The following is a 55,150-nucleotide window of genomic DNA, read 5'->3' as shown; positions in this document are numbered from 1 at the left end:
CAGATAGTCGAGGACCGGGCCGTACACCGCCTTCGACGCCGCAAGGTCGCGCACGTTCAGGTCGATATGGTGGAATGCACCGCGATGGCTTTCCGTCATGCTCACTCTCCTCGGTCTCGCATGGGGAAAACCCTTGACCGGCCCCGGCGTTCAATTGGGCGGGGAGTGGCTAGAGCAGGATCTTTTTCGCCCGGACGAGATGGACCTTGGCATCGTCAAGGCCGTTGCTGCCGCCGTTGACGAGCTTGCGCACCTTCACCAGATCGTCGGCATCGGCCGCCGCGTTGATCTTCCGCGACGTCCAGTAAAGGCAGGCAAGGCGCACCGACATACCCGGGTCGGCCGCCAGGTCGGGCATGGTCAGCAACGGTATGTCGGTTTCCGCCTCGCGCGCGGTGTAGTTGTTTCGCCCGGTGAGCTGGATCAGCCCGCGCCCACGGAAATCCCAGCCGTCGCCGCTTGCCGGCGGGCCGTTGCCCATGCGGTTGCTATACACCTTCAGCGCCAGCGCTTCGGGCTTGTTGACAAAGCCCCTGGTCGATTGCTCGGTCGGGAAGACACTGGGCCAGACGGCCATCAACCCGGCAGCGGTGTAGCTGAGATTCTCGACCAGATATTTATACCCCTGGGTCTCGGTCGCCGTCTGCGCCAGGAAATGCGCCAGCCGCAGCTCGCTGACGATGCCGGCGCCCTTCAAATTGACCGCGCAGGCTGCGCCGATCGCCAGCCCGGCGGCGCCCAGATCGCGCCGCGCCATATAGCCGAACAAGGCGGCATAACTATTCCTGCCCAGCCCGCCATCGATTGTCTGATGATAGAATCCGGCATCGGCCAGCCGCTGCTGCAGTCGTTTGACGTCCATCCCCGTCCCCCGGTCGTTGCGGCATCGTCGCCGATTGCCGTGACAAGTCAATCAATCCGAGTCGCTGACTCGACTCGCACTCGCCTTATGGAACATATAGCGAACACGTTGAAGCGAGTCGGACTATCGCCATGCTGCACGGATATCATGATCGCCTGCTCCTCCTTCTTCGCCCACCCGTACCGGTGGCGAGGCATATCGACGCGGAGTGTCGCATCCTTGATCTCGGCAGACCGGTCAGGACCGACTATCTCCACATCACGCTCTTCAAGATGGATTTTCTCCCGCGCCTGCCGCTCTGGGCCGTCCCGCTGCTGCAAGAGATCGGCGCCTCGATTGTCTTCCCGCCCATTCGTATCGCGATGGATCGAATGAAGGGCGGCCCCAGATCGATCATGTTGCGGCCGAGCGAGAGAATCGAGGCCCTGTTCGACCTGCAGGCGCAACTGGCAGCGGCCATCGCCCGGGCCGATCGGTTGCGTGGGTACGTCTATCGCTTCAGCCCGCACATCACCCTCTTCTATCGGGACGGCAATCCGTTCGAGTGGGAGATCGATCCGATCAGCTGGCAGGCGGAGGAATTGCTGCTGGTGCATAGCCGGGTCGGGCGGACCGAGCATATCCTGCTCGATCGCTGGCCGCTGACCGGAACGCCCTCAGTTCAGCGCGGGCAGCGCCCAGTCGATCGGCTTCTGCCCATGGCTTTCCAGGAACGCATTGGCCTTGGAGAAATGCCGGGAGCCGAAAAAGCCGTTATGCGCCGATAGCGGGGAAGGATGGGCCGCCTTCAGTACCAGATGCCTTCCTCCGCGATCGACGCTGTCGACGAAGGCGGCTTTTTTCTGGGCGTAGCTGCCCCACAGCATGAACACGACCGGCTCGGGCTTCGCATTGACCAGCCGGATGACGGCGTCGGTGAACTTCTCCCACCCGCGGTCGCGGTGCGACGCGGCCATGCCCATCTGGACGGTCAGCACCGAATTGAGCAGCAGCACGCCCTGCTTCGCCCAATGTTCCAGAAAGCCGTGACGCGCCGGCTGGATGCCGAGGTCGCTCGCCATTTCCTTGTACATGTTGACCAGGCTCGGCGGCGGCCGGACGCCCGGCTGGACCGAGAAGCACAGGCCGTGCGCCTGCCCCTCGCCATGATAGGGGTCCTGCCCCAGGATCACGACGCGCACATCATCGAGTGCGGTCAGGTCGAGCGCGCGGAACCACTCATTCCCTTTGGGGAAGATGCGCTTGCCCGCTGCCTTTTCCGCAACGAGATAGGTTCTGAGCGCCGCCATATAGGGGCTGTCGAACTCGGGACGAAGCGGCTCGAGCCAGCTCGGATGGAGTTTGACGCTGTCGTTCATGAGCCCCGGCATGTCCGAACGGGGCAGCGCCTGTCAATCGCCCGCCTCGCTCGCCATCCGCGCATCGGCGTCGGCCGGCATGACACTCCGTCGCCCGAGCACAGGCAGCACATGGATGTCGAGATCAGCACCGGCCGGGCGATCGCGCCGGCCTCGAGCACTGACGCTGGGTCCTTGCGCCCAACGCCCGGCGAGGCGCCGGGCTAGCGCTTGCGCACGAACTCAGCGCGCAGCACCAGGCCCTTGATGCCGTCGTACCGGCAATCGATCTCCTGCGGATCGCCGGTCAGGCGGATCGATTTGATCAGCGTGCCGCGCTTGAGCGTCTGGCCCGCGCCCTTGACGGTCAGGTCCTTGATCAGGGTCACCTGATCGCCATCGACGAGCAGATTGCCCACCGAGTCGCGGACTTCGACCGTCTCGTCATTCGCGGTCTGTGCCTGCGCGTCGGCGGCACTGACCCACTCGCCGCTCGCTTCGTCATATACGAACGCGTCGTCATCACCGGCCATGGGATCAGTTCTTCAACGTGGTCATTTCGACCGCCTTGCCTTTGGTCGACGGGTTGGACGCATTCAGCTTCGGCGCCTTTTCCGCCTTTGGCTTGCGGACTTCCTTGTTGGATTTCTTCTGGCTCTTGGCCATGGCGGCAGTTCCTTTGCGGGCGGGTCGCCCAAGGGGATGCTACACGCTTCGCACCCGCGACGCCCGCATTATCGCTGCGGGCGGCGGGGCGATATCTTCAGCCGATCGCGCCGACGGCGGCGTACTGGCCGAAGAGGAGGAGGGCGGTCGTCGCGAAGGATGCGAAACCGATGACGAGGGAGCGAGTCATTTCAACGGATCTTTCGATTGGGTCTGCGTCCCGGCTCAGACGACCGGGACGACGGGGACGGCTGCACTGACCATCACTGCGGTGAAGAGCAGCGCGCCGAAAAAGGAGAGCGCCAGGTTCTGGGCATTCTGGAAGCGGATCGACATTGTTTCATTCCCTGATCTTGGCGATCCGGACCATCCGGCCGCCGATGCCAGGATGATTGCAGGGAGCGTGCCAAACACGCAAAGCATTGAAATTCCTGGATAGGTCCGATTTCTCGCTGGTCAAAAGGCGGAATCGGCGAAACGGGTTTGGGATTCTACGCCATTTGTTGGTGTCAGGGCGCGTCGGTTTTCAGCTGGTTCCGCCCGGCATGCTTGGCGGCATAGAGCAGGCGGTCGGCCCGGGCGAAAACGGTGCCCAGCCCTTCCACGCCTGCCGCCTCGCTCAGCCCGCCCGAGAAGGTGACGGCGCCAAGCGGCTCGTCCGATTCACGCAGCCGGTACCGTTTCGCCGCGACCGCGCTGCGCGCTTCCTCGAGTGTGGCGCGGGCGACCTGCAGGTCGACGCCCGAGAACAGCACGGCGAACTCCTCCCCGCCATAGCGTGCGACCATATGGCCTTCGCATGCCTTCACCAGTGCATCGCCGATCGCTTTCAATACCCGGTCGCCCACCGCATGGCCGAACCGGTCGTTGACCAGCTTGAAATGGTCGACGTCGCACACCGCGACGCAGATTTGCGCGCCCGTGCCGGCCTGGGCGGCATAGGCCTCTTCGAAGGCGCGCCGGTTGGGCAACGCGGTCAGCGGATCGCGCCGCGCATTGTCGCGCGCTTCCTCCAGCTTCGCGCGAAGCTCGCTCGCTTCGTGAGTCGCCTCTTCGAGCTTGGTCTCGGCGCTTTGGACGCGACCGAGCATGAGGCCGGTCAGCCGCACCACCTCGTCAACGCCGAGCACGTCGCGCGATTCGCGGATCGCATCTGCGCTTGCGGCCAGGTCGCGGCCGAAATCCTGGGTCTCGGCGCGGATCGCCTGCATCATGTCCGTGAAGCCCTCGACCTGCATCTGGGTCCGCGCGACAAGGCCGTCGGCGGCGTTTGGCGCACTCTCTGACGGGGCGGTCACTGCCAGTGCGCCGATCTCGCCACCGAGTGCCTCGATGTCGCGGCTGGACAGGCGGACCCCGCCATCGGTCAGCGATGCGACTGCCTGGGCCAGCGGCCCTTGCTGTTCTGTGCATACCCGATAGGCGAAGGCATAGTGGCGCGGGTCGGGACTCAGCCGGTGCTCGGACAGGAAATGGACGATGCGGTCAAACAGCAGGGCGCTATTATCCTCCACCATCGCCAACCGTACCGCGCCTGTTCCCGCCCTCACGATCCGCCACCCCCCGGAATCGACGCCCAGGGCATCGACCTAAAACACTATCGGGACGGATAGCGGACAACTGCTAATATCCGGTGACTGCACCATCCGGAAAGCCCCGCCCGCCTCGTAGTTTTACTTAGGCTAGCAAAGCGTACCGGTCCGGACGGGATTCCCATGGCGGTCGTGAGGGGCCGATCCAGCGCGACTTCCTGTAAAAAAGGCGATGAAACAGGAAGATGGGGACAATAGTCCGAAGTGGATGCAAGCGGATCGGAAAACTATGCTTGGACAGCACCTTCCCCGGGTGGCTTGATGCTGTGTAACGCCGTCAGGAGCTCTTGATGCCGTCTTCACGGTCCATAGATGGAGCGGGCATCGCGCCCATGTAGGGCGGGGTCATGAAGCTCCTCATGACGAATGCGATTCCCCAAAATGGGTAACGCGGATCGGGCTGGCGGATCCTAGGCTGCCCGGCTAGGCGGTGGCGATGCGTGTCACCGATGCAGAGATCGCCTTCGCCGAAACCCTTGCCGGCCTCGCCGGTGAGGCGATCAGGCCCTATTTCCGCGGCCTCCATGGCCTTGAGGCGAAGGATGACGCTTCACCCGTCACGCTGGCCGATCGCGCGGCCGAGGCGGCGATGCGTGCGGCGATCGAGGCGCGGTTCCCCGACGATGCCATCATCGGTGAGGAATATGGCGTGCGCGAAGGGAACAGCGGCCGGGCCTGGGTGCTCGACCCGATCGACGGCACCCGTGCGTTTATCTCGGGCCGCCCGATCTTCGGCACCCTGATCGCGCTTGTCGCCGATGGCTGGCCGGTGCTTGGCGTGATCGACCAGCCGATCCTGCGCGAGCGCTGGGTCGGCGTCATCGGCCGTCCGACCCTGTTCAACGGCAAGCCCGCCGCGACGCGGCGCTGCCCGGAGCTGTCCAAGGCGCTGCTCGCCACCACGTCGCCTGCCCTGTTCGGCGACGATCAGCTCCACGCTTTCGAGCATCTCGACGCGGCAGTGATGAGCACCGTGCTCGGCGGCGACTGCTATAACTATGCCTGCCTCGCCTCGGGCTGGCTCGATATCGTGGTCGAGGATGGTCTCAAGCTGCATGACTTCGCCGCGCTCGTCCCGGTCGTCGAAGGCGCCGGCGGCCGCATGTGCGACTGGTCGGGCGATCCGCTCACCGCCGACAGCATCGGCGAGGTCGTGGCAGCGGGCGATCCCGCCCGGATCGAGGATATCCTGGAAGTCCTGGCCTGCCGGGGACACTAGGCGAACTTCGAGCGAGGGACTGAACCTGTCACAGGAAATCGCTGGAGGCAGCGATCAGGCGGAGAGGAGAAGGGCGCGCCAGCACTTCTCCTTTCAGCCATGGCTCCCATCGAAGATGTAGGACCCGATGTACAGGTTGCACCCTATGATGCGGACCATGTGTTCAAGCAGGGCAAGTGCTTGCGACCGGAACGGCCCGCGATAGGATTACGCCTCGTCTCCCGTATAATTCACTAGTTCGTTCGCTGCATTAAACGAGCGCGATCCGAGTTAACAACGACTGCAGATTGTCCGGGCCATCATTAATCATTGTCGATGAATTGTGCCGGCGCCCTGCGCCGTAGTGACTGTCGCGCCGCCAGGGCCAATAGCCGTGACGATCGGCGTATGTTCAATGAATGTACCAACAAGGCGAGCTGCCCGACGAGGCTGGATAGCTGCAAACGCTTGCCCGAAAAAAGCCGGTATAGGACCATTTTGTTGCAGATTTGCACTCCGCCAAATGGCATTGTCATGCGGAAGTCGCCGGTCGAAGACTGGCTCGCCCGGTGGAGATTTCGCGCGTCGTTCGCTATGGCCCCGCATCGAACAGGGGGTGGTTCTTGAGCAGGGCTTCGACATACGAGACGTTGAATGGCGTAAGAGGCGTTGCGGCGATCTGCGTCGTAATTTTTCATATGCATGACAATTTTTGGCCACGCATGGCCGAGAGCGGCTATCTGGCGGTCGATATATTCTTCGTCCTGAGTGGGTTCGTGCTCGCAGACGCCTATGGCCGAAAACTCGTGACCGGAGAACTCTCGCCCGCCGAATTCGCGGTAAAGCGTCTCCGGCGATTTTACCCGCTTTATCTCGCTGGGCTTATCCTCGGTCTTGTCAAAGTCGTTTCGCAGCATGCAACCGGCAGCGAAAACGCATTGGATGTGTCCACCACGTTCAGCGCCATTATCCCTGCGCTCCTGTTTCTTCCCGCGATCGGCCCGGGCTTCCCGAATATTGCGCCACTCAATGTGCCGGGCTGGTCTCTGCTCTATGAATTTTGGATCAATGTCGTCTGGGCGTCAATTGCGCGACGCTTCGGGATACCTGTCCAGTTGATAACCCTCCTTTTGGYGGGCGTCGTATTTGCCACGTGCACCATAATCGTCGGGAACGCGAATCTTGGCCCAACCGCAAACGGGGTAGTGGGTGGGATTGCCCGGACGATCTTTTCATTCACGGCCGGCCTTCTCATTCATCGGACGAGGCCAGTCGTTCGTCGATCAGGGGTAATGTTGCCATTGTTCATGTTGTTCGCCGTCTTTTGCCTGCTGTTCGTTGAGGCAACCCCGGCCTGGAGAGTTTCATACGACCTCACTGTCGCCCTTTTTGTTTCACCCTTACTGGTGTTCGGCGCGGCACGAATCGATCCAGTGCCGGCAGTGCGGCCATTTTTCGCTTGGCTTGGCACGATTTCCTTCCCGCTTTATGCGATTCACGCGCCATTGATTGCGATGGGGATATTCGCGGTAAGGAAGATGCACCTCATGCCTGCCTTGGGCGGTATCGCACTTCTGAGCGGCATGCTTATGGCGGCATGGCTGGCCAGCTTCATGGACAATTGGCTGCAGAGGCGAATGCAAAGACAACCTCCCGGCGCATAGGCATTACCCGACAATGGAGCGGCTTAGAAAACCCCCAGGAACTTCTTCTTCTGTTGCTTGCGTTCCCCTGGAGACTTTTTCCCGTTCTCCGCCTTGGCCGTCGTGCCATGCCCGACATCGTCGCGCGGCTGGCCCTTCGTGGTGCGCTGCGCCGTTGCGGTCGCGCCCGATAGCACCGGCCCGCACGCCGCGCTCTTCGCATCGCCGACATCTACAAAGGCGAGGACGCCGGCGATCGGGCTGGCAATCAGCGATAGTCCAAGGCCTGCGCCTGCTCGCGTCAGGAGTTGCGGACTGATGACGTTGATGCCGGGCTTGGCGAAATAGCCGTTCAGGCCAACCGGAGACTGGCCCGAGATAAGGCTGAACTTCTTGCCATCGGCCCGGAAGGCCAGGTCGAGCGATTCGTTGCGAAAGCTGAAACCGCCGCGTCCCAGGATCACGTTCTTCTTGGTATCGATCAGGATCGGGTCGGCCGCGGCCACCCCGCGCCGCACGGTGAAGGCGATCAGCCCGCAATTGATCTGCACCGGTTCCTTCAATTTCCCTTCGAACATCTTCTGGACGAAAGTCCCGATATCGAGCTCGGATAGCTGGATATTACGCGTCCAGAAGCTGCCCGCTGGAATGATGATCGCGATCCGCCCGTTCGCGGTCGACAGCGATTCGTGCACGGTGTCGCCGTCCCCGGCCAGCTGGATCCGCGCCTTTACCGTGCCGCTGGTGCCGGCCTCGTCGACACCATAGCCAGCCAGAAGCACCCCCATCGGCGTGGGCGACAGCCGGATGTCGTAATCGGTATGCACCACCGGCCGGCGCGCGTTGATCTTGATGTCCGACACGACATGGCCGCGCGCCATGTCGAAGGTCAGCGGCGATAGCGTCAGCAGGCTGTTGTCGAGCCCGAGCGTCAGGTCGATGTTCGATACCGGTACGCTCTTCGCCCGCAGCGTCCGCACCTTATACTGCACGTCGGCGTCGAAATTGCGCAGCGAATCGACCCGCAGGGTTGCATTGGGCAGCAGCCGGGGGGCGCCGCCGACCTGGGTGATCACGCCGGCCTTGCCCTTGGCGGCCACGACATCGGGATTATAGCCGATGAACGGCGCCACATCGACGATGTCGAGCGTGCGGGTCGCCAGGGTCGCGGTGATCTTCATCCGCGGCTCCACCAGCGCCACGTTCAGCCTGCCGGCGATGTCGCTATCCCCGAAACGGCCGTGAAGACCGGTGAAGCGATAGTCATTGCCCGATTTGGTCAGCGCGGAATCGAGCCGATAGGACCGGGTCTCCGGCACCGCCACGCCGATCACGCTGAACAGGTCCGCGATGTTCGTTCCCCGCGCGGTGACCTTCAGGTCGGCACCGTCGATCCGCGTCGGCGCATCGAGCGTGCCCGCCACATCGATCAGGGTACGTGCCGCCTTGATGTGCAGGTCGAGCTGATTCTTGCCGTTGGTCACCGTCGCATTGGGCGTCAGCATCGCGCCGTACAGGGTAAACGGTGTGGTGCGCACCGTGCCCGTGCCGGTGAACTGGATCGAGCTCTCGAATCGCGTGTCGCTCGCCTTGATCGTCTTGAAGGAGAGGTCGGCCGACAGCCGCAGCTTCGGATCGACATAGCGCAGCGTCGTGCCCGCCACGGTCGCGCGGCGGATCAGCGGCATCTCGAATGGCTTTCCCTTGCCCTCGGTGAAGGTCCAGGTGCTGGACTTGCGGTCCTTCGACCATTCCAGGTCGACCGCGCCGTCGAGCATGTCGAGCCAGCGAATCCGGCGATTGCCGAGGACCAGCGGGAAGGTCGCGATTCGCGTGTCGATTCGTTTCGCCTCGAACAGATTGGGTTTCGAAGCCCATGCCGGGTTGGAGATCGTCATGCCCTCGGCGACGAAATGGATGTTGATCGGATCGAAATAGAGCTGGAAGTCGCCCGGCACTTTCACCACGCGGTGCGTCATCGCCGCGACGGTGCGCTCGAACGGATGCTTCAGGAACCGGCCCTTGGTGATGTACAGGATCAGCCAGGCAAGGAAGATCGTGCCGATGATTCCAAGCACCACGTTGCGCACGATTCGCCATGGCTTCGACAGCCGGCGCCGGGTACTTGGCGCAACCGTTGCCGATTCGGCGACGACGGGCTGTTGTTCAGCTCGCTCGCCGGGCGTTTCTTCGGCGTGATCGGTTTTTGGCGGTGAATCCATCGCCCTCCAACCGTTCGCGCACTCGGCAAGTTCCAAATGGTTGCATTTGAGGGCGCGTGCCGCTATGCGCCCGCCTTTCCGCGAGTAAGAGGAACTGCCCGGCCGGTATGGGCTGCCGTGGCCGTTCATAGATCGTGGCGAATATGAAGGAGACGAAAATGCCCAAACTCAAGACGAAGAGCGGCGTGAAGAAGCGCTTCACGCTCACCGCCACCGGAAAGCTGAAGCACGGCGTCGCCGGCAAGCGCCACCGCCTGATCAGCCACAACGGCAAGTATATCCGCCAGAACCGCGGCACCTCGGTCCTGTCCAAGGCAGACACCGCAACCGTGAAGGCCTGGGCGCCTTACGGTCTGAGCTGAACTGGAGGATATAGAGAATGGCACGCGTAAAACGGGGTGTAACCACCCGCGCAAAGCATAACCGGATCCTCGATCAGGCGAAGGGCTATTATGGCCGTCGCAAGAACACGATCCGCATCGCCCGTCAGGCCGTCGAAAAGGCCGGCCAGTACGCCTATCGCGACCGCAAGGTTAAGAAGCGCTCGTTCCGTGCGCTCTGGATCCAGCGCATCAACGCGGCCGTCCGTGTCGAAGGCCTGACCTATGGCACCTTCATGCACGGCCTGAAGCTCGCCGGCGTCGAACTCGACCGGAAGGTCCTGGCCGACATCGCGATGCACGAAGGTGCGGCATTTAGCGCCATCATCGCGCAGGCGAAGGCGGCTCTGCCCCAGGCCGCCTGAGCGACCTGTAGCGACCGGAACATGGGGCGCGGGTGGATTGCCACCCGCGCCCTTTTTTCATCGTCGTTCCTGCATTTTTTCTCGTCATTCCCGCGAAGGCGGGAATCCATACCCGCAAGGGGTGCGGCAAGGCGCGGATCGGTTGGAAGGGGGACGATATGGAGAGGCAGCCCTGTGTCTACATCCTCGCAAGCGGCAAATGCGGCACCCTCTACATTGGGGTGACCTCAAATTTGCTGGCGCGCATGCAGCAGCATCGCGAAGGGTTGATAAAGGGTTTCACCTCTCGCTACGGCGTCACGCGGCTGGTTCACTATGAGATGGCGGACTCGATGGAAGCCGCCATCTGGCGTGAAAAGGCACTGAAAAAGTGGAACAGGGACTGGAAGCTCAACCTGATCGAAGCGTCCAATCCCGACTGGAGCGATCTGGCACTCGGCCTGGGTTTTCCACCCTTGCCATCGACCAGGATTATGGATTCCCGCCTTCGCGGGAATGACGGAGCAGCAGAATGACCGATCTCGACCAGATGCGTGACAATCTGCTCGCCGCCGTTGAGGCGTCGGGCGGGCTCGACGCGCTCGAAACCGTCCGCGTCGGTGCGCTGGGCAAGCAGGGCACGATCACCGGCCTGCTCAAGACGCTCGGCGGCATGTCGCCCGAACAGCGCCTCGTCGAAGGCCCGCGCATCCAGGGCCTGCGCGAGGCGGTGACGAACGCGATCGCCGCCAAGAAGGCAGCGCTCGACCGTGCCGATCTCGACGCGCGCCTTGCCCGCGAGACGCTCGACATGACCTTGCCTGCCGATGGTGTGGGTATGGGCAGCGTCCACCCGGTCAGTCAGGTGATGGACGAGCTGGCGGAGATTTTCGCCGATCTCGGCTTCGCAGTGGCGACGGGTCCGGAGATCGAGGACGACTGGCATAATTTCACCGCGCTCAACATCCCGGAGACTCATCCGGCGCGCGCGATGCACGACACCTTCTACTTCCCGGAAAAGGAAGGGGAGCAGAAGATGCTGCTCCGCACCCACACCTCGCCGGTGCAGATTCGCGCAATGAAGGCGGCGGGCGGCAACAAGCCGATCCGCATCATCGCGCCCGGCCGCACCTATCGCTCCGACAGCGACGCCACCCACACCCCGATGTTCCATCAGGTGGAAGGACTGGTGATCGACAAGGGCATCACGCTCGGCCATCTCAAATGGACGCTGGAGACCTTCCTCAAGGCGTTCTTCGAGCGCGACGATATCGTGCTGCGCCTGCGCCCGAGCTACTTCCCCTTCACCGAGCCGTCGGCCGAGGTCGATGTCGGCTTCAGCCTCGTGAACGGCAAGCGCGTGATCGGCGGGTCGGATGGCTGGATGGAAGTGCTCGGCAGCGGCATGGTCCACCGCAAGGTGATCGAGGCCGGCGGCTATGATCCCGACGAGTGGCAGGGCTTCGCCTTTGGCTGCGGCATCGATCGTCTGGCGATGCTGAAATACGGCATGGACGATCTGCGCGCCTTCTTCGACGGCGATATCCGCTGGCTGAAACATTATGGATTCGCGGCACTCGACGTGCCCACTTTGTCCGGGGGAGTCGGGGCATGAAGTTCACCCTGAGCTGGCTCCAGGAGCATCTGGAGACGACCGCAGACCTCGACGCCATCGTCGAGGCGCTGACGCGCGTCGGCCTCGAGGTCGAGGGCGTGGAGAATCCGGGCGAGAAGCTCGCTGCCTTCAAGGTGGCGAAGGTGCTGACCGCCGCGCCGCATCCACAGGCCGACAAGCTTCAGGTGCTGACGGTCGATGCAGGCGACGGTCCACTTCAGGTCGTGTGCGGCGCGCCCAATGCCCGTGCCGGCCTGGTCGGCGTGTTCGGCCTGCCGGGCGCGGTCGTGCCGTCCAACGGCATGGTGCTGAAGGTCGCGGCGATTCGCGGCGTCGAATCGAACGGCATGATGTGCTCGACCCGCGAGCTCGAGCTTGGCGAGGATCATGACGGCATCATCGAACTACCCGCAGACGCGCCGATCGGCACCGCCTTTCCGGACTATGCCGGCCTCAACGATCCGGTGATCGACGTCGCCATCACCCCCAACCGCCAGGATTGCATGGGCGTGCGCGGTATCGCGCGCGATCTCGCCGCCGCCGGCCTCGGCACGCTCAAGCCGCTGAAGGTCGATGCCGTGGCTGGCGAGGGCGCCGGTCCCGACGTGCGCACCGACGACACGGATGGCTGCCCGGCATTCTTCGGCCAGTCGGTTGCCGGCGTCACCAATGGCGAGGCGCCCGACTGGATGCGCCGCCGCCTGACCGCGATCGGGCAGAAGCCGATCTCGGCACTGGTCGACATCACCAATTATGTGATGATCGATCTCGGCCGACCGCTCCACGTCTATGACCGCGCGAAGCTCTCGGGCGGCCTCGTCGCGCGCCGGGCCAGGGCGGGCGAGACGGTACTCGCGCTCAACGGCAAGACCTATGCGCTCGAAGAAACCATGACGGTCATCGCCGACGACGCCCATGTCCATGACATCGGCGGCATCATGGGCGGCGAGGAATCCGGCGTGTCGGCGGATACCACCGACGTGCTGATCGAATGCGCCTATTTCGATCCCGACCATATCGCCCGCACCGGCCAGAAGCTGGGGCTGACCAGCGACGCCCGCGCCCGGTTCGAACGCGGCGTCGATCCGGCGTTCCTCGAAGACGGCCTCGCCATCGCCACGCGGCTCGTGACCGAGATCTGCGGCGGCACGGCCAGCGGCATAACGCGCGCCGGCACCCCGCCGGTGACGCCTCGGGTCATTGCCTATGACACCAACCGTGCCGAGACGCTGGGCGGCCTCGCCATCGCGGCCGACCGGCAAAAAGCGATCCTCGAAAGCCTCGGCTTCACGGTCGATGGCTCGTGGACCGTGACGGTGCCGAGCTGGCGCCGCGACGTGGACGGCTCGGCCGATCTGGTCGAGGAGGTCATCCGCATCGAGGGCATCGACAAGGTGCCGCCAGTCCCGCTCGATCGTTTGCCCGGCGTCGCCACGCCGACCGCCACGCCCGACCAGAAGCTCGAACGCCGCGCCCGCCGCGCGGCCGCAGCGCGCGGCCTCAACGAGGCGGTGACGTGGAGCTTCCTGTCCGAGGCCGAAGCAGCACCCTTTGGCGGCGGTGCCTGGAGCCTCGCCAACCCGATCAGCGAAGACCTTAAGGTCATGCGCCCGTCACTCCTCCCCGGCCTGCTTGCCGCGTCGGAGCGCAACCTGAAACGCGGCGCGCAGACCGTCCGCCTGTTCGAGATCGGCCGCCGCTATCTGGCGGACAAGGAACGCCCGACGCTCGGCGTCGTCCTCGCCGGCGAGGGCCGCGCACGCGGCTGGCAGCAGGGCAAGGCAGCCCCCTTCGACGCGTTCGATGCCAAGGCGGAGGCGCTTGCGCTGCTCGCCGCGGCCGGTGCCCCGGTCGAGAATCTGCAGGTGATGGGAGAGGCCGGGGACGCCTGGCACCCCGGCCAGTCCGGCACCCTGCGCCTCGGCCCGAAGACGGTGCTCGCCGCGTTCGGCATGATCCACCCGCTGACGGCCCGCGCCTTCGATCTCGACGGCCCGGTTGCCGCGGTCGAGCTCTATCTCGATGCGATCCCGGGCAAACGCTCCGCTGGCTTCATGCGCCCGGCCTATGCGCCCCCCGCGCTGCAGGCGGTCCGCCGCGACTTCGCTTTCCTCGTTCCGGCTGAGCTCGGCGCGGACACGCTGCTGCGCGCGGTGAAGGGCGCTGACAAGGCGGCGATAACCGGCGTGCGGCTGTTCGACATCTTCACCGGCGCAGGTGTCGAGGAAGGCCAGAAGAGCCTCGCGCTCGAAGTCACCCTCCAGCCCGGCGAGAAGAGCTTCACCGACGAGGAGCTGAAGGCGGTGGCCGACAAGGTCGTGGCTGCGGCGACGAAGCTGGGGGCCAGCCTGCGGGGTTAGCTATCCCATCACCGTCACTCCGGGCTTGTCCCGGAGTCCACCGTTCCGCAAACTCACGGTTGAAGAGTGTGCGGGACAAGTCCGGCATGACGGCGGTGTGAACCGGGAGATGTACGTGACCGACCTGATCGAAATCGCCTCCTCGGGCCTCTCCGCCGTGATCAACCCGTTCGGCGCCGAACTCACGCATCTCCGCGACGCCCATGGCCGCGACCTGATGACCGATGCCGACCCGGCCTTTTGGACGGGCCACGCCCCGATCCTTTTCCCGATCGTCGGCCGCCTGAACAAGGACGTCCTCCGCATCGACGGCACCGACTATCCGATGAAACAGCACGGCTTCGCCCGCCGCATGCCCTTTGCCGTGACCGCACAGGAACCGGACCGCGCCGTCTTCCGCCTCACCGACAGCGAAGAAACCCGCATCGCCTATCCCTTCGCGTTCGCGCTCGATCTCACCTTCCATATCCAGGGAGCGACGCTCCAGATCGAGGCGCGGATCGAGAATCGCGGCGAGACCGTCATGCCCGCCAGCTTCGGCTGGCACCCGGCCTTTGCCTGGCCCTTGCCCTATGGCGAACCCCGCGAAGACCACCGCATCCGGTTCGATACCGACGAGCCCGATCACCTCAAACAGATCGTCCCCGGCGGCCTGATCGGCGCCACACCGCGCCCGTCCCCGTTGGACGGTCGCACGCTGCATCTGAGCGACGACCTCTTCACCAACGACGCGCTGATCTGGGATCCGGTCCGCTCGCGTCGCGTCACATACGGGGCGCAAACCGGTCCCCAACTCGACATCGCCTTTCCCGATACCGCGAAGCTTGGCATCTGGACCAAGCCCGGTGCGCGCTTCCTCTGCATCGAGCCATGGCACGGCATCGCCGACCCCGAAGGCTTCAGCGGAGACTTCCGCGACAAGCCCGGAATCTTCGAGATCGCGCCCGGCGGCACCTGGACCTGCGCCCTGCACGTGACGTTGACCGCGTAAGGCGCTAGGGGCGCTGCGATGACTGGAATTTCCGACCGCCGCACCTTCGCGATCATCTCGCATCCTGACGCGGGCAAGACGACGCTCACCGAAAAGCTGCTCTATTTCGGCGGCGCGATCCATCTCGCCGGCGAGGTGAAGGCGCGCGGCCAGAATCGGCGTGCCCGCTCCGACTGGATGAAGATCGAGCAGCAGCGCGGCATCTCGGTCACCTCCTCGGTGATGACCTTCGAGAAGGACGGGCTCACCTTCAACCTGCTCGACACGCCGGGCCATGAAGACTTCTCGGAAGATACCTATCGCACCCTGACGGCGGTCGATTCGGCGGTGATGGTCATCGACGCGGCGCGCGGCATCGAGGCGCAGACCCGGAAGCTGTTCGAGGTCTGCCGCCTGCGCTCGGTCCCGATCATCACCTTCGTCAACAAGGTCGATCGCGAGGGCCGCGATCCGTTCGAACTGCTCGACGAGGTCGCCGACATCCTTCAGCTCGACGTGTGCCCGATGAGCTGGCCGGTCGGCATGGGCAGCGATTTCGAGGGCGTCTACGATCTCTACGCCAACACGCTGAGCCAGCCCGAGGGGCCGTCGCGCGAATATATGGGCAAGCCGCTGCATTTCACCGGCCTCGATGATCCGGCGCTGGCCAAGGTCCTGTCCGAGGACGGCCTGCAGAAGCTGCGCGACGAAGCCGAGCTGGCCCAGGGTGGCTATTCGACCTTCGATGCCGACGCCTATCGTCGCGGCGATCTTACCCCGATCTATTTCGGCTCGGCGCTGAAGGATTTCGGCGTGGCCGAACTGATCGGCGCGCTCGGCCAGCACGCGCCGGGGCCGCGGCCCCAGCCGGCCGAGCCGGCTGCCATCGCCCCGGACTATGCCGAAGTCACCGGCTTCGTGTTCAAGGTCCAGGCGAACATGGATCCGCAGCACCGCGACCGAATCGCCTTCATGCGGCTCTGCTCGGGTACCTTCAAGCGTGGCATGAAGCTGACCCCGACCGGTCACGGCAAGCCGATCGCGATCCACTCGCCGATCCTGTTCTTCGCGCAGAACCGCGAGCTTGCCGACGAGGCGTTCCCGGGCGACATCATCGGCATCCCCAATCACGGCACGCTCCGCGTGGGCGACACGCTCAGCGAAAAGGCGACGATCCGCTTCACCGGCCTGCCGAACTTCGCGCCGGAAATCCTGCGCCGCGTGGCACTCAAGGATCCGACCAAGACCAAGCAGTTGCGCAAGGCGCTCGACGATATGGCCGAGGAGGGCGTGACTCAGGTCTTCTATCCGGAGATCGGCTCCAACTGGGTGATCGGCGTGGTCGGCCAGCTCCAGCTCGAAGTGCTGCTCTCGCGCCTCGATGCCGAGTACAAGGTCGATGCCGGGCTGGAGATGGCCCCGTTCGACACCGCCCGGTGGGTCTCGGCCGAGAATCCCGCGGACCTCAAGGCCTTCATGGACCTCAATCGCGCCTCCATGGCCAAGGACCGCGACGGCAACCCGGTCTATATGGCGAAGACGGCGTGGGATGTGGGCTATGTGGCGGACCGCTATCCCAAGGTGAAATTCGCCGCGACGCGGGAACGCTGATCCAAAGCAAGCCGTCACCCCGGCCTTGTGCCGGGGTCCATCGTGGTTCGAGCGCTGGGCTTCATGATTGAGCACAGCGTTCGCGGAAGCATGGATGCCGGAACAAGTCCGGCATGACGAATTGGCTTAATCCACCCAATCCTTCCGCAGCGGCTTGGCCCCAAGCCACATCAGCAGCGCCGCGACCAGATACAGCACCAGCCCGCTCAGCATCGAATAGCGCAACGCCTCGTCCCCGAGCCGCTTGGTCAGCCCGTCGGAAAGCGCCCCCAGCGCAAAGCTCCCCGCGCCAAGCCCGATCAGATTGTTGATGAACAGGAAGCTCGCCGAGGCGGTTGCCCGCATATGCGGCGGTACCAGGTGCTGCACGGCGGTGATCACCGGCGCCAGCCAGACATAGGCAAGCGCCTGCGGCACCAGGAAGAACAGAAAGGCCGCCGTCGCGGAGGACGACAATATGCCTGCCGCGAACAAGGGCACCGCGATGACGAAGGCGATGGCCGGCGCCCGGGCATAGGCTGCCCGGTCCTTCGTGCCGAACCTGTCACCGATCATCCCGCCGAGAAGCACCCCCGGCACGCCGCCGAGTAGCAGGATCGCCCCATAGAAATAGGAGACGTCCTGAAGCTCGAGATGGAAGCTCCGCTTGAGCAAGGAGGGCAGCCAGAAAGCCAGCCCATAGCCGAGCATCGAACTGGCCGAGGCCCCGAAGGCAAGCAACCAGAAGCTCGGCTTGCGCGCCAGGATCGCGAACACGCGCCGTACCGGCTCGGTCGCTGCGATGGCACGGTCCCGGGCCGGCTCGCGCACGATCAGCCGGAACAGCGGCGCGATGGCGACGCCGGCCAGCCCTACCACGACGAATGCCGCCCGCCAGTCGACCGTTGTTGCGATATAGCCGCCGAGCAGCACGCCCGCTGCCGATCCCAGCGGAATGCCCAGCGAATAGATCGCCAGCGCCCGCGCCCGGCTCTCAGGCGGGAAGGTGTCGGCGATCACGGCGTAGGAGGGTGCGACACCGCCGGCCTCTCCGACACCGACGCCGAGTCGTGCGCCGAACAATTGCGCGAAATTCCCCGCCCAGCCGCACAAGGCCGTGAAGGCGCTCCATACGCCGAGGCTGATCGTGATCGTCCAGGTCCGGCTCGTCCGGTCGGCGATCCAGGCGAGCGGGATCGCCAAGGTCGAATAGAGCAACGCAAAGGCCAGCCCACCCAGCACGCCGAGCTGCGTATCGGTCAGGCTCAGCTCGGCCTTGATCGCCGGAACCAGGATGCTGAAGATCTGCCGGTCGACGAAGTTGAAGGTATAGACCAGCAGCAGCATGGCCAGCGCCAGCGCGCGATATCCGCGGGAATCGGTCTCGGTCATGCGCGCCCTTTGCCCATCTATTCGTCGTCACCCCGGACTTGTCCCCGGGGGCCACCGTGCCGCGAGACCCGCCGCCCATGCTCGCGCGAAGCGGTGGATGCCGAAACGAATCCGGCATGACGGATATTTCCCTGTTCCGCCAAAAAAGGAACCGGGCATTCCTTCTCGACACCCGGTACCGCCATGCCGCTCGCGATCGGCTCAGAACTTCGCGGTCAGCGTCCCGAACACTTGGCGCGGATTGCCGTAGAAGGCGGTCGCGATGCCTTCCTTGCCCAGGGTCGGGACATAAGGCCCGTTCGGGACCGGCACATTTGCCAGATTGATCGGCGTGCCCGCAATGTCGGTGCGGATATACTGGTATCCTGCCGTCTTGTAGATCTTGTTTGTCAGGTTCTTGCCGTGCACCCCGATCGAGTAACGCCCGTTGCCGAAGGTGTAGGTCAGGTGCGCGTCCCACAAGGTATAGGCGGGCTGGTCGAGGAACGGGCTTGCCGTCTCGAACTGATGGGTCAGGCTGCGATAGGATAGCACGGTCGAGGCGTTGACCGATCCCGATCCGACCCGGACATTGCCGCCGAGCGTGCCCGACAGGGTCCAGTCGGGCGTGTTCTGGAACACGCGGTCCTTGGCGACGTCGGTGCCGGTCGGGCCGATGAAGGTCTTGTATTTGGCCTGCATGTATCCGAGCGTCCCGGCGAAATAGAGCGAGGAGCCGGGTCCGGCGAAATCGCGCGCCAGGGTCGCATTGGTCTCCAGCTCGACGCCCTTGATCGTCGCCTTCGCCGCATTGGTGGTGATGCCGCAGAAGGACTGGACGCCGCCGATCAGGCAGCCGACCGATCCCGGCACCTGCACATTGCTGTAATCGGAATAGAATCCGTCCAGCGCCCAGGTCAGCCGCCGGTCGAACGCCGCGCCCTTCCATCCGATCTCATAGGTCTTCACGACCTCGGGATCGAAGGAGAGATAATTGTAGATGTCCTGATAGCTGGCCTTGGCTCCCGGCGCCGGGTTGCTGACCGGCGCCGACGTGCCGGAGCCGCGCGGATCGAACCCGCCGCCCTTGAAGCCCTCCGAATAGGATGCATACAGCATATGACCCTCGACCGGCTTGAAGCTGATCGACGCCCGCGGCGTGAAGCGCTTGAAATTGGCCGTGCCACGGAAATCGGTCGATGGCGCACCCAGCAACAGCGGGTTGCCGCCGAAATCGGCGCTCATGCCGAGGTAGCTCGCCTTGAATATATAGGACTGGCGCTGGTCCCAGGTGTAGCGGCCGCCCAGCGACAGGCTGATCTGCGGCGTGAAATCATAAGTGAAGTCGCCATAGATCGAGCTGGTCTCGGTCCGCACATCGCCCTTGGTATTGGCGTTGAAGCCCGGGCTGGTCGTCGACAGCAGCACGTCGAAGGTCGTGCTCGCCTTGGCACCGAGATAATAATAGCCGATCAGGCCGTTCAGCTTCTCGCTCTTGTAATGGAGCTGGAATTCCTGGCTGGTCTGCTCGTTGCGATAGACCGCCGGCACGTCGACATCGACCGCGGGCAGCGCGTCGAAGTCGATCGGCGTGAAGGACCTGTCCTTGCGCCATGCGCTGATGCTCTTCAGCGTCAGATGATCGGTCAGCTCGGCGCTTGCCGTCATGGAAAGGCCGCCGGCCTGGATATTCTGCTTCGGGTTGTTGAGGCCCGCGCGGGTGTCGAACACGTTCGCCTGGACCGGTGCGCCGGAGGCGATGCCCGGGATCAGGCGGTATCCGTTGCGCGGGTTGGACTTGTCCTCGGTGTAATCCCCGGTGATTCGCACGAACAGCCGGCTGTCGGGCGATTCGAACTCGATCGTGCCGCGGCCGGCCCAGATATTCTTGTCGTAATTGTCGATGCCCAGATAGGTGTTCTTGCCGAAGCCATCGCGCGTAAGCCGTGCCCCCGACACGCCGATGCGCACCATGTCGTTGATTGGGGTCGAGACGCTGATGATCCCGTCGGCCTGGTTGTACGATCCATAGGTCGCCTTCAGAGTCGCTTCGAAATGGTCGGGCAGCCGCTTGGTGACATATTTCACCGCGCCGCCGATCGTGTTGCGGCCGTACAGCGTGCCCTGCGGCCCGCGCAGCACCTCGATCCGGTCGACGTCATAGATATCGAGCACGGCGGCCTGGGGGCGGTTGAGATAGACGTCGTCGAGATAGATGCCGATGCCCGCCTCGAACCCGGGGACCGGATCCTGCTGGCCGACGCCGCGGATGAAGGCGGCGAGCGTGGAATTGGTGCCGCGCGCATTCTTCAACGTGGTGTTGGGGGTCACATTCTGCAGGTCGGTCAGATCGACCGCGCCGGTCCGCTCGAGCTTGCTGGCCGAAAAGGCGGTGACGGCGACCGGCACATCGAGCAGCGTTTCCTCGCGGCGGCGCGCGGTAACGACGATGTCGCCTTCATTGACCGCTGCGGCCTCGGGCGCAGCCGCCGGGGCGTCCTGCGCCATGGCAGGGCTAGCCATCAGAGCGACGATCGCGGCGCCGGCGTTGAGCAATGAACGCGCGGAATAAAGGCGTGACATGAGCTATCCCCTCCTGCGGCGCTGCTTGAATGCACCGGTTTCGATACCGGGTTGTGCGCCAGTCGAAGGCGCTATACTGAAACCTGAACCAGGTTTCAACTTGGGAATGGGAGGGAGCCTGAAATGGCAGTTGCCAAATGACGGACAAGACCGGCGAACCGGCAACGGTGGCGGGACTTTCAAGAGGCGATGCGGCGCTGGTCGCCAGCGAGGGCAAGGCGCCGCGTACCGAACGCGGCCGAAAGACTTTACGCGCGATTCTCGACGCCGCGGCGACTGAGTTTGGCGAGCGGGGTTTTCACGAGGCATCGATCAGCGGCATCACGCGCCGCGCCGGTGTCGCGCTCGGCAGCTTCTACACCTATTTCGATTCGAAAGACGCGGTGTTCCGCGCGCTGGTCCGCGACATGTCGGACCAGGTCCGGGACCATGTCGCCCCGGCGATCCGCGCCGCGCCCGACCAGATCGCCGCCGAGCGCGCCGGTCTGCGGGAATTCATCGCCTTCGTGCGCGGCCACAAGGAGATCTACCGGATCATCGACGAATCCGAATTCGTCGATCCGGAGAGTTTCAGGCTTCACTATGCCGTCACGGCCGATCGAATCGCCGCCCGCCTCAAGGCAGCGGCGGGGCGCGGCGAGATCAGCCCTGACGTGTCGGAGGTCCATGCCTGGGCAATCATGGGCATGAACGTGTTTCTCGGCCTGCGCTACGGCGTGTGGGCGGACGACGCGTCGCCCGACCAGGTTGCCGATGCGATCGCCGAGATGCTCGCCCGGGGGATCGGCGCGCGCTGATCGGCTGAGTCGCTTGTATCCCTCCGTTCGCCATGAACTCGTCGGCCTTGGCCCAACGGCCGTTCTATCGTCGGGCAAGGGCGAAGAAACGGATCGAGGCGGGCCGATTCAAGCACAGCCCCGTCCGTGGCAGCGAGTGGCTGTCGATACGCCCGCGGCATCGCTCGATCCGCTCTTTGCCATTGTCAGTTGGTGGAGAGTTTCGCGACGTAGCAGCGGAAAGAAGCCGCGATTCTGCAGCGTTTCGACATGGTTTTTCCCGCTGTTATCGCATAACAGGGAAAACGTAACCAAGCCGTTGAAAAGGCCGCGGGAATCCTGCCGCAGTTCCAACATGACAGCGGAAGAAAAAAGCGGGTGCCGATACCCGAATCGTGTCAGACGAATCGGTGTGGTTCAGGCCCTGCTCGAATCGTCCGCAAGCGCCTCGGCAAGCGACTCGCGCACCGACCGAATCGCGGCGAGATCCGCCCCGCCGGCCGGGTCGTCGGACGTGTGCGGCAGGCTCACCGGCACGCGCTTGCGTTCGTCCGACAGCAGCTTCTGCACGCCCCTGATCGTATAGCCCTCAAGGTTGAGCAGGCTGTTGATGCGTGCGACCAGCGCGACATCCTCGGGACGGTAATAACGACGCTTGCCGGCGCGCTGGAGCGGCCGGAGCTGGGGAAAACGCGTCTCCCAATAGCGCAATATATGTTGAGGCAACCCGGTCTCGCGGGAAAGCTCGCCGATCGTCCGGAATGCGCCGGCCGCCTTGTCGGGCACGCCGGCCATGACGGGGTCAGCCCGCGCTGACGATGCGATCGCGCATCATTTGGCTGGCGCGGAAGGTGAGCACGCGGCGCGGTGCGATCGGCACTTCGACACCCGTCTTGGGATTGCGGCCGACGCGTTCGCCCTTGTCGCGCAGCACGAAGGTGCCGAAGCCCGAGATCTTGACGTTCTCGCCCTTGGACAGTGCTTCGCACATATGGTCGAGTATATTCTCGACCAGTTTGGAGGAATCGGCCCGGGATAGCCCCACCTGATGGTGCAGCGCCTCGGCCAGATCAGCTCTCGTCAACGTCCCCACAGGTGCCATCCGCTACCCTCCCCAGAGTGGCAAGAACTTAGTCTAACACAATGATGCTATGGACTGAAAGGGCTTTGTTACACTGTGAAAACGGCGTGTGGCCGTTCGCCGGCTCAAATTGCCCTAAAGTCGGACGACTGCGGCGCCCCAGGTGAAGCCGCCGCCCATTGCTTCGAGCACGATCAACTGGCCCGGCTTGATACGTCCGTCGCGTACCGCAGTGTCGAGCGCAAGCGGCACCGATGCTGCCGAGGTATTGGCATGCTGGTCGACGGTGACGACGACCTGTGCCGGATCGAGGCCGAGCTTGCGCGCGGTAGCGTCGAGGATTCGGGCGTTGGCCTGATGCGGCACGACCCAGTCGACATCGCCCGAGTCGAGACCGGCGGCGGCAAGCGATTCGGTCATCACTGCGGCCAGGTTGACCACGGCATGGCGGAACACCTCGCGCCCCTTCATCCGAACCTTGCCGACGGTGCCGGTGGTGGAAGGACCGCCATCGACATAGAGCAACTCGTTATGGCGCCCGTCGGCATGAAGCCGGGTCGCCAGGATGCCGCGCTCGCCATCGCCCTCTTCGCCCTCGAGCACGATCGCGCCGGCGCCGTCGCCGAACAGGACGCAGGTGGTGCGGTCCTCCCAGTCGAGGATTCGGCTGAACGTCTCGGCACCGATCACCAGCGCGCGCCGGTGCGCCCCGGCGCGGATCATGCAATCCGCGACCTGCACCGCATAGAGGAAGCCGGAACAGACCGCGGCAACGTCGAACGCGACGCAGTCGTTGATGCCGAGCATCGCCTGCACCTTGGTGGCGGTCGCCGGAAAGGTCTGGTCCGGCGTTGCCGTCGCCAGCACGATCAGGTCGATCTCCTGGGCGGTGCGGCCGGCGGCGGCGAGCGCTGCCTTGCAGGCGTCGGCGGCAAGCGTGCCCGTCGTCTCGTCGGGGCCGGCGATATGGCGGAAACGGATGCCGGTGCGTTCGACGATCCATTCGTCGGACGTGTCGACGGTCTCGGACAGTTCTTCATTCGACACGCGGCGCGCGGGAAGCGCTGATCCGGTACCGGTGATAATCGATCGAATCACGCTGCCTTTGCCTCGAAATTCCCCAGGTCTTTGCTGATGCACCGGGTCAGGTCGTCGCGCACCATCTTGGCGGCGGCGGCGATCGCGGTCGCGACCCCCAGCTCGTTGGCGCCGCCATGGCTCTTCACCACGATGCCGTTCAGGCCAAGAAAGACCGCGCCATTGTGATTGTTCGGATCGAGATGGTGGCGTAGCAACTCGGTAGCCGGCTTGGAGATCAGGAAGCCGACCTTCGAACGGAGCGAGCTGCGGAACGCGCGCTTGAGCAGATCGGCGACGAACCGCGCCGTGCCCTCCGCCGTCTTCAGCGCGATATTGCCGGAAAAGCCGTCGCAGACGATCACGTCGACGTCGCCGCGCGACAGCCGGTCGCCTTCGATGAAGCCGGTGAACGTCATCGGCAGGTGAGTCGCATCGCGCAGCGCCTGGGCCGCGTCGCGAATCTCCTCGGTGCCCTTCTGGTCCTCGCTGCCGATATTGAGCAGCGCGACTCGAGGCGATTCGAGATCGAGATTGGTGCGCGCATAGGCGGCGCCCATGACCGCGAACTGCACCAGGTTGCGCGCATCGCATTCGGTGTTCGCGCCGAGATCGAGCACGACCACGTCGTTCTCGCCCAGCGTCGGCAGCATCGCGGCAAGCGCGGGGCGATCGATGCCGGGCAGCATGCGTAGCGACAGCTTGGCCATCGCCATCAGCGCGCCGGTATTGCCTGACGACACGGCGGCGCCGGCACGGCCCTGCTTCACCATGTCGATGGCGACGCCCATCGACGTCGTCTTCGCACGCCGCAGCGCCTGGCTCGGCTTCTCGCTCGAACCGACGACGCCGGGGGCGTGGACGATCTCGCTATGCGCGGTCAGGTTGGGGTGCGTCTTCAGGCCCTCGCGGATCTGTGCCTCGTCCCCTACCAGGATGAAGCGCATATCCTCGAAGCGCCGGCGTGCACGTGCAACGCCGGCCAGCATCACTGCCAGGCCTTCGTCGCCGCCCATTGCGTCGACGGCGATCCGGGAGCTGTTCGACACGCGGCTGGCCCCCTGTTGGACGGTCTGGCTCAGCCTTCGACCGAAACGATCTCACGGCCATTATAATGGCCGCACGATCCGCACAGATTGTGCGGGCGCTTCAGTTCGCCGCAGTTCGGGCACTCCTGGAAGGAGTCGATGCTCAGCGAGTCGTGGCTGCGACGCATGCCGCGCTTGGACGGCGTAGTCTTTCTCTTGGGGACGGCCATTTCGGCGAAACCTTGTCTTATCTTTGGGTCAACAGCGCGGTACGCCCGGACGGACGCCAGCGCAACCGACGCTTCCGTCAGCCGCGGTAGGCACCTGCGGCCGGACGCATCGCGAAGCGTGCGCCTATAGCGATTCGGGCGAACGTTGCAAGCACGGCGAAGGACTGCCACGCTCACGCACCATATTCAGGGGGACAGAAAATGAATCCGATCATGCTGCCGATCACGCTCACGACCGCCGGGGCGACCGCGCTGATCGCGCTGTGGCTCGCCCTCCGCACCGGGGGCGTGCGGCAAAAGGCGAAGGTCAGCATCGGCGATGGCGGCGACGCGGCGCTCATCTGCCGCATGCGCGCTCAGGCGAACTTCACCGAATATGCGCCTTTCATCCTGATCCTGATCGCGCTGATCGAATTCAGCGCCGGCACCTCGACCTGGCTCTGGGTGGCGAGTGTCGCCTTCCTCGTCGCGCGACTCCTCCAYCCGCTCGGCATGGACGGCATGAAATATGGCCGCTCGGTCGGCACCGGCATCACCTTCGCCCTGCTCATCGGTCTCGGCCTCTACGCGATCAGCGTGCCGCTGATCGCCAAGCATGATGCGAAGCCCATCGTGATCGAGACCGTTCCGGCGGCAGGATGAGTCGACAACCTCTCCCGTTGCGGGAGAGGGGAATCATGCCGCCATCGCCCGATCGCTCACGAACATGTTGTGCTGCCGCTCATGCGCGAAATTGCTGGGTGGTCCATGGCCGGGAATGAAGGCGGTGTCGTTGCCGAGCGGCCAGAGCTTTTCGACGATCGACTGCAACAGGTCCTGATGGTTGCCGAGCGGAAAGTCGGTCCGGCCGATCGACCCCTGAAACAGCACGTCACCGACCAGCGCCAGCTTCGACGGCGCATGGTGGAAGATCACATGACCGGGCGTGTGGCCGGGCGTGTGATAGACGTCGAGCGTCAGCTTGCCGATCGTCACGGTGTCGCCTTCGACCAGCCAGCGGTCGGGCTCGAACACCACGCCGCGGATACCGTAGTTCTTGCCGTCCTCGTCGAGTCGCGCGATCCAGAACCGGTCCGCCTCGTGCGGCCCTTCGATCGGAACGCCATAGTCGTCGGCGAGCGGCTTGGCCTCGCCGCAATGGTCGATATGGCCGTGAGTCAGGATGATCTTTTCGATCGTCACCCCATGCTGGGTCGCGGCAGCCCGCAATTTGGGCAGGTCGCCGCCCGGATCGACAAAGGCACCGCGCATCGTCTCGGTGCACCAGATCAGCGAACAATTCTGCTGGAGCGGCGTGACCGGGACGATCGCCGCGCGGAGAGGGGGAAGAGCCATGGTGCCGAGGTAAGCCCCACTAGGCCTGCGGGCAAGCCTAGGTTCCCCACGTCCGCGGGCAAGCGTGGGCTTGCCGTGGCGGCGTCGCGGTTGCATTTGGCGAGCCCTTGATGCTCGCCCGTGAAACCGCCCCGTTCGTTCTGCTGGACGATGCCCGAGAGGATGCCGCGCCCACGCGGCTCTATCGCCGGCCGGTGCGCGTGGTCGAGGCGATGACCATCGCGGAGATATTGCCCGCCCTCGACTCGCTTCGCGCGGCGCGGGCGGCGGGGCTCCATGCTGCCGGTTTCCTGTCCTACGAGGCTGGCGCGGCGTTCGAGCCGGTGCTTGGCGCGCCGATCACCGACGGCAGGCCCCTGCTCTGGTTCGGCCTGTTCGAAAGCTATGAGGAGATCGCGCCCGGCGACGTGCCGACGCTGCTGCCCGATCCGGCCGGGGCATGGATCGCCCCGCCCGAACCCGGGATCGACCAGGCGGCCTATGACGCGCAGTTCTCCCGCGTGCTCGATCTGATCGCCGCGGGCGACGTGTATCAGATCAATCTCAGCTACCGCGCGACGGTGCGCCATGCCGGCAATCCGCTGGCGCTTTATGCGCAGCTCCGCGACCGGGCACGGGCCGGTTTCGGCGCGCTGATCGACACCGGCCGGGACATGGTCCTCTCGCTCTCGCCCGAGCTGTTCTTCGCGCTCGAGGCCGGCCGGCTCACCTGCCGCCCGATGAAGGGCACGGTGCGCCGCGGCGCGACCCCCACCGAGGACGCGGCGCTTGCCGCCTCGCTCAGCGCCGATCCGAAGCAGCGGGCCGAAAACCTGATGATCGTCGATCTGATGCGCAACGATCTCTCGCGCATCGCGCGGCCGGGCAGCGTCGCGGTGCCGGCGCTGTTCACGGTGGAAACCTATCCGACCGTGCACACCATGGTCTCGACCGTCACCGCCGATCTCGCCGGGGAGCGCGACGCGATCGACGTGCTGGCCGCGCTCTTCCCCTGCGGCTCGGTGACGGGCGCACCTAAGATCCGGGCGATGCAGGCGATCGCCGAGGTCGAACAAGCCAGCCCGCCGCGCGGCGTCTATACCGGGGCGATCGGAAGGCTGGACGCGGACGGCGATGCGATGTTCAACGTCGCCATCCGCACACTGGCGATCCGGCGCGGCGACGCGCATGGTTCGCCGGATGGCCCGTCTGTCGGATTGTTCGGCGTCGGCGGCGGCATCGTCGCCGATTCGAAGGCGCATGAAGAATGGGACGAATGCCTTGCCAAGGGTGATTTCCTGACCGGCGATTGCTCCTTCGACCTGATCGAGACCATGGCGTTCGATCCGGAGGCGGGCATGCCCCTGCTCGACCGCCATCTCGCGCGGATGAGGGCCAGTGCGGAACTGTTCGGTTTCCCGTTCGATCGCCACACCGCGCGCAACGAACTCCAGGCGGCGACCTTCCGCCTGCGCAAGCCCCGGCGGATCCGGCTGGTGCTGGCCCGGAGCGGCGCGATCGCGATCGAGGCATCGCCGCTGCCCGCGACCCCGGCCGAGCCCGTCTCTATCGCCCTGGGGCCTTTGCCGGTCGACCCGACCGATTTCCGTCTGCGCCACAAGACCAGCGACCGCGCTTTTTATGGCCGTCCGCCGTCCGGCTGCTTCGACACACTCTTCGTCGATCCCGACGGCTATCTGACGGAAGGCGGCATCACCTCGATCTTCGTCGAGCGGGCCGATGGGGTGCTGGTGACCCCGCCGCTCGCGCGCGGATTGCTGCCTGGCGTCCTGCGCGCCGAACTGCTCGCCAACGGTCGAGCGGTCGAGGGGGACCTGACCGCTTCGGACCTGACCGGTCGCTTTTTTATCGGAAATGCGCTCCGGGGCCTGATTTCCGCCATTGTTGCGGTTGCGAACGGAACCGGGCCGGGTCTATAGCCGCGCCGCTTCCAGACAAAGGCGCCCATTTCATGCAACCATCCGCCGCGCTCGCTCGCATCAAGCCTTCGCCCACGCTCGCGATCACCTCGCGCGTGCAGGAATTGCAGCGTGCCGGTGTCGATGTGATCGGCCTGGGTGCGGGCGAACCCGATTTCGATACGCCCGACTTCATCAAGGAAGCCGGCATCAAGGCGATCCGCGACGGCAAGACGAAATACACCAATGTCGACGGCACGCCCGAGCTGAAGGCGGCGGTGATCGCCAAGTTCAAGCGCGACAACGACCTGACCTATACCGCTGACCAGATCACCATCAACGCCGGCGGCAAGCACACCCTGTTCAACGCGATGGTCGCGACGCTCGATGCCGGTGACGAAGTAATCGTGCCTGCGCCTTACTGGGTCAGCTATCCGGACGTCGTCCTGTTTGCCGGCGGCACACCGGTGTTCGTGGCGGCAGGCGCCGACCAGGGATACAAGCTGCGCCCCGAGCAGCTCGAGGCGGCGATCACGCCGAAGACCAAATGGGTCATCATCAACTCGCCGTCCAACCCGACCGGCGCCGCCTATAGCGAAGCCGAGCTCAAGGCGCTTGGCGAGGTGCTCGAGCGGCACCCGCATGTCTGGATCTTCGCCGACGACATGTACGAACATATCGTGTTCGACGATTTCCGCTTCACGACGATCGCGCAGGTCTGTCCCTCGCTCTTCGATCGTACGCTGACCGCGAACGGTTGCTCCAAGGCCTATGCGATGACCGGCTGGCGGATCGGTTTTGCCGGCGGTGCGCCCTGGCTGATCAAGGCGATGGCCAAGCTACAGTCACAATCCACTTCGAACCCCTGTTCGATCGCCCAGGCGGCGTCGGTCGCGGCGCTGACCGCCGATCAGGGCTTCCTCAAGCAGCATGCGGCCTTGTTCCAGTCGCGCCGCGATCTGGTCGTGTCGATGCTCAACCAGGCGAACGGCATCACCTGCCCGCGGCCGGAGGGCGCCTTCTATGTCTATCCGGAATTTTCCGCGTTGATCGGCAAATCGACCCCCAAGGGCCAGCTGATCGACACGGACGAGGCGATGGTCGCCTATCTGCTCGACGAGGCGAAGGTCGCGGCGGTGCAGGGTGCGGCCTTCGGCCTCTCGCCGGCGATGCGCATCAGCTACGCGACCTCCGACGAGCTGCTGCGCGAGGCATGCGAGCGTATCCAGACGGCCTGTGCCGCCCTGCGATAAAAAATAGCCAGCTTCCGTTCATCCGGACGACGCAAAAAGCTGGCTGCGTAACGAGTCGGCGCCGTGCCGGGCGCCTGCGAAAATATGAAGGTTGAGTGGCGATGCGCGCTATTCTGAAGGAAGCGTTTTTCTGGCGATTCGCGGGCGGGTTCGTCATCGGCGCGATCGGCCTGCTGATCCTGCAGCCCGCTGACGCCATGGTCCTGGTCGACGATCTGGCGACGGCGATCCACGCTCTTCCCTGACCGTGCACTTCCGGTTCAGCCGGGAGTTCCTACATCGTCTTCGAGGCCAATCGAAAGACGATCCCATGATCAAGACCCTGTTAGCCGCCACGGCCGCCGCCGGCGTGGCCTTTGCCGCCCTGTCCGGTGGCGTCGCCAATGCCGAGCGCGCCGTGCCGATCCCCGTCGCGACGCAGGATGTGCCGAAGGCCGCCGGGCTCCAGACAGCGGTGCTGGCCGGCGGTTGCTTCTGGGGCATGGAGGCAGTGTTCGAACGGGTGAAGGGCGTGCGCGCGGTCACCGCTGGCTATGCCGGCGGGACCGCAGCGACCGCCACCTACGATCAGGTCAGCACCGAGACGACACGTCATGCCGAGGCGGTGAAGATCACCTTCGATCCGGCGCAGGTCAGCTACGCAACCCTGCTTCGCGTCTATTTCTCGATCGCGCACGATCCGACCGAGCTCAACCGCCAGGGCCCGGATACCGGCACCAGCTATCGTTCGGCGATCTTCCCGCAGTCGCCGCAACAGCGCGCCGTGGCCGCGGCCTATATCGCCCAGCTCGGCAGGGCCCGCGCTTTCCCGGCGCCGATCGTGACGAAACTGGAAAGCGGCGGCTTCTTCCCGGCCGAGGCCTATCACCAGAATTTCTACGACCGGAATCCCCGCCACCCGTACATCGTTCAGTGGGACAAGCCGAAAGTGGCCGCGTTCAAGTCCGGTTTCCCGGCGCTCGCCAGACCTATCTAGGCAGCCAGGGGGAACCTGAGCAGCCGATCCTCCACGGGTACCAGCGCCTCCGCCCCGGCGCCGACCGCACGGACGATCTCCGGATGGTCGGCATCGAGCCCGCCGGTCAGCGTGCCGAACGCCGGCAGGATCAGCTTGGTCGATGTCGCGACGAAACAGCGGCGCGAGACCTGGCGGCCGCGCACTCGCACCCGCAGCTTGGGATGGAAGTGGCCGGACAATTCGGGGCGGGTTTCGCGGCGGTCGGCTTCATGGCGCAGCATCAGCCCGTCAACCAGCGCTTCGTCCATCACCTCGCCGCCGCACCGGTCGATAGACCGGTCGTGATTGCCGGTGATCCAGATCCAGCGTCGCGTACCGGTCAGCTCGCGCAGCAGCTTCTGGGCGTCGGCCGGCAACCGCTCGCACCCGGCCGAGTCGTGGAAGCTGTCGCCCAGGCACCAGATTTCAGCCGCACCGGTCTGCTCGGCCAGGGCACCGAGTGCGGTCAGGGTCGCGATCGTATCATATGGCGGCAGCATCTGGCCGCGAATCGCGAACCAACTCGCCTTCTCGAAATGCAGGTCGGCGACCAGCAACGCGCGGCGCGCAGGCCAGAAAAGCGCCCCTTGCGGCAATGCGATCAGATCGTGACAGGCGAACGAAAAGGGAACCATGGTCTTGCTATGCAGCGATCGGCTCCCCAGATCAACGGCTTGCGGCAGTGCAACAATAGCGCTTGCGCTGGCCAGCAACAGGCGTAAAGCGCGCCGTCCTCCTCGGCAGGCCATTGTCTCATGTCCTCAGTCCCTGAAACAACGGGGCATTTGCATCGGCCCCACCCGGCGATGCTGGCACTCACCATCGGCGCGATCGGCGTCGTCTTCGGCGATATCGGCACCAGCCCGCTCTACGCGTTTCGCGAGGCGCTGGCGCAGTCGGCGCAGGACGGCATCGACGCGAGCGAAATCCTCGGCGTGCTCAGCCTCGCGCTTTGGACGCTGACGATCGTCGTCACCTTCAAATATGTGCTGTTCCTGATGCGCGCCGACAATCAGGGCGAGGGTGGAGTGCTGGCGCTGACGGCTCTCGCGCGGCGGGCCCTCGGGCGGCGCTCGATGATCGCGCTGGTCCTGGGCGCGGCCGGCGCGGCGCTTTTCTATGGCGATGCGATCATCACCCCGGCCCTGTCGGTGCTGTCGGCGGTCGAGGGGCTGCGGACGATTCCCGGGGCCGGGACGCTGGTCGGCGAACACACCATCCTGTTCCTCACCATCGCCATCCTGATCGCCTTGTTCATGATCCAGTCGCGCGGCACCGCGCATGTCTCCAGCCTGTTCGGGCCGGTCTGCATCCTATGGTTCCTGACGATCGGCGGCATGGGCCTGTGGCATATCTGGGACGAGCCTTCGATCCTGCGCGTCGTCTCGCCCTGGTACGGGATCGAGTTCATGATAACGCACGGCGTCACCGGGCTGTTCGTGCTCGGGGCGGTGTTCCTGACCGTGACCGGCGCCGAGGCGCTGACGGCGGACATGGGCCATTTCGGCGCCGCGCCGATCCGCCTCGGCTGGTTCGTGCTGGCCTTCCCGGCGCTGATGCTCAACTATCTCGGCCAGGGTGCCTTTGCGCTCAATGCGCTGGAAGCGGCGTCGAGCCAGCATGTCGCCTTCGCCAATCAGGACTGGTTCTTCCTGATGGCGCCCGATGCTTTCCGTCCGTGGCTGGTCCTGCTCGCCACCCTGGCGACGATCATTGCCAGCCAGGCCGTGATCACCGGCGCCTATTCGCTCACGCAGCAGGCGATTCAGCTCGGCCTGTTGCCGCGCCTGCGCATCCGCCAGACCTCGGCACGGCATTCTGGGCAGATTTATCTGCCCTCGATCAACTGGCTGTTGCTGATCGGCGTGCTGGTGCTGGTCATCCAGTTCCGCACCTCCTCGGCGATGGCGGCGGCGTACGGTATCGCGGTGACCGGCACGATGATCGTCACCACCTGCCTTGCCTATATCGTCGCGCGGCATCGCTGGAACTGGTCGCGGCCGCTGGCGCTCGCCGTGATCCTGCCCTTCTTCGTGCTCGACACGATCTTCTTCGGCGCGAATATCCTGCGCGTGATCGAGGGCGGCTGGGTGTCGCTGGTGGTCGCCGCGATGATCGGGCTGCTGATCTACACCTGGGTGCGCGGCCGGGGCATCGTCCGCGCGTTCGAGCAGCGCCAGAGCGTTCCGCTCGCCGATCTCGCCGCGGCGCTGAGCCGCCGCCCGCCGGAACGGGTCGAGGGCACGGCGGTGTTCCTGACGGCCAATCCGGAAAGCGCGCCGGGTGCGTTGCTGCATAACCTCAAGCACAACAAGGTGCTGCACGAGCGTAACCTGATCGTCAGCATCCGCACCGCCGACCGGCCGACCGTAGCACCCGAGGAGCGTGCGCGGACGACGCGGATCGACGATAATTTCTGCGCTGTCGTGCTGACCTATGGCTTCATGGAATCGCCCGACGTCCCGCGCGACCTCGGCCTCGAACAATCGGGCGCGAAGAAGCTGCTGAACCCGGCCAAGACCAGCTATTTCATCGGCCGCAACACGCTGAAGCCGGTCGCCAACCAGGGCATGCCGCTCTGGCAGGACCGCATCTTCATGTTCCTGCAGCGGAATGCGAGCGATCCGACCGACTTCCTGCGCATCCCGCCGGGCAAGGTGCTCGAACTGGGCGAGCAGGTCACGGTCTGACCGCACTCGCCCGGTTGGCTGGCGTCAGCCTTTCGCCTCTGCCGCAGCGATTGCCTGATATTTCGCGCGCAGCCCGACCTTGTCGATCTTCTCCGTGCCGAGGCGAGGCAGTGGCTCGGCCGAAGTCCAGATCCGCTGGGGCACCTTGAAGGCGGCGATATGCGCGAAGAGATAGGCGCAGAGCTCCTCCGGCGTCAGGCTCTCGCCCGGGCGATAGGTCACAACCGCGCCCGGCACCTCGCCCAGCCGTTCGTCCGGCAGGCCGAACACGGCCGCCTCGGCGACGGCGGGGTGCTCGTAGATCGCCGCCTCCACTTCCTGGCAGGAGATGTTCTCGCCGCCGCGGATGATGATGTCCTTCTTGCGATCGACGATGAACAGATACCCGTCCTCGTCGAGATAGCCGATGTCGCCACTAAGGAAATAGCGGTCGCTGGTGAAGGCGGCCGCGGTCGCCTCGGGCCGGTTCCAATATTCCTTGAAGTTCGCCACCGACCTGATCGCCACCTCGCCACGTTCGCCCGGACCGACCGGGCGGCCCGTCGCGTCGAGGATGGCGAGATCGACCAGGGGTGCGGAGGCGCGTCCGGTCGAATTGGGCTTGGCGAGATAATTGTCGCGCCAGTTGCCGCACCCGATGCCGTTGGTCTCGGTCAGGCCATAACCGAGCAGCGGGGCGCCGCCGCCCATCTCCTCCTTGATCCGCCTGACATGCTCGACCGGGCGCGGCGCCCCACCGGCGGCGAAATCGGTGACGGTGGAGAGATCATAATTCGGCCGGTTGGGATGAGTCAGTATCTCGAAGCTCATCAGGGGCACGCCGACGAAATAGGTGATTCCCTCGGCTTCGATAAGGCGCATCGCCTCCTCGGCATCCCATTTCGGCATCAGCACCAGCTTGCGGCCCATCGCGAAGCTCTGGAGGAATACCGGCACCTCGGCCGTCACATGGAATAGCGGCACGTTGAGCAGGGTCGCCGGCTGGCCATCGGGTGCGTTGCCGTCCTTCACCGCGATGCCGAGCATCACCAGTGCCTGGGTCAGATAATTGAATACCGCCTGCAGCACGGCGCGATGATCGCTGAGCGCGCCCTTCGACTGCCCGGTCGAGCCCGAGGTGAACAGGATCGTCGCATTGTCGTCCCCGGTCAGCGCAGGCAGCGGCCCGTCGGCTGCATCGTGCGTGATCCTGTGCATCGCCTGGGCCAGCGGCAGCGTGTCGTCGATCTCGGTAACCGGCACCACCGTGCCCTCGATCGCCGCCAGGCGCTTCGCGCGGGGCGGATCGGCGAAGACCAGGGTGCAATCGACATCCGCGATCGCCTCGGCCAGTTCGGCCGACTGCCACCAGCCGTTGAGCAGGGTCGCGATCCCGCCCGCCATGGTGATGCCCATGTACAGGGCGATCCAGGATGGCGAATTGCGCATCGCGATCCCGACCCGGTCGCCGGTCTTTATTCCCTGGCCGACCAACGCGCGCGCGACCTTCTCCGCCTCGGCATGGACGTCGGCGAAGGTCAGCCGCTCCTCGCCCGCGACGAGGAAGATCTTGTCCTTATGCTCGGCCGAATAATGCGCGAAATACTGCGGCAGGGCGGGCGGGACGGTCGCGATCAGCGGCAGATCCACCCCGTTCAGCGCGATCGAGCCGAGCGCCAGCGGGGCACCCTGCCCGGTGAGCGCGGCCAGCCCCTCGTCCATTCGGCTGTCAAGCTCGGTGCGCATGCTCTCTCCCCTTGGGTTTGTCGTTGCCGACCTTTATGGAGGCGCGAACCCTTGGGGAAAAGCCTTGATCCTGACCACGCTCGCAAGCGCGCAGAACCACATCCATTTCGAAAGCCTCCACCTTCATCCGGTGGCGTTGTCGCTCGGCTTCTTCGACATCAAATGGTACTCGCTGGCCTATATCTCGGGCATCCTGCTCGGTTGGTGGTACCTGCTGAAGCTGATTGCGCAGCCTGGCAGCCCGATGGCGCGGCGCCATGCCGACGACTTGGTGTTCTATGCGACGCTCGGCATCATCCTTGGCGGGCGACTCGGGTACGCGATCTTCTACGCACCCGGCATGTTCCTCAATCCGCTTCAGATCCTGAAGCTGTGGGACGGCGGCATGTCCTTCCATGGCGGCATGATCGGCACGTCGCTCGGCATCATCCTGTTCGCGCGCAAGCAGAAGCTCGATTGGCTGCGCATCCATGATTACCTTGCCTGCTGCGTGCCCTTCGGCCTGTTCTTCGGACGCCTCGCCAATTTCGTGAATGGCGAGTTGTGGGGCAAGCCGACCGACGTCGCCTGGGCGATCGTCTTCCCCCGCACCGTGATCGGCGGCATGGATCCGGCGCGGCATCCGAGCCAGCTCTATGAGGCCGGTCTCGAAGGTCTCGTCCTGTTCGCCATCCTCTGGTTCGCCTTCTGGCGCACCAAGGCGCGCTACGATCCGGGGAAACTCGTCGGCCTGTTCCTGCTGTTCTACGGCCTCGCCCGCTTCACGGTGGAATTCTTCCGCGAGCCCGATTCGCAGCTCGTCGCCTTTGCGCAGGCGACCGGCCTGCACATGGGCCAGTGGCTGACCGTGCCGATGATCGCAGGCGGCCTCTATTTGATCGCAACCTCCGCGAAGCGCCGCCAGCGCGTCGAGCCGATCGCCGGAAGCGAGAGCGTCGCCTGAGTGACATAACCTCTTCATCCCCTCCCGCTTGCGGGAGGGGGCGGGGGAGGGCATGTCAGCGAACGATACGATCATGGAATCTACAATTCCTCCCTCAACTCCTCCCGCAAGCGGGAGGAGAGAAGAAGCGCCGCTCGCCGACCGGCTTGCCCGTGCCATCACGCTGGCGGGACCGATCTCGATCGCCCAGTTCATGTCGGCCGCCAACGCGCATTATTACGCGACGCGCGATCCGCTCGGCGCTGGCGGCGACTTCACCACCGCGCCCGAGATCAGCCAGATGTTCGGCGAACTGATCGGCCTGTGGTGCGCCGATCTGTGGGATCGTGCCGGTCGACCCGATATTGCCTGGGTCGAGCTTGGCCCCGGCCGCGGCACGCTTGCTGCCGATGCGCTCAGGGCGATGGCCAAGGCCGGGCTGACGCCGCCGGTGCATTTCGTCGAGACCAGCCCGACGCTTCGTACTGCTCAGGCGGAACGCGTACCCGGTGCAAGCTGGCATGATGATGTCTCGACTCTGCCGGCCGACCGCCCACTGGTGATCGTCGCCAATGAGTTTTTCGACGCGCTGCCGATCCGTCAGCTCGTCCGCGCGCTTGATGTCTGGCACGAGCGTTTCGTCGCCTGCCAGGATCTGCTGTTCCTGCCGATTGCCGGCAAGCAGGTACCGAACGAGATCATTCCCGAAGCGCTCCGCGACGCGCCGCCCGGGTCGGTGATCGAGACCTCGCCTGCCAGCGTGGCGGTGATGCGCGCGCTGGCCGCCATGATCGCACGGCAGGGCGGCGCTATGCTCACGATCGATTATGGCTATGAGGGGCCGGCGATCGGCGACACGCTCCAGGCGGTGCGCGGCCACCGGTTCGCCAATCCCTTCGATCAACCGGGAGAGCAGGACCTGACCGCCCATGTCGATTTCGCAACGCTTGCCGCCGCCGCCCAGGCAACGGGCGTTCATGCCTTCGGCCCCATGAGTCAGGGCGCGCTGCTGACGGCGCTCGGTGTGGAAGCGCGGGCCGAGGCGCTGGCCAGGGCAGCGCCTGACCGTGCCGGGTCGATCGCGGCCGATCGCGAGCGGCTGACCGTCGCGATGGGCGATCTGTTCAAGGCGCTGGCGGTCACTGCACCCGGCTGGCCCGCACCGGCTGGGTTCCAATGATCAGCTATCGCGACGCGCGCACCATCGACGGCCCGGCGCTGTCAGCCATGGCGCGACGCTCCTTCACCGAGACGTTCGGCAACCTCTATCGCCAGTCCGATCTTGCCGCTTTCCTCGACGAGGCGTTCGGTGCGAACGGCCTGCCCTCGCAATTGTCCGATCCCGATTTCACCGTTCGCCTCGCACTGGAAGATGGCGAGATCATCGGCTTCGCCAAGATGGGCCCGGTCACCTTTCCCGGCGAATGGCGGCCTGACGCGATCGAGCTTTATCAATTCTACGTGCTCGGCCCGTGGCAGGGCCAGGGCGTCGCGCCGGAGCTGATGGACTGGGCGCTCCGGCATTCACGCGATCATGGCGCGAAGGAGGTGATCCTCAGCGTCTATGTCGACAATCACCGTGCCCGTCGTTTCTATGAGCGGTACGGCTTTCAGGAGATCGGGCGCTACGCGTTTCGCGTGGGCGAGACGATCGACGACGACCGGATCATGAGACTGGTATTATGACGATTGCCTATCGCACCCCCGATGCGGCTGACGGTCCCGCGCTATCGACGATGGCACGACAGGCATTCGTCGACAGCTTCACTGGGGTGATCGATCCCGAACCGCTGCAACTCTATCTTGAACAGGCCTATGGCCCGGCCGGTCAGATGCAGCGCGATCTCGGCGATCCCTCGGTCGACTGGCACGCCGCCTATCTCGACGGGGTGCCGGCCGGCTACATCAAACTTTCCGCAATGACCCTGCCGTTCGAGGCCGCCCATCCGAATGCGATGGAGCTGCGCCAGCTCTATGTCATCGAGGCATGCAAGGGCACGGGCGTCGCCGATGCGCTGACCGGATGGGCGATCGACCTCGCCCGGTCGCGTGGCGCCCCCGAACTTTATCTGGCGGTGTTCGACCATAATCAGCGCGCCAAGGGATTCTATGCGCGACACGGCTTTGCCGAGGTAGGGCGCTGCGATTTCGTCACCGGGCCTCAGGTGCATGACGACCGTATCTGGCGGCGCACGCTGTGAGCGTCGAGGTGATTCGCGCCCGCACGCTGGATGGCGTGGCGCACGGCTTTCTCGGCCGGCGCGGCGGCGTTTCGATCGGGCTTCATGCCGGGCTGAACGTCGGTATCGGATCGGACGACGATGCCGACGCCGTGGCGGAGAACCGGCGGCTGGCGACCGAGGCGGTGCTGCCCGGCGCGCGATTGCTCACGCTCTACCAGACCCATTCGGCCGATGTCGTCCGCGCCCTCACCGCTTTCGACGATCGCCCCGCGGGGGATGCGCTGGTGACCGAGCGGCCGGGCCTCGCGCTCGGTATCCTGACCGCCGACTGCACGCCCGTCCTGTTCGCCGACCGTGAGGCAGGCGTCGTCGGCGCGGCACATGCCGGGTGGAAAGGCGCGATCGGCGGCGTGACCGATGCCGCGATCGCGGCGATGGAGAAGATCGGCGCCCGGCGCGACCGGATCGCCGCCGCGATCGGCCCGTGCATCGCGCGCGCAAGCTATGAGGTGGACGACAGTTTCGCCCGTCGCTTCGAGGAACAGGATCCGGCGAACGAGCGCTTCTTCGCTCCCGGCAAGCCCGGCCATCACCAGTTCGACCTGGAAGCCTATGTCGCCCACCGCCTTGCCGCCGCCGGCCTGACGAAGATCGAGATGCTCGGCCTCGACACTTATGCCGATGAAGACCGTTTCTTCAGCTTCCGCCGCGCGACCCACCGCGGCGAACCGGGTTATGGCCGGCAAATCTCGATCATCGGCCTGCAGGGTTAGAGGCTGATCTGAACCGTCACCCCGGACTTGTTCCGGGGCCACGGTGCCGCAAAGGTCTCGGCCGAAGATCTTGCTGGCCGGTGGATGCGGGAACGAGTCCGGCATGACGGAATCGTGCACTTCCGTCCGGGTGGATAAAACCTCGTCGGGATGAGCAGATAGCCGGCTGCAACGCCGCCCGAAATGATATCTTGTATCTAGATAGAGATGTTGTATCATCGCTACTGAGATCGAGCGAAAGAGACTCGACCGCCCACCTGGAGATGATGGAGGCAGGCGATGTACGCAGACCGTTACGCGAAACAAAAGAAACTGGACCCGGCCAGCCTTGGCCTTTCGGCACTGCTGGTTGGCGGGATTATGACCGGGATGATCTTCTCCGCGCCGGACTTTGTGGCGAAGATCAAGGACAAGGGCATCGACGTCATCAACATCGCCTTGCCGCCGGATCCGCCGCTCGACCCCGTCAAACCGCCGCCCGAAACGGAGCAGTTGGTGAAACCGGTCAGTCAGCCGGTCATCCCGGATCAGCTTGTCACGACCACGCAGGAACCGAAGGTCGAATTTACCGGCCAGCCGGACATCCCGACCACGCCATTGGTTGGCGAAGGCACGGTGACGCCGCCCTATGTCGAGCCGGTCAAGCCACAGCCCGTCATCGTCGGACCCGGGGTCAACCCGCGCTTCAACTACCAGCCGGACTATCCCAGCGACGAACGGCGCCTCGGCCGCGAGGGCCGGGTGGTGGTCCGCGTGCTCGTCGGCACCGATGGCCGGGTGAAGCAGGTCGAGAAGGTCAGCGCTGCCAGCGAGTCCTTCTTCGAGGCGACCCGGCGGCGCGCGCTGGAGAGATGGCGGCTGACGCCCGGCACCAAGGACGGCGTTCCGGTCGAGGCGTGGCGCACCATGGCCGTCAGCTTCGTCATGAACGACGAATGACCCCCTTCCGGTCGCGTCGGGCTTTTCCTTGGACATCCGGCGCGACCGGGAGACCTTTGCGGGGCTGGCATCCGCCAGCCCCCGCGCCTATCTTGCGATCATGAATTTCCTGCGCACCATCTCTCCCCTACGCGCCTATCGCGACCTGCGGCAGTTCCTCGCCACGCGTAAGACGTACGAGCTGGTCTTCCTCGTCCTCTCCATCATCGTGACCTGGACGATCATGTTCGCGATCGCGAACAATTCCGAGGTGAAGCGGGAGTACCGCCCCAACATCGTCTATGTCGAGCAATGGTCGGCCAACCGCACCGATGCCGACATCATCGCGCAGCAGAAGATCGACGGGCCGAAGGAAAAGGCCGCGGTCGAAGAGGCCCGCAAGCAGGATGCGGAGACCCAGGCCGCCTATAAGCGGCTCGACGACAAGCTGAAGAAGTACGGCTTCTGACCATCGCCGACGCGCGCTGGATGGGTGCCGCGCTGACGCTGAGCGAGCGCGGCAAGGGATTGACCGCGCCCAACCCCAATGTCGGATGCGTGATCGTTCGCGACGGCCACGTCGTAGGGCGCGGCTGGACTCAGCCCGGCGGGCGTCCCCATGCCGAGGCGATGGCGCTGGCCGAGGCCGGCGAGAAGTCGCGCGGCGCGACTTGTTACGTCACCCTGGAGCCCTGTGCGCATGAATCGCCGCGTGGCCCGGCCTGTTCCGACCTGCTGATCGAGGCGGGCGTGGCCCGCGTCATCATCGCGCTACGTGACCCCGACCCGCGTACCGATGGCGACGGCATCGCACGGCTGCGCGCGGCGGACATCGAGGTCGCGACCGACATGCGCGACGGCGACGCGCGGCGCGCGATGGCCGGATTCCTGACCCGGCAGGCGCTCGGGCGGCCGCAGGTGACGCTGAAGCTCGCCGTCTCGCTCGACGGCGCGGTGGCGATGGACGACGGCACCAGTAAATGGATCACCGGCCTCGAGGCTCGCGCGCATGCGCATCTCGAACGCGCGCGGCACGAGGCGATTCTGGTCGGGCGCGGTACCGTCGAAGCGGATTCCCCTGTGCTCGACGTACGGCTCGCCGGACTGGAGCGGCGCAGCCCACGGCGAGTCGTCCTGACGCGTCACGCCGCACCCGAGGGATGGGAAGCCCTGGGCAGCCCGGCCGACATCACCCGCCTGAAGGGGATCGATCACCTGCTGGTCGAAGGCGGCGTGGCGACGGCGGCGGCGTTCCTTGCCGCCGATCTGGTCGACCGCCTGCTGATCTACCGCGCGCCGATCCTGATCGGGGCCGGCCGTACCCTGCCCGATATCGGGCTGACCGATCTTGCTCAGGCCCATGGCCGCTGGGCCCTGCACGACGCGCGGCGGCTTGGCAGCGACCGAGTCGAGGTCTACGAGCGCGTCAAAGGCCTCGCCTCGTCATGAAAGGTGGAAACCGGTTTTCCGCCCGGACGAGGCGATAACGGAAGGCGCTATGTTTACCGGAATCGTCACCGACATCGGCACCATCGATCGCGTCGAGGCACTGGCCGACACGCGGGTCGTGATCCGCACCAGCTACGATACCTCGACCGTGGATCTCGGCGCCTCGATCTCCTGCTCGGGCGTGTGCCTGACCGTCATCGACAAGGGCCCGAACTGGTTCGCGGTGGACGTCTCCGGCGAGACGATCAGCCGTACCGCGCAGGGCCAGTGGAGCGAGGGGCGCCGGCTCAACCTCGAGCGCGCGCTTCGACTGGGCGAGGAGCTTGGTGGCCATATCGTCACCGGCCATGTCGACGGCATCGGCGAAGTCGTCTCCGTCGCGGAGGAGGGCGGATCGCACCGCGTGCGCATCACGGCCGGGCCGGAGATCGCCCCGTTCGTCGCGCCCAAGGGCTCCGTCACGCTCGACGGCGTCTCGCTGACCGTCAACGAGGTCGAGGACTCGCCCGCTGGCGTCACCTTCGGCGTCAACATCATCCCGCATACCGCGGCCGTCACCACTTTCGGCAGCCTCGCGGCCGGCGATCCGATCAACATCGAGATCGACGTGCTCGCCCGCTACCTGCAACGCATGGAGCATTATCGTGCAAAAGCCTGAGCTGGCGCGGCTGCGTCACGGCTTCCTCTCGTCGCCTGAGGAAATCATCGACGAGGCGCGCAACGGCCGGATGTTCATCCTGGTCGATGACGAGGACCGCGAGAATGAGGGCGATCTCGTCATCCCGGCCCAGATGGCCACGCCGGAGAAGATCAACTTCATGGCCAAGCATGGCCGCGGGCTGATCTGCCTGGCGCTGACCAAGCGGCGCGTCGACGAGCTTGGGCTCGACCTGATGAGCCGCCACAACGGCACGCGGCACGAAACCGCCTTCACCGTCTCGATCGAGGCACGCGACGGCGTGACCACCGGCATTTCCGCCGCCGACCGCGCCCGCACCGTCGCCGTCGCGATCGATTCGTCCAAGGGCCGCGAGGAGATCGTGACGCCGGGTCATGTCTTCCCGCTGGTCGCGCGCGACGGCGGCGTGCTGGTGCGCACCGGCCATACCGAGGCCGCGGTCGACGTGTCGCGCCTCGCCGGCCTCAACCCCTCGGGCGTGATCTGCGAGATCATGAACGAGGACGGCACCATGTCGCGCATGGACGACCTGGTCTCCTTCGCGCAGCTGCACGGCCTGAAGATCGGCACGATCCGCGACCTGATCGCCTATCGCCGCCGCCACGACCATCTCGTCGAGAAGCGCGCCGAGATGGTGTTCCACAGCAAATGGGGCGGCGACTGGAAGGCGATGACCTTCTTCAACAAGGCGACCGGCGACGAGCAGATCGCGCTGGTGAAGGGCAAGATCGATCCGGACAAGCCGACCCTGGTGCGCATGCACAGCCTGTCGATGTTCGCCGATGCGTTCGGCGAGGAATCGGAGCGCTCGGGCCTGCTCGCCAGCTCGATGCAGGTGATCGCCGAAGCCGGCGCCGGCGTGATCGTGGTGATCAACCGCCCGATGAAGGATTCGATCACCCGCGTCATCAAGCTGCGCGCCGAGGGCAAGACCGTCGGCACGCCCGAAGCAGCCGAGCTGCGCGATTACGGCGTCGGCGCCCAGATCCTCGCCGAGCTCGGCGTTCAGGACATGGTGCTGCTGACCAACACCCATCACACATTGATCGGGCTCGACGGCTATGGCCTGTCGATCGTCGGCGAACAGCCGATCCCCGGCACCGGAGGCGAATGAATGGCGAAGATCCTGATCGTAGAAGCACGATTCTACGACCATCTGAACGACCTGCTGCTCGAGGGCGCCCGCGCCGCGATCGAGGCGGCCGGCCATAGCCATGAGACGCTGACCGTCCCGGGCGCGCTGGAGATTCCCGGCGCCGTCGCGCTGGCGGACGAGAGCGGCGGCTATGACGCGTTCGTCGCGCTCGGCGTCGTGATCCGCGGCGAGACCTATCATTTCGAGATCGTCGCGGGCGAAAGCGCGCGCGGGCTGATGGCGCTGTCGATGGACGGCGTGGCGATCGGCAACGGCATCCTGACCGTCGAAAACGAGGCCCAGGCGCTCACCCGCGCGCGCCGCACCGAAAAGGACAAGGGCGGCGAGGCGGCCAAGGCGGCGCTGGCGATGCTGGCGCTGAAGGACCGGTTCGGCTGATCCGCCGATGAGCCGGGTTCCCCCACCGCGCTATCGCATCGTGGAGCGGGACCGCCGGCTGATCGTCATCGACAATTGGGCGCGCGACAAATCGCCCCCGCCATCCGTGCCGACACCCTCCGCATCGGGGCGGGACCTGCTGCCGCGCAAGGCAAGCGACACCGCCAACCGGATCGCGCGGGCGGGCGACGATGGCGGCACCCTGTTCCGCCGGCTCGCGCTCGCCGCCTGTGCCGGCGCCGAGGACAGCGAGGGCAGGCCAATCTTCACCAGCGCGCCCTGGTTCGACTCGAAGGCCAGACGTCAGTTCAGCCTAGGCCGGTCGGGTGTGGGACGATTGGGCGGCATCGTGCTGGCGTTTCTGCTGATGATCGGCTTCTTCGTCATCCTGGCCATCGCCATCGGGTTCGAGGCGATTTTCATTCCCGTCGTGCTGCTGGTGGTGGTCGGCAAGAATATCCCGGCGATCGGCACGCGCCTGGTCGACGGGCTGGAAAAGCTGCCGATCGATTGACCCGCCGCCACCCTTACTTATACTGATGTAAGTAAGGAGATTCCGCGATGGCGTTGGCCCACACCTTCAAGGCGAATCCGCACTGGCTGCCCCGGCAGGATCCTAGCGCCATTGCCGCAATTCCCGGCGAGAACGGCCTGCCCTTCATCGGCAACACGCTGAAGCTGCTGCGCGACCCGGTCGGATTCGGGCACCACATGGTCCGCCATTATGGCCCGGTCTATCGCAACCACGCCTTTGGCGGCCCCTCGGTCACGCTGATGGGCGCGGAGGCGAACGAGCTGGTGCTGTTCGACCGCGACCGGATCTTCTCGTCGGAACAGGGCTGGGGTCCGATGCTCAACCTGCTGTTCCCGCGCGGGCTGATGCTGATGGATTTCGACAAGCACCGCGCCGACCGCAAGGTGATGTCGGTCGCGTTCAAGCCCGAGCCGATGCGCCATTATGCGGAGGCGCTGAACGCCGGCATCACGCGTACCGTCACCGGATGGGCGAACCGGCCGCTGCACTTCTACGAGTCGATCAAGGCGCTGACGCTCGACCTCGCCGCCGACAGTTTCCTCGGCATGCCGCTCGGCCCGGAGGCGGACCGGATCAACCAGGCATTCGTCGACGAGGTCCAGGCATCGGTCGCGCCGATCCGCGTGCCGCTGCCCGGCACGATGATGCGCAAGGGCGTGAAGGCACGCGCCCATCTGTTCGAACTGTTCCGCCGCGAGATCCCGAAGCGGCGGGCCAGTGCCGATGAAGGCCATGATTTCTTCTCGCAATTCTGCCGCGCGACCGACGATGCCGGCCGGCCGCTGTCGGATGACGCCATTGCCGATCACATGAACTTCCTGATGATGGCGGCGCACGACACCATCACCTCCTCCGCGACGAGCCTGGTCATGCTGCTCGGCCGCCACCCCGAATGGCAGGAGCGGCTGCGCGAGGAGATCGCCGGGCTGGGCCTCAACGATGCGGAAGGGCTGCCCTATGGCCAGCTCGACCGGCTGGTGCTGACCGAATATGCCTTCAAGGAAGCCTTGCGGCTGGTGCCGCCGGTGCCGTCGATACCCAGGCGGGCGGTGAAGGCGTTCGATTTCGGGGGCTATCACATCCCGGCAGGCACGACGGTGGGCGTAAGCCCGGCCTTCACCCACAAGATGCCGGAGCATTGGCCCGATCCGCAGATATTCGATCCGATGCGGTTCACGCCCGAGGCGAGCAAGGGCCGGCACAAATATGCCTGGGTGCCGTTCGGCGGCGGCGCGCATATGTGCATCGGCCTGCACTTCGCGACGATGCAGATCCGCATCCTGATGGCGCAGCTGCTGAGCCGCTACCGGATCGAGCTGGAGGAAGGGTCGGGCGCCGAATGGCAGGCCTGGCCCATCCCCCGGCCGAAGGATGGGCTGCCGCTGCGGTTCGTGCCGCTGAGGTGACCTGCTATCCCCCTCCCGCTTGCGGGAGGGGCCAGGGGAGGGCCTGTCCGCGAATGACAGGCGCCTCCGAGATTACAGGCCCTCCCCCAAACCCGCAGGCGGGATGGGGAAGGGACAAGGCCTTATTCCGCCGCGACGTCTTCCAGTGCGGGATAATCGGTATAGCCCTCAGGCCCCTGGCTGTACCAGGTCGCCATATTGTCCGGATTGAGCGGCGCCCCCTTTTGCAGCCGTACCGGCAGGTCCGGATTGGCGAGGAAGGTACGGCCGAAGCTGATCGCGTCGGCCACACCCGAATCGAGCGCCGCCTGCGCATCCTCGCCGTGATAATCCGAATTGAGCACCAGCGGCCCCGAAAAGGCCTGGCGGATATCGGGCGATAGCTTGGGCTGGTCGGACCGGCCGAAAGTGCCGTCCGGCCCCGGCTCGCGCAGTTCGAGAAAGGCGATGCCGATCTCGGCCAGCATCTTCGCGGCGGGCACGAACACGGCTTCCGGATTGCTGTCCTTCGCGCCCTGCGAATTGCCGTTGGGCGACAGGCGCACGCCGGTGCGGTCGGCGCCGATCACGCCGGCGACCCGCTCGGTCACCTCGCGCAGCAGGCGGACGCGATTCTCCGGATGGCCGCCATAATCATCGTCGCGGAAGTTGGAATTGTCGCGCAGGAACTGGTCGATCAGATAGCCGTTCGCCGCATGGATCTGCACGCCGTCGAACCCGGCGGCGATCGCATTCCGCGTCGCGCGCTCATAATCGTCGAGCAGGCCGGGGAACTCCTCCAGCGCGAGCGGCCGCGCCTCCTCATAATCCTGCTTGCCGTCATAGGTGTGCGCCTGGCCCGGCGCGGTCGTCGCCGAGGAGGATACGGGCTGCGCACCGCTCAGGCTCGAATGAACGATCCGCCCCATATGCCAGAGCTGCGCGACGATCCGCCCGCCCGCCGCATGGACCTGGGCGACGACCGGTTTCCACGCCTCCGTCTGCTCGTCGGTCCACAGGCCCGGGGCAAAAGGCCAGCCAAGTCCCTGGCGCGAGATGCCCGTCGCTTCCGATATGATGAGGCCGGCACCGGCGCGCTGGGCATAATAGTCACCCATCAGCGGCTGCGGCACATGGTCGCGTGTCGAGCGGCCGCGGGTAAGCGGCGCCATCAGCACACGGTTGGGCGCATGGATCGCGCCGATCTGAATCGGATCGAAGAGGCTTGGCATGAAACTGAGTTTCCTTTTGCTACCTGACGCGCCAGACTTAGAGCGCTAAGGGGCCGCATGCACCAGCCCTCTTCTCGAAGAAAAACTGTTCCGCTGCAAAGTTCGGGCACGCCGCGGCTTGCATTCGCCGCACTGATCGCGGCCAATATCATGCTCGCCTTCGGGTCGTGGTTCGTGCGGCTGGCCGATACCGGGCCGGTCGCCTCGGCCTTCTGGCGGATCACCCTGGCGACCCCGATCCTGCTCGCCGCGGCCGTTGCCGGGGGCTGGCGGCCGCACCGGATCAGCCGGGGGCTGGCGTTGCTGTTCCTCCTGGCCGGGCTGTGCTTCGCCGCCGATCTCGGCGCCTGGCATATCGGCATCCTGAAGACGACCCTGGCCAACGCCACGCTGTTCGGCAATTCGGCGACCCTGTTCTTCCCGGTCTATGGCTTTCTGGCGGCGCGCGCCCTGCCGACCCGGCTTCAGGGCATCGCGCTGACGCTGGCCACGGTCGGCGCCGCCCTGCTGATGGGGCGATCCTATCAGCTCGACCCGAGGAACCTGACCGGCGACCTGCTGTGCCTGCTCGCCGGGCTGCTCTACACCGTCTATCTCGTCGTCATGCTGCGCATCCGCGACGGCATGGCGTCATTGCCGTCGCTCGCTTTGGCGACGGGCGCGAGCATCCTGCCGCTGCTGGCCATCGCGCTGGCGATGGGCGATCGGATTTGGCCACACGACTGGACGCCGCTGATCGCCATGGCGCTCGTCAGCCAGGTGGTCGGACAGGGGCTGCTGATCTATGCGCTGGGCAGGATCTCCCCGCTGGTCGTCGGCATCGCCCTGCTGGTCCAGCCCGCGGTCGCCGCCTCGGTCGGGTGGATCGTCTATAACGAACGGCTCGGCCCGGCCGATCTGGTCGGCGCCGTGCTCGTCGCCGTCGCGCTGGTGCTGGTGCGCGACCGGCCCGCGCCGCTTGCACCGGCCGGGGCCGGGGCTAGATAGGATGCAAGGAGACCTTCTGATGTCCGCCCTGCCCCAGGATCCCACGCTCGACGAGGTTCGCGCCGCACTTGCCCCGCTAATTGCCGCCAATGCCGCGTTCGACGGCTGGAACGACGCGGCGCGCGACGCGGCGGCGGACTCCGCCGGGGTCGATCGCGATGTCGCGAAGATCGCCTTTCCCGGCGGGCCGGTCGACATGATCGATGCCTGGTTCGCCGCGATCGACGCGGCGATGGCCGCCGCCCTGCCGCCCGAACGCCTCGCGACGATGAAGATCCGCCAGAAGATCACGGCGCTGGTCGAGGCGCGGCTGGCCGAGGCTGCGCCGAACCGCGAGGCGCTGCGCCGGGCGCTGGCGATTCTCGCCATGCCGCAGAACCTGGTGCGCGGCGCGAAGCTTGGCTGGCGTGCGGCCGACCTGATGTGGCGCGCCGCGGGCGACACGGCGACCGACTATAATCATTATACCAAGCGCACGATCCTGGCCGGCGTGTACGGCGCGACGATCGCCGTGTTCCTCGACGACGAGAGCGAGGACTGGGCCGATACCCGCGCTTTCCTCGGCCGGCGGATCGAGGGGATCATGCGCTTCGAAAAGGCCAAGGCCGGCTTCGTCGCGCGTACCGAGCATCGGCCGAGCCTCTCGCGGTTCATCGGCCGGTTGCGCTACCCGGTGGTGTGAACTGCCCGTCGCTAATTCGCTCGACAGGTTATTGATAATCAGTCGCAGCGCGCTTATTGCGATCCTGTGCAAACGCCCCTCAGCCTCGAATCGCTGCCACACCGGCAACGCGCGACCGTCGCCGGAATCGCCTGGGCGCAGCTGAGCGTGCCCGAGGCGCGGCGATTGCGGGAACTCGGCTTCGACGAAGGTGTCGGGGTCGAGGTGCTTCACCGGGCTACGCTCGGCAAGGGCCCGATCGCCTGCCGCATCGGCCGTATGACCGTTGCGCTCCGCCGTGCCGTGGCGGGCGCGATCCATGTTTCCCCCATCGCGGTCCAGCGTCCTTCCCTGGGCGATCACAACCCAGCCGGTTTGTGAACACGGGCCTTTTATTGGTACTCTTATGAACGCTGCGCCATTGGTGGCGCTGGTCGGCAACCCCAATGCCGGCAAGAGCGCCCTGTTCAACGCGCTGACGGGGGCACGGCAAAAGGTCGGCAATTATCCCGGCGTCACGGTCGAGCGGCATTCGGGGCGCCTCGCCCTGCCCGATGGCCGACCGGTCGAGCTGGTCGACCTGCCCGGCGCCTATAGCCTCGATCCCTCCAGCCCCGACGAACGCGTGACGCGCGACGTGGTGACCGGCACGCAGGACGGCGAGCGCCTTCCCGATGCGCTGGTCGTGGTGGTGGACGCCGCCAATCTCGACAATCACCTGCGCTTCACGCTCCAGCTCATCGCGCTTGGCCTGCCGGTGGTGGTCGCGCTCAACATGTTCGACCTGGCCGAGCGCGACGGCCTGATCCTCGATCCCGAGCGGCTGTCGCGCGAGCTTGGCGTGCCGGTGGTGCCGACCGTCGCGGTCAGGCGGCGTGGGCTCGACGATCTCAAGGCCCGGCTCGGCGACATCCTCGTCCACGGCGCCGCGAAGCAATTGCGCGCGAGCGACGGCAGCGTGCAGGAGGACATCGTCACCCTGCAGCGCCGCGCGCGGACGATCGCGGTGGCGGCGACGCTGTCCGAAACGCCAACCCGGCGCTGGGGCCATGCGCTCGACGCGATCGCGCTTCACCCGATCGTCGGGCCGATCCTGCTGCTCGGCCTGTTGTTCGTCATGTTCCAGTCGGTGTTCGCCTGGTCCGAGGCGCCGATCAGCTGGATCGAATCGGGCATTGCCTGGCTCTCCACCTTCGTCGGCAGCGCGTTGCCCAACGGCTTCCTGCGCTCGCTCCTCGTCGACGGCCTCATCGCGGGCGTCGGCGCAGTGGTGGTGTTCCTGCCGCAGATCCTGATCCTGTTCACCTTCATCCTGGTGCTCGAGGCATCGGGATATATGGTCCGCGCCGCCTTCCTGATGGACCGGCTGATGGCGCAGGTCGGCCTGTCGGGCCGCGCCTTCATTCCGTTGCTGTCCAGCTTCGCCTGTGCCGTGCCCGGCATCATGGCGACGCGCACGATCGACGACGAGAAGGACCGGCTGACCACCATCCTGATCGCCCCGCTGATGACCTGCTCGGCGCGGCTGCCCGTCTATACGCTGATCATCGGCGCGCTGATTCCCAATACCAAGGTGCTACCCTTTGTCGGGCTGCAGGGGCTGATCATGTTCGGCCTCTATGTGCTCGGCATCGTCGGCGCCTTCTTCGCCGCGCTGCTGTTGCGGCGGACGGTGACCAAAGGCGCGTCGTCCGGCTTCATGATGGAGATGCCGAAATATCAATGGCCGCGCCTGGGCGACGTGCTGATCGGCCTGTGGAGCCGCGCACTGATCTTCCTGAAGCGCGCCGGCACCACCATCGCACTCACCGTGGTGCTGCTCTGGGCGCTGGCGAGCTATCCGGTCGCCCCGGCGGGCCAGAAGCAGAGCGACTATTCGATCGCCGGGCGAATCGCCTCGGGCATCGAGGTGGTGGTGAAGCCGATCGGCTTCAATCACGACATCGCGCTCGCCCTGCTGCCGGCGATGGCCGCGCGCGAAGCGGCAGTGAGCGCGATCGCCACCGTCTATTCGATCGACAATCCCGAGGATGTGGCGGGCGAGACCAAGCTCGCCGACCGGCTGCGCGGCCGCTGGAGCCTGCCCACCGCACTCGCTTTCCTGATGTGGTTCGTGTTCGCGCCGCAATGCATCTCGACCATCGCGGTCACGCGGCGGGAGACCAATGGCTGGAAATGGCCCCTGTTCATGGTCGGCTATCTCTTCGCGCTGGCATACGTCGCCGCGGGCGCTACATACTGGGCCGCTATAGGACTCGGTTTGTAGGAAGAAACATATGGCGGGCAGCGTCAACAAGGTCATTCTCGTCGGCAATCTGGGGCGCGACCCCGAAAGCCGCTCCTTCCAGAATGGCGGCAAGGTGGTGAATCTGCGCATCGCCACGTCCGACACGTGGAAGGACAAGAACACCGGCGAGCGCAAGGAAAAGACCGAATGGCATTCGGTCGCGATCTTCAGCGAAGGTCTGGCAAACGTTGCGGAGCGCTATCTGCGCAAGGGCAGCAAGGTCTATATCGAAGGCGCGCTGCAGACCCGTAAGTGGCAGGACGCCCAGGGCCAGGACAAATATTCGACCGAGATCGTGCTGCAGGGCTTCAACGCCGTGCTGACCATGCTCGACGGCCCCGGCGGCGGATCAGGCGGTGGCGCATCGGGCGGCGGCGGCGGCTTTGGCGGCGGCCAGCGCGACGATTTCGGCGGCAATGAGGATTTCGGCGGCGGATCGTCGTCCGGTGGCTTTGGCGGCGGCGCGAGCCGTGGTGGCGGGGCACCGGCCAATCGCGGCAGCAGCAGCTTTGCGGACGATCTCGACGACGACGTGCCCTTCTGAGCGGTTCGGGCGTTCATGCCGTCATGATCGACAATTCTTCGGCCAATTCGGCCGTCCCGTCAGGCTGGCTGATCGACGAAGCGGCTCGTACCGAGGCGCTCGCGACGCACGATATCGAATCGCTTCGTGATCATGACGGGCTGAGCCAGATCACCGATTTCGCCGCCGCCCTGTGCGAGGCGCCGATCGCGCTGGTCAGCCTGGTCGAGGAACGGCGCCAGACCTTCATTGCCCGTACCGGACTGGAGGCGACCGAAACGCCGCGCGAAACCAGCTTCTGCGCCTTTGCGATGCACGGCGTCGATATCATGGTCGTGCCCGACGCGACCCGCGACCCGCGTTTCTCCGACAATCCGCTCGTCACCGGGGACCCGAACATCCGCTTTTATGCGGGCGCGCCGCTCGTTGCGGACGACGGTACGCCACTCGGCTCGCTGTGCGTGATCGACGCAAAGCCGCGCGACGGATTGACGCCACTCCAGCGCCAGGGCCTGCTGACCCTGGCGGAGGCGGTGATGGCGCGGTTGCGTGACAGCCGCGACGCCGCTGCCTGGCGCGAGACCGAGAATGCGTCGCACCGCGCGCTCACCGAAAGCCATAACCGCTTTCGCGTGCTCGCCGATGCCATGCCGCAGATGGTCTGGTCGACCCTGCCCGACGGCTATCACGACTATTACAATGCGCGCTGGTACGAGTTCACCGGCATGCCCGAAGGATCGACCGACGGCGAGGAATGGAACGGCATGTTCCATCCGGAGGACCAGCCCCACGCCTGGGAGGCATGGCGCCACTCGCTGGCGACGGGCGATCCTTATCAGATCGAATACCGCCTGCGCCGCGCCGATGGCGACTATCGCTGGACGCTTGGCCGGGCGCTGCCGCTGCGCGACGATTCGGGCGCGATCGTCCGCTGGTTCGGCACCTGCACCGATGTGCACGAGCAGAAACAGGCGAGCGAGGAACGCGAGGTCATCACCCAGGAGCTGAGCCACCGCATCAAGAATATCTTCGCGGTGATCGCCGGCCTGGTGGGCTTCGCCGCGCGCTCCAAACCCGAACTGACGGGCGTCGCCGAAGATCTGCGCGAACGCATCACGGCGCTCGGCCGCGCGCACGACTTCGTCCGGCCCCACAGCGCGAATTCGCGGCCCGCGGTCTCGCAGAACAGCCTGCACGGCCTGCTCGGCGAGCTGTTCCGGCCCTATCAGTCGGCGGACCTGGCGCGGATCGCGATCAGCGGCAGCGATGTCGAGATCGACGACCGCTCGGCGACACCGCTCGCTTTGCTGTTCCACGAGCTTGCGACCAACGCGACCAAATATGGCGCGCTGGTCAATGATAGCGGGCGCATCGCGCTCGATATCACCACCGCTGACACTGGCATCACGCTGCGCTGGACCGAGACCGGCGGGCCGCCGGTGATCTCGCCCGATGCGATGGCGGGCTTCGGCTCGCAGCTGATGGAGATGAGCGCCGTTCGCCAGCTTGGCGGCACCATCGCACGCGACTGGCGGCCGGAAGGACTGGTCGTGACGATCGGCGTGCCGTTACGGGCGTTCAGCCGCCGCTGATCTCGCGGTCGAGCAGCACCAGATCGTCATTGGCGGCATCGCCATGCGGCGTGCCGGCGCTTGCCATCGCTGCGGCGGCCAGGATCGCGGCCTCCGAAAAGGGTTTGCGGATATAGCCGAGCGCGCCGTTGGCCGCGCCGATCTGCGACGGATTGGCCGTGACGAAAATAACCTTCACGCCGTAATCGCGCGCCAGCGTCGCGGCGAGATCGGGGCCGGTCGGGCCGTCGCGTAGATTCACGTCGACAAGCGCGAAGTGACAGTCGTGAGCCGCCTCGATCGCACCGAGACGATCGGCCGCGATCGCCTTCACATGATAGCCGGCATCGGTCAGGATTCGCTCGAGATCGAGCGCCACGAAAATCTCATCTTCGACAATAAGGGCGGTGGTGGACATTGATTCCTCGAATCTTCATGCCGCCCAACAGTCGGAACATGCCAAAGGTTCCTTGATCGAAATCAACTCTTCAGCAGGAACACCGCGTGCTCGGCGAAGAAATTGGCCGCAGCCGAGGTCGTCCGCTTGTCGCCCGACAGGAACCAGGCTCCTTCGACGGTGATTCCGCGATCCTTCACGAAGCTCCGGAAATCGTCGATCGTGACATGATGGATGTTGGGCGTGTCATACCATTGTTCGGGCAGCAGGCGGGTCACCGGCATGCGCCCGCCCCACATCAGCGACGTACGCCCGCGCCAATGGGCGAAGTTCGGGAAGGATACGAAAGCGCGCCGGCCGATCCGGAGCAGGTGATCGAGCACCATGTCCGGCCGCCGGGTCGTCTGCAGCGTCTGGCTGAGGATCGCATAGTCGAAGCTCGCCTCGGGATAGCCCGCCAGATCCGAATCGGCATCGCCCTGGATCACCGACAGCCCGCGCGAGACGGCGGCGGCGACATTGCCAGAATCGAGCTCGAGCCCGCGCGCATCGACACCCTTGGCATCGCGCAAGGCAGCCATCAGCGCCCCGTCGCCGCACCCGACATCGAGCACCCGGCTCCCCGGCGCGACATTGTCGGCGATGATGGCGAGGTCCGGACGGAGATCAGCCATGCGACGGCTCCCGAGAGGCATCGGGATCGTGGCGCTGCATGAAGGGGCCGGTGATGCGGGTCCAGCCATGCCGCTCATACAGGCTGTGCGCGTCGAGCGTATTGAGCGTCCAGCGCCGCAGCCGCTGTAACTCCGGGTGCGCCTGGAAATAGCCGAGTATGGCCGTGGCCACACCCTTGCCCTGATGCTCTTCGAGCACATAGACATCGGCGAGATGCGCAAAGGTCGCGTGATCGGTGATCACGCGGGCAAAGCCGATCTGGGCGCCATCGGCGAGACGATAGACCCCGACGCAATGCGAGCCCCGGATCGCCCGTGCGACGAGATCGCGACCGATGCCTGGCGACCAGTAGCTGCGCGTCAGATAGGCGTGGATCGCGTCGATCTGCAGCAGGGCCGGATCGTCGGACAGGCGATAATCGGCATGCATCAATGCTGCCCCGCCCGCAGAAAGCCATCGATCACCCGGTTCATGCCGGGCGAATCGAGCAGGAAGGCATCATGGCCGAACGGGCTGTTGAGCTCGACGAAACTGACGGGCGCCCCCGCCGCGTTGAGCGCATGGACGATCGCGCGCGATTCAGACGTGGGATAGAGCCAGTCGGTATCGAAGCTGATCAGGCAGAATCGCGCCTTGCTCCCCCGGAAGGCGTTGGCGAGCAACCCGCCATGTTCCTCCGCCAGGTCGAAATAATCGGTGGCCCGGGTAATGTAGAGATAGGAATTGGCGTCGAACCGGTCGACGAAGCTGATCCCCTGGTGGCGCAGATAGCTCTCCACCTGGAAATCGGCGTCGAAGCCGAAGCTCTTGGCGTTCCGCGTCTGCAGGCGACGGCCGAATTTCTCGGTAAGGCCGGCTTCCGACAGATAGGTGATATGCGCCGCCATGCGCGCGACGGCGAGGCCGGCCGCAGGGGGATCGCCCGTCTCGTAATACTCGCCGCTGCGCCAGTTCGGATCGGCCATCACCGCCTGTCGGCCGACCTCGTGAAAGGCGATGTTCTGCGCGGTGTGCCGCGCGGCCGAGGCGATGACGAGCGCCGCCCTGACCCGGTCCGGGAAGGTCGCCGACCAGCTCAGCGCCTGCATGCCGCCCATCGACCCGCCGATCACCGCGGCAAGCGTCTCGACGCCGAGATGGTCGAGCAGCATCGCCTGGGCGCGCACCATGTCGCGGATGGTGATGACCGGGAAGGTCATGCCCCAGGGCTTGCCGGTCGCGGGGTTGACCGTCGCCGGGCCCGACGAGCCGGTGCAGCCGCCGATCACGTTGCTGCAGATGATGAAGTGGCGTTCCGGATCGACCGGCTTGCCGGGGCCGACCAGCCGGGTCCACCAGCCGGGCTTGCCGGTGATCGGATGGTTGCTCGCGACATTCTGGTCGCCGGTCAGCGCGTGGCAGATCAGGATCGCGTTGCCGCCATCGGCCGCGAGCGTGCCATAGGTTTCATAGGCGATGTCGACCGGCGACAGCAGCGCACCGCCGTCGAGCTTCAATGGCCCGGGCAGGGTGACGCGGCGATTGAGCCCGAAACGCGTATCGTCCGACATTGATCGGGCGTTAGGCCGCCATGCCCCACCGTTCAAGCGGCCCGTTCAGGAGCCTCTCAACCGTGG

Annotated in this window: 59 protein-coding genes (2 of these 59 only partly in view); 36 read left to right on the top strand and 23 right to left on the bottom strand. The window is 65.5% G+C overall.

What is annotated here, in order from left to right; genetic code table 11:
• A protein-coding gene (locus tag AC1DT7_RS01925; protein ID WP_478033841.1) for a VOC family protein crosses the window boundary here: on the bottom strand, positions 1-99 show its beginning. 330 nt of this gene lie to the left of the window's left edge; only the first 99 of its 429 coding nucleotides appear in the window; its start codon is at positions 97-99; its stop codon lies off the left edge, out of view.
• A gap of 70 nt (positions 100-169) precedes the next feature.
• Positions 170-862 carry a glycoside hydrolase family 19 protein gene (locus AC1DT7_RS01920; protein WP_478033839.1) on the bottom strand — a complete coding sequence of 231 codons (693 nt, stop codon included), beginning with the start codon at positions 860-862 and terminating at the stop codon, positions 170-172.
• A 131-nt stretch (positions 863-993) separates the two neighbouring features.
• Between AC1DT7_RS01920 and AC1DT7_RS01915 the strand changes: the two genes are divergently transcribed.
• A complete protein-coding gene (locus AC1DT7_RS01915) occupies positions 994-1,629 on the top strand; it encodes a 2'-5' RNA ligase family protein (protein ID WP_478033837.1) in 636 nt (211 codons plus the stop codon).
• Here the strand turns inward: AC1DT7_RS01915 and ung are convergent.
• From ung to AC1DT7_RS01895, 4 genes are all read right to left on the bottom strand, one after another.
• Positions 1,519-2,220, bottom strand: a complete 702-nt coding sequence (gene ung / locus AC1DT7_RS01910) for a uracil-DNA glycosylase (protein ID WP_478033836.1) — start codon at positions 2,218-2,220, stop codon at positions 1,519-1,521. The genes AC1DT7_RS01915 and ung overlap by 111 nt on opposite strands.
• A gap of 203 nt (positions 2,221-2,423) precedes the next feature.
• Positions 2,424-2,732 (bottom strand): alkylphosphonate utilization protein, encoded by a 309-nt coding sequence (locus AC1DT7_RS01905; protein WP_478033835.1) that lies wholly within the window; start codon positions 2,730-2,732, stop codon positions 2,424-2,426.
• A gap of 4 nt (positions 2,733-2,736) precedes the next feature.
• Positions 2,737-2,865, bottom strand: a complete 129-nt coding sequence (locus AC1DT7_RS01900) for a hypothetical protein (protein WP_478033834.1) — start codon at positions 2,863-2,865, stop codon at positions 2,737-2,739.
• 509 nt (positions 2,866-3,374) lie between these two features.
• The gene (locus tag AC1DT7_RS01895) at positions 3,375-4,415 is read right to left on the bottom strand and encodes a GGDEF domain-containing protein (protein ID WP_478033833.1); all 1,041 of its coding nucleotides are present in this window, start codon (positions 4,413-4,415) and stop codon (positions 3,375-3,377) included.
• Between the two features lie 478 nt (positions 4,416-4,893).
• Between AC1DT7_RS01895 and hisN the strand changes: the two genes are divergently transcribed.
• Together hisN and AC1DT7_RS01885 are read left to right on the top strand one after the other, a co-directional pair.
• Positions 4,894-5,676, top strand: coding sequence for a histidinol-phosphatase (gene hisN, locus AC1DT7_RS01890; protein WP_478033832.1), 783 nt, complete (start codon positions 4,894-4,896; stop codon positions 5,674-5,676).
• Between the two features lie 602 nt (positions 5,677-6,278).
• Positions 6,279-7,319, top strand: a complete 1,041-nt coding sequence (locus tag AC1DT7_RS01885) for an acyltransferase family protein (protein WP_478033831.1) — start codon at positions 6,279-6,281, stop codon at positions 7,317-7,319.
• Positions 7,320-7,342: 23 nt separating this feature from the next.
• Here the strand turns inward: AC1DT7_RS01885 and AC1DT7_RS01880 are convergent, their stop codons facing one another.
• Positions 7,343-9,520 (bottom strand): AsmA family protein, encoded by a 2,178-nt coding sequence (locus AC1DT7_RS01880; RefSeq protein ID WP_478033830.1) that lies wholly within the window; start codon positions 9,518-9,520, stop codon positions 7,343-7,345.
• 158 nt (positions 9,521-9,678) lie between these two features.
• Between AC1DT7_RS01880 and rpmI the strand changes: the two genes are divergently transcribed.
• The 7 genes from rpmI to AC1DT7_RS01845 all read left to right on the top strand — a co-directional run bounded on the left by rpmI (position 9,679) and on the right by AC1DT7_RS01845 (position 16,800).
• On the top strand, positions 9,679-9,882 hold the full coding sequence (gene rpmI, locus AC1DT7_RS01875; RefSeq protein WP_272623764.1) for a 50S ribosomal protein L35: 204 nt from the start codon (positions 9,679-9,681) through the stop codon (positions 9,880-9,882).
• 17 nt (positions 9,883-9,899) lie between these two features.
• Entirely contained in the window at positions 9,900-10,265 is a 366-nt protein-coding gene (gene rplT / locus AC1DT7_RS01870; protein ID WP_272623763.1) for a 50S ribosomal protein L20, read from the top strand.
• Positions 10,266-10,423: 158 nt separating this feature from the next.
• On the top strand, positions 10,424-10,780 hold the full coding sequence (locus tag AC1DT7_RS01865; protein ID WP_478034238.1) for a GIY-YIG nuclease family protein: 357 nt from the start codon (positions 10,424-10,426) through the stop codon (positions 10,778-10,780).
• Positions 10,777-11,859 carry a phenylalanine--tRNA ligase subunit alpha gene (pheS, locus tag AC1DT7_RS01860; RefSeq protein WP_478033828.1) on the top strand — a complete coding sequence of 361 codons (1,083 nt, stop codon included), beginning with the start codon at positions 10,777-10,779 and terminating at the stop codon, positions 11,857-11,859. Before AC1DT7_RS01865 ends, pheS begins: the two co-directional genes overlap by 4 nt.
• Positions 11,856-14,219 carry a phenylalanine--tRNA ligase subunit beta gene (pheT, locus tag AC1DT7_RS01855; protein WP_478033826.1) on the top strand — a complete coding sequence of 788 codons (2,364 nt, stop codon included), beginning with the start codon at positions 11,856-11,858 and terminating at the stop codon, positions 14,217-14,219. Before pheS ends, pheT begins: the two co-directional genes overlap by 4 nt.
• A gap of 109 nt (positions 14,220-14,328) precedes the next feature.
• Positions 14,329-15,210, top strand: coding sequence for an aldose 1-epimerase family protein (locus AC1DT7_RS01850; protein ID WP_478033825.1), 882 nt, complete (start codon positions 14,329-14,331; stop codon positions 15,208-15,210).
• Positions 15,211-15,228: 18 nt separating this feature from the next.
• On the top strand, positions 15,229-16,800 hold the full coding sequence (locus tag AC1DT7_RS01845) for a peptide chain release factor 3 (RefSeq protein ID WP_478033823.1): 1,572 nt from the start codon (positions 15,229-15,231) through the stop codon (positions 16,798-16,800).
• Between the two features lie 126 nt (positions 16,801-16,926).
• Here the strand turns inward: AC1DT7_RS01845 and AC1DT7_RS01840 are convergent, their stop codons facing one another.
• Positions 16,927-18,171 (bottom strand): spinster family MFS transporter, encoded by a 1,245-nt coding sequence (locus tag AC1DT7_RS01840; protein ID WP_478033822.1) that lies wholly within the window; start codon positions 18,169-18,171, stop codon positions 16,927-16,929.
• 201 nt (positions 18,172-18,372) lie between these two features.
• Positions 18,373-20,733 carry a TonB-dependent receptor gene (locus AC1DT7_RS01835; RefSeq protein ID WP_478033821.1) on the bottom strand — a complete coding sequence of 787 codons (2,361 nt, stop codon included), beginning with the start codon at positions 20,731-20,733 and terminating at the stop codon, positions 18,373-18,375.
• Between the two features lie 137 nt (positions 20,734-20,870).
• On the opposite strand from AC1DT7_RS01835, the gene AC1DT7_RS01830 reads away from it, so the two are divergent.
• Positions 20,871-21,530, top strand: coding sequence for a TetR/AcrR family transcriptional regulator (locus AC1DT7_RS01830; protein ID WP_478033820.1), 660 nt, complete (start codon positions 20,871-20,873; stop codon positions 21,528-21,530).
• A 396-nt stretch (positions 21,531-21,926) separates the two neighbouring features.
• On the opposite strand, the gene AC1DT7_RS01825 is transcribed toward AC1DT7_RS01830, so the two are convergent.
• From AC1DT7_RS01825 to rpmF, 5 genes are all read right to left on the bottom strand, one after another.
• Positions 21,927-22,304 (bottom strand): MerR family transcriptional regulator, encoded by a 378-nt coding sequence (locus AC1DT7_RS01825; protein WP_478033819.1) that lies wholly within the window; start codon positions 22,302-22,304, stop codon positions 21,927-21,929.
• 7 nt (positions 22,305-22,311) lie between these two features.
• On the bottom strand, positions 22,312-22,611 hold the full coding sequence (locus tag AC1DT7_RS01820) for an integration host factor subunit alpha (protein WP_478033818.1): 300 nt from the start codon (positions 22,609-22,611) through the stop codon (positions 22,312-22,314).
• Between the two features lie 114 nt (positions 22,612-22,725).
• Positions 22,726-23,688 carry a beta-ketoacyl-ACP synthase III gene (locus AC1DT7_RS01815; protein WP_478033817.1) on the bottom strand — a complete coding sequence of 321 codons (963 nt, stop codon included), beginning with the start codon at positions 23,686-23,688 and terminating at the stop codon, positions 22,726-22,728.
• Positions 23,685-24,716: a phosphate acyltransferase PlsX gene (gene plsX, locus AC1DT7_RS01810; RefSeq protein WP_478033815.1), complete on the bottom strand. Its 1,032-nt coding sequence runs from the start codon at positions 24,714-24,716 to the stop codon at positions 23,685-23,687. Before plsX ends, AC1DT7_RS01815 begins: the two co-directional genes overlap by 4 nt.
• 29 nt (positions 24,717-24,745) lie before the next feature.
• Positions 24,746-24,925, bottom strand: coding sequence for a 50S ribosomal protein L32 (rpmF, locus tag AC1DT7_RS01805; RefSeq protein ID WP_478033813.1), 180 nt, complete (start codon positions 24,923-24,925; stop codon positions 24,746-24,748).
• A 201-nt stretch (positions 24,926-25,126) separates the two neighbouring features.
• On the opposite strand from rpmF, the gene AC1DT7_RS01800 reads away from it, so the two are divergent.
• Positions 25,127-25,567, top strand: a complete 441-nt coding sequence (locus tag AC1DT7_RS01800; protein ID WP_478033812.1) for an MAPEG family protein — start codon at positions 25,127-25,129, stop codon at positions 25,565-25,567.
• A 33-nt stretch (positions 25,568-25,600) separates the two neighbouring features.
• On the opposite strand, the gene AC1DT7_RS01795 is transcribed toward AC1DT7_RS01800, so the two are convergent.
• Positions 25,601-26,260, bottom strand: a complete 660-nt coding sequence (locus AC1DT7_RS01795; RefSeq protein WP_478033811.1) for an MBL fold metallo-hydrolase — start codon at positions 26,258-26,260, stop codon at positions 25,601-25,603.
• A gap of 110 nt (positions 26,261-26,370) precedes the next feature.
• On the opposite strand from AC1DT7_RS01795, the gene pabB reads away from it, so the two are divergent.
• The 4 genes from pabB to msrA all read left to right on the top strand — a co-directional run bounded on the left by pabB (position 26,371) and on the right by msrA (position 30,387).
• Positions 26,371-28,179 carry an aminodeoxychorismate synthase component I gene (gene pabB / locus AC1DT7_RS01790; RefSeq protein WP_478033809.1) on the top strand — a complete coding sequence of 603 codons (1,809 nt, stop codon included), beginning with the start codon at positions 26,371-26,373 and terminating at the stop codon, positions 28,177-28,179.
• Positions 28,180-28,211: 32 nt separating this feature from the next.
• The gene (locus AC1DT7_RS01785; protein ID WP_478033808.1) at positions 28,212-29,411 is read left to right on the top strand and encodes a pyridoxal phosphate-dependent aminotransferase; all 1,200 of its coding nucleotides are present in this window, start codon (positions 28,212-28,214) and stop codon (positions 29,409-29,411) included.
• Positions 29,412-29,512: 101 nt separating this feature from the next.
• Positions 29,513-29,656 carry a hypothetical protein gene (locus AC1DT7_RS01780; protein WP_478033807.1) on the top strand — a complete coding sequence of 48 codons (144 nt, stop codon included), beginning with the start codon at positions 29,513-29,515 and terminating at the stop codon, positions 29,654-29,656.
• A gap of 65 nt (positions 29,657-29,721) precedes the next feature.
• Positions 29,722-30,387 (top strand): peptide-methionine (S)-S-oxide reductase MsrA, encoded by a 666-nt coding sequence (msrA, locus tag AC1DT7_RS01775; RefSeq protein ID WP_478033805.1) that lies wholly within the window; start codon positions 29,722-29,724, stop codon positions 30,385-30,387.
• On the opposite strand, the gene pdeM is transcribed toward msrA, so the two are convergent.
• A complete protein-coding gene (gene pdeM / locus AC1DT7_RS01770) occupies positions 30,384-31,043 on the bottom strand; it encodes a ligase-associated DNA damage response endonuclease PdeM (RefSeq protein ID WP_478033804.1) in 660 nt (219 codons plus the stop codon). The genes msrA and pdeM overlap by 4 nt on opposite strands.
• Before the next feature lie 171 nt (positions 31,044-31,214).
• Here pdeM and AC1DT7_RS01765 point away from each other — a divergent pair, with 171 nt between their 5' ends.
• Positions 31,215-33,098, top strand: coding sequence for a potassium transporter Kup (locus AC1DT7_RS01765; RefSeq protein ID WP_478033803.1), 1,884 nt, complete (start codon positions 31,215-31,217; stop codon positions 33,096-33,098).
• 24 nt (positions 33,099-33,122) lie between these two features.
• Here AC1DT7_RS01765 and AC1DT7_RS01760 read toward each other — a convergent pair whose 3' ends face one another.
• Entirely contained in the window at positions 33,123-34,823 is a 1,701-nt protein-coding gene (locus AC1DT7_RS01760) for a class I adenylate-forming enzyme family protein (RefSeq protein WP_478033802.1), read from the bottom strand.
• A gap of 64 nt (positions 34,824-34,887) precedes the next feature.
• On the opposite strand from AC1DT7_RS01760, the gene lgt reads away from it, so the two are divergent.
• The 13 genes from lgt (at position 34,888) to AC1DT7_RS01695 (ending at position 45,222) form a co-directional block, all read left to right on the top strand.
• Positions 34,888-35,766 (top strand): prolipoprotein diacylglyceryl transferase, encoded by an 879-nt coding sequence (lgt, locus tag AC1DT7_RS01755; RefSeq protein WP_478033801.1) that lies wholly within the window; start codon positions 34,888-34,890, stop codon positions 35,764-35,766.
• A gap of 73 nt (positions 35,767-35,839) precedes the next feature.
• Positions 35,840-36,925 (top strand): class I SAM-dependent methyltransferase, encoded by a 1,086-nt coding sequence (locus AC1DT7_RS01750; protein WP_478033800.1) that lies wholly within the window; start codon positions 35,840-35,842, stop codon positions 36,923-36,925.
• Positions 36,922-37,431 (top strand): N-acetyltransferase family protein, encoded by a 510-nt coding sequence (locus tag AC1DT7_RS01745; protein ID WP_478033799.1) that lies wholly within the window; start codon positions 36,922-36,924, stop codon positions 37,429-37,431. Before AC1DT7_RS01750 ends, AC1DT7_RS01745 begins: the two co-directional genes overlap by 4 nt.
• A complete protein-coding gene (locus AC1DT7_RS01740; RefSeq protein WP_478033798.1) occupies positions 37,428-37,946 on the top strand; it encodes a GNAT family N-acetyltransferase in 519 nt (172 codons plus the stop codon). The genes AC1DT7_RS01745 and AC1DT7_RS01740 overlap by 4 nt, the downstream gene beginning before the upstream one ends.
• The gene (gene pgeF / locus AC1DT7_RS01735; protein ID WP_478033797.1) at positions 37,943-38,701 is read left to right on the top strand and encodes a peptidoglycan editing factor PgeF; all 759 of its coding nucleotides are present in this window, start codon (positions 37,943-37,945) and stop codon (positions 38,699-38,701) included. The genes AC1DT7_RS01740 and pgeF overlap by 4 nt, the downstream gene beginning before the upstream one ends.
• A 279-nt stretch (positions 38,702-38,980) precedes the next feature.
• A complete protein-coding gene (locus AC1DT7_RS01730; protein ID WP_478033796.1) occupies positions 38,981-39,640 on the top strand; it encodes a TonB family protein in 660 nt (219 codons plus the stop codon).
• 28 nt (positions 39,641-39,668) lie between these two features.
• Positions 39,669-40,088: a hypothetical protein gene (locus AC1DT7_RS01725; protein WP_478033795.1), complete on the top strand. Its 420-nt coding sequence runs from the start codon at positions 39,669-39,671 to the stop codon at positions 40,086-40,088.
• Between the two features lie 20 nt (positions 40,089-40,108).
• The gene (gene ribD, locus AC1DT7_RS01720; RefSeq protein WP_478033794.1) at positions 40,109-41,068 is read left to right on the top strand and encodes a bifunctional diaminohydroxyphosphoribosylaminopyrimidine deaminase/5-amino-6-(5-phosphoribosylamino)uracil reductase RibD; all 960 of its coding nucleotides are present in this window, start codon (positions 40,109-40,111) and stop codon (positions 41,066-41,068) included.
• Positions 41,069-41,117: 49 nt separating this feature from the next.
• Positions 41,118-41,726, top strand: coding sequence for a riboflavin synthase (locus tag AC1DT7_RS01715; RefSeq protein WP_478033793.1), 609 nt, complete (start codon positions 41,118-41,120; stop codon positions 41,724-41,726).
• On the top strand, positions 41,713-42,861 hold the full coding sequence (gene ribB, locus AC1DT7_RS01710) for a 3,4-dihydroxy-2-butanone-4-phosphate synthase (RefSeq protein WP_478033792.1): 1,149 nt from the start codon (positions 41,713-41,715) through the stop codon (positions 42,859-42,861). The genes AC1DT7_RS01715 and ribB overlap by 14 nt, the downstream gene beginning before the upstream one ends.
• Positions 42,862-43,281, top strand: a complete 420-nt coding sequence (gene ribH, locus AC1DT7_RS01705) for a 6,7-dimethyl-8-ribityllumazine synthase (protein WP_478033791.1) — start codon at positions 42,862-42,864, stop codon at positions 43,279-43,281.
• Positions 43,282-43,288: 7 nt separating this feature from the next.
• Positions 43,289-43,795 carry a hypothetical protein gene (locus AC1DT7_RS01700; protein WP_478033790.1) on the top strand — a complete coding sequence of 169 codons (507 nt, stop codon included), beginning with the start codon at positions 43,289-43,291 and terminating at the stop codon, positions 43,793-43,795.
• 47 nt (positions 43,796-43,842) lie between these two features.
• A complete protein-coding gene (locus AC1DT7_RS01695) occupies positions 43,843-45,222 on the top strand; it encodes a cytochrome P450 (protein ID WP_478033789.1) in 1,380 nt (459 codons plus the stop codon).
• Positions 45,223-45,344: 122 nt separating this feature from the next.
• Here the strand turns inward: AC1DT7_RS01695 and AC1DT7_RS01690 are convergent, their stop codons facing one another.
• A complete protein-coding gene (locus AC1DT7_RS01690) occupies positions 45,345-46,433 on the bottom strand; it encodes an alkene reductase (RefSeq protein WP_478033787.1) in 1,089 nt (362 codons plus the stop codon).
• 57 nt (positions 46,434-46,490) lie between these two features.
• Here AC1DT7_RS01690 and AC1DT7_RS01685 point away from each other — a divergent pair, with 57 nt between their 5' ends.
• From AC1DT7_RS01685 to AC1DT7_RS01660, 6 genes are all read left to right on the top strand, one after another.
• Complete coding sequence (locus AC1DT7_RS01685; RefSeq protein WP_478033785.1) at positions 46,491-47,420, top strand: DMT family transporter; 930 nt, start codon at positions 46,491-46,493, stop codon at positions 47,418-47,420.
• Position 47,421: 1 nt separating this feature from the next.
• Positions 47,422-48,102, top strand: a complete 681-nt coding sequence (locus AC1DT7_RS01680) for a COQ9 family protein (protein ID WP_478033784.1) — start codon at positions 47,422-47,424, stop codon at positions 48,100-48,102.
• Positions 48,103-48,168: 66 nt separating this feature from the next.
• Positions 48,169-48,462 carry a FeoA family protein gene (locus AC1DT7_RS01675; protein WP_478033783.1) on the top strand — a complete coding sequence of 98 codons (294 nt, stop codon included), beginning with the start codon at positions 48,169-48,171 and terminating at the stop codon, positions 48,460-48,462.
• Positions 48,463-48,487: 25 nt separating this feature from the next.
• Positions 48,488-50,347, top strand: a complete 1,860-nt coding sequence (gene feoB, locus AC1DT7_RS01670) for a ferrous iron transporter B (RefSeq protein WP_478033782.1) — start codon at positions 48,488-48,490, stop codon at positions 50,345-50,347.
• Positions 50,348-50,357: 10 nt separating this feature from the next.
• On the top strand, positions 50,358-50,912 hold the full coding sequence (gene ssb, locus AC1DT7_RS01665; protein ID WP_478033781.1) for a single-stranded DNA-binding protein: 555 nt from the start codon (positions 50,358-50,360) through the stop codon (positions 50,910-50,912).
• A 23-nt stretch (positions 50,913-50,935) separates the two neighbouring features.
• Entirely contained in the window at positions 50,936-52,483 is a 1,548-nt protein-coding gene (locus AC1DT7_RS01660; RefSeq protein WP_478033780.1) for a sensor histidine kinase, read from the top strand.
• On the opposite strand, the gene AC1DT7_RS01655 is transcribed toward AC1DT7_RS01660, so the two are convergent.
• The 5 genes from AC1DT7_RS01655 to AC1DT7_RS01635 form a co-directional block, all read right to left on the bottom strand.
• Complete coding sequence (locus tag AC1DT7_RS01655) at positions 52,470-52,880, bottom strand: response regulator (protein ID WP_478033778.1); 411 nt, start codon at positions 52,878-52,880, stop codon at positions 52,470-52,472. The genes AC1DT7_RS01660 and AC1DT7_RS01655 overlap by 14 nt on opposite strands.
• A gap of 62 nt (positions 52,881-52,942) precedes the next feature.
• Positions 52,943-53,533 carry a methionine biosynthesis protein MetW gene (gene metW / locus AC1DT7_RS01650; protein WP_478033777.1) on the bottom strand — a complete coding sequence of 197 codons (591 nt, stop codon included), beginning with the start codon at positions 53,531-53,533 and terminating at the stop codon, positions 52,943-52,945.
• Positions 53,526-53,963 (bottom strand): GNAT family N-acetyltransferase, encoded by a 438-nt coding sequence (locus AC1DT7_RS01645; RefSeq protein WP_478033775.1) that lies wholly within the window; start codon positions 53,961-53,963, stop codon positions 53,526-53,528. Before AC1DT7_RS01645 ends, metW begins: the two co-directional genes overlap by 8 nt.
• Positions 53,963-55,084, bottom strand: coding sequence for a homoserine O-acetyltransferase MetX (metX, locus tag AC1DT7_RS01640; protein ID WP_478033773.1), 1,122 nt, complete (start codon positions 55,082-55,084; stop codon positions 53,963-53,965). The genes AC1DT7_RS01645 and metX overlap by 1 nt, the downstream gene beginning before the upstream one ends.
• 56 nt (positions 55,085-55,140) lie before the next feature.
• A protein-coding gene (locus AC1DT7_RS01635) for a flavin monoamine oxidase family protein (RefSeq protein ID WP_478033772.1) crosses the window boundary here: on the bottom strand, positions 55,141-55,150 show its 3' end. 1,544 nt of this gene lie beyond the right edge of the window; 10 of the gene's 1,554 nt are visible here — the last part of the coding sequence; its start codon lies beyond the right edge, outside the window; its stop codon occupies positions 55,141-55,143.

This window comes from Sphingomonas sp. P3_C6, from assembly GCF_056402595.1.
The sequence above is the reverse complement of the archived record's forward strand: the minus strand, read 5'-3'. Positions and strand labels throughout refer to the sequence as shown.

What these genes read in the sequence shown, in the direction of transcription:
- AC1DT7_RS01920 (WP_478033839.1), bottom strand. Translation starts at nt 862, where the DNA reads ATGGACGTCAAACGACTGCAGCAGCGGCTGGCCGATGCCGGATTCTAT.
- AC1DT7_RS01915 (WP_478033837.1), top strand. Translation starts at nt 994, where the DNA reads ATGCTGCACGGATATCATGATCGCCTGCTCCTCCTTCTTCGCCCACCC.
- ung (WP_478033836.1), bottom strand. Translation starts at nt 2,220, where the DNA reads ATGAACGACAGCGTCAAACTCCATCCGAGCTGGCTCGAGCCGCTTCGT.
- AC1DT7_RS01905 (WP_478033835.1), bottom strand. Translation starts at nt 2,732, where the DNA reads ATGGCCGGTGATGACGACGCGTTCGTATATGACGAAGCGAGCGGCGAG.
- AC1DT7_RS01900 (WP_478033834.1), bottom strand. Translation starts at nt 2,865, where the DNA reads ATGGCCAAGAGCCAGAAGAAATCCAACAAGGAAGTCCGCAAGCCAAAG.
- hisN (WP_478033832.1), top strand. Translation starts at nt 4,894, where the DNA reads ATGCGTGTCACCGATGCAGAGATCGCCTTCGCCGAAACCCTTGCCGGC.
- AC1DT7_RS01880 (WP_478033830.1), bottom strand. Translation starts at nt 9,520, where the DNA reads ATGGATTCACCGCCAAAAACCGATCACGCCGAAGAAACGCCCGGCGAG.
- rpmI (WP_272623764.1), top strand. Translation starts at nt 9,679, where the DNA reads ATGCCCAAACTCAAGACGAAGAGCGGCGTGAAGAAGCGCTTCACGCTC.
- rplT (WP_272623763.1), top strand. Translation starts at nt 9,900, where the DNA reads ATGGCACGCGTAAAACGGGGTGTAACCACCCGCGCAAAGCATAACCGG.
- AC1DT7_RS01865 (WP_478034238.1), top strand. Translation starts at nt 10,424, where the DNA reads ATGGAGAGGCAGCCCTGTGTCTACATCCTCGCAAGCGGCAAATGCGGC.
- pheS (WP_478033828.1), top strand. Translation starts at nt 10,777, where the DNA reads ATGACCGATCTCGACCAGATGCGTGACAATCTGCTCGCCGCCGTTGAG.
- pheT (WP_478033826.1), top strand. Translation starts at nt 11,856, where the DNA reads ATGAAGTTCACCCTGAGCTGGCTCCAGGAGCATCTGGAGACGACCGCA.
- AC1DT7_RS01850 (WP_478033825.1), top strand. Translation starts at nt 14,329, where the DNA reads ATGTACGTGACCGACCTGATCGAAATCGCCTCCTCGGGCCTCTCCGCC.
- AC1DT7_RS01845 (WP_478033823.1), top strand. Translation starts at nt 15,229, where the DNA reads ATGACTGGAATTTCCGACCGCCGCACCTTCGCGATCATCTCGCATCCT.
- AC1DT7_RS01840 (WP_478033822.1), bottom strand. Translation starts at nt 18,171, where the DNA reads ATGACCGAGACCGATTCCCGCGGATATCGCGCGCTGGCGCTGGCCATG.
- AC1DT7_RS01835 (WP_478033821.1), bottom strand. Translation starts at nt 20,733, where the DNA reads ATGTCACGCCTTTATTCCGCGCGTTCATTGCTCAACGCCGGCGCCGCG.
- AC1DT7_RS01830 (WP_478033820.1), top strand. Translation starts at nt 20,871, where the DNA reads ATGACGGACAAGACCGGCGAACCGGCAACGGTGGCGGGACTTTCAAGA.
- AC1DT7_RS01825 (WP_478033819.1), bottom strand. Translation starts at nt 22,304, where the DNA reads ATGGCCGGCGTGCCCGACAAGGCGGCCGGCGCATTCCGGACGATCGGC.
- AC1DT7_RS01820 (WP_478033818.1), bottom strand. Translation starts at nt 22,611, where the DNA reads ATGGCACCTGTGGGGACGTTGACGAGAGCTGATCTGGCCGAGGCGCTG.
- rpmF (WP_478033813.1), bottom strand. Translation starts at nt 24,925, where the DNA reads ATGGCCGTCCCCAAGAGAAAGACTACGCCGTCCAAGCGCGGCATGCGT.
- AC1DT7_RS01795 (WP_478033811.1), bottom strand. Translation starts at nt 26,260, where the DNA reads ATGGCTCTTCCCCCTCTCCGCGCGGCGATCGTCCCGGTCACGCCGCTC.
- pabB (WP_478033809.1), top strand. Translation starts at nt 26,371, where the DNA reads ATGCTCGCCCGTGAAACCGCCCCGTTCGTTCTGCTGGACGATGCCCGA.
- AC1DT7_RS01785 (WP_478033808.1), top strand. Translation starts at nt 28,212, where the DNA reads ATGCAACCATCCGCCGCGCTCGCTCGCATCAAGCCTTCGCCCACGCTC.
- AC1DT7_RS01780 (WP_478033807.1), top strand. Translation starts at nt 29,513, where the DNA reads ATGCGCGCTATTCTGAAGGAAGCGTTTTTCTGGCGATTCGCGGGCGGG.
- msrA (WP_478033805.1), top strand. Translation starts at nt 29,722, where the DNA reads ATGATCAAGACCCTGTTAGCCGCCACGGCCGCCGCCGGCGTGGCCTTT.
- pdeM (WP_478033804.1), bottom strand. Translation starts at nt 31,043, where the DNA reads ATGGTTCCCTTTTCGTTCGCCTGTCACGATCTGATCGCATTGCCGCAA.
- AC1DT7_RS01765 (WP_478033803.1), top strand. Translation starts at nt 31,215, where the DNA reads ATGCTGGCACTCACCATCGGCGCGATCGGCGTCGTCTTCGGCGATATC.
- AC1DT7_RS01760 (WP_478033802.1), bottom strand. Translation starts at nt 34,823, where the DNA reads ATGCGCACCGAGCTTGACAGCCGAATGGACGAGGGGCTGGCCGCGCTC.
- AC1DT7_RS01750 (WP_478033800.1), top strand. Translation starts at nt 35,840, where the DNA reads ATGGAATCTACAATTCCTCCCTCAACTCCTCCCGCAAGCGGGAGGAGA.
- AC1DT7_RS01745 (WP_478033799.1), top strand. Translation starts at nt 36,922, where the DNA reads ATGATCAGCTATCGCGACGCGCGCACCATCGACGGCCCGGCGCTGTCA.
- AC1DT7_RS01740 (WP_478033798.1), top strand. Translation starts at nt 37,428, where the DNA reads ATGACGATTGCCTATCGCACCCCCGATGCGGCTGACGGTCCCGCGCTA.
- AC1DT7_RS01730 (WP_478033796.1), top strand. Translation starts at nt 38,981, where the DNA reads ATGTACGCAGACCGTTACGCGAAACAAAAGAAACTGGACCCGGCCAGC.
- ribD (WP_478033794.1), top strand. Translation starts at nt 40,109, where the DNA reads ATGGGTGCCGCGCTGACGCTGAGCGAGCGCGGCAAGGGATTGACCGCG.
- AC1DT7_RS01715 (WP_478033793.1), top strand. Translation starts at nt 41,118, where the DNA reads ATGTTTACCGGAATCGTCACCGACATCGGCACCATCGATCGCGTCGAG.
- ribH (WP_478033791.1), top strand. Translation starts at nt 42,862, where the DNA reads ATGGCGAAGATCCTGATCGTAGAAGCACGATTCTACGACCATCTGAAC.
- AC1DT7_RS01700 (WP_478033790.1), top strand. Translation starts at nt 43,289, where the DNA reads ATGAGCCGGGTTCCCCCACCGCGCTATCGCATCGTGGAGCGGGACCGC.
- AC1DT7_RS01695 (WP_478033789.1), top strand. Translation starts at nt 43,843, where the DNA reads ATGGCGTTGGCCCACACCTTCAAGGCGAATCCGCACTGGCTGCCCCGG.
- AC1DT7_RS01690 (WP_478033787.1), bottom strand. Translation starts at nt 46,433, where the DNA reads ATGCCAAGCCTCTTCGATCCGATTCAGATCGGCGCGATCCATGCGCCC.
- AC1DT7_RS01685 (WP_478033785.1), top strand. Translation starts at nt 46,491, where the DNA reads ATGCACCAGCCCTCTTCTCGAAGAAAAACTGTTCCGCTGCAAAGTTCG.
- AC1DT7_RS01680 (WP_478033784.1), top strand. Translation starts at nt 47,422, where the DNA reads ATGCAAGGAGACCTTCTGATGTCCGCCCTGCCCCAGGATCCCACGCTC.
- feoB (WP_478033782.1), top strand. Translation starts at nt 48,488, where the DNA reads ATGAACGCTGCGCCATTGGTGGCGCTGGTCGGCAACCCCAATGCCGGC.
- ssb (WP_478033781.1), top strand. Translation starts at nt 50,358, where the DNA reads ATGGCGGGCAGCGTCAACAAGGTCATTCTCGTCGGCAATCTGGGGCGC.
- AC1DT7_RS01660 (WP_478033780.1), top strand. Translation starts at nt 50,936, where the DNA reads ATGATCGACAATTCTTCGGCCAATTCGGCCGTCCCGTCAGGCTGGCTG.
- AC1DT7_RS01655 (WP_478033778.1), bottom strand. Translation starts at nt 52,880, where the DNA reads ATGTCCACCACCGCCCTTATTGTCGAAGATGAGATTTTCGTGGCGCTC.
- metW (WP_478033777.1), bottom strand. Translation starts at nt 53,533, where the DNA reads ATGGCTGATCTCCGTCCGGACCTCGCCATCATCGCCGACAATGTCGCG.
- AC1DT7_RS01645 (WP_478033775.1), bottom strand. Translation starts at nt 53,963, where the DNA reads ATGCATGCCGATTATCGCCTGTCCGACGATCCGGCCCTGCTGCAGATC.
- metX (WP_478033773.1), bottom strand. Translation starts at nt 55,084, where the DNA reads ATGTCGGACGATACGCGTTTCGGGCTCAATCGCCGCGTCACCCTGCCC.